General features: G+C 45.8%; 56 protein-coding genes and 2 pseudogenes (1 of these 58 only partly in view). 27 read left to right on the forward strand and 31 right to left on the reverse strand.

Annotation, left to right across the window (positions count from 1 at the left end; all coding sequences use genetic code 11):
* On the reverse strand, positions 1-727 hold a 727-nt coding region (locus BCT11_RS10985), incomplete at its 3' end, for a glutathione S-transferase C-terminal domain-containing protein (RefSeq protein WP_102388321.1).
* Positions 728-790: 63 nt separating this feature from the next.
* Positions 791-1,330 carry an NADPH-dependent FMN reductase gene (locus BCT11_RS10990; RefSeq protein ID WP_102388322.1) on the reverse strand — a complete coding sequence of 180 codons (540 nt, stop codon included), beginning with the start codon at positions 1,328-1,330 and terminating at the stop codon, positions 791-793.
* A gap of 148 nt (positions 1,331-1,478) precedes the next feature.
* Between BCT11_RS10990 and BCT11_RS10995 the strand changes: the two genes are divergently transcribed.
* Entirely contained in the window at positions 1,479-2,429 is a 951-nt protein-coding gene (locus BCT11_RS10995) for a LysR family transcriptional regulator (RefSeq protein WP_102388323.1), read from the forward strand.
* 117 nt (positions 2,430-2,546) lie between these two features.
* On the opposite strand, the gene BCT11_RS11000 is transcribed toward BCT11_RS10995, so the two are convergent.
* From BCT11_RS11000 to BCT11_RS11025, 6 genes are all read right to left on the reverse strand, one after another.
* Positions 2,547-2,978: a VF530 family DNA-binding protein gene (locus BCT11_RS11000; protein WP_005436283.1), complete on the reverse strand. Its 432-nt coding sequence runs from the start codon at positions 2,976-2,978 to the stop codon at positions 2,547-2,549.
* A 165-nt stretch (positions 2,979-3,143) separates the two neighbouring features.
* Entirely contained in the window at positions 3,144-4,748 is a 1,605-nt protein-coding gene (locus BCT11_RS11005) for an ABC-F family ATPase (RefSeq protein ID WP_080774342.1), read from the reverse strand.
* A gap of 206 nt (positions 4,749-4,954) precedes the next feature.
* Positions 4,955-5,413, reverse strand: a complete 459-nt coding sequence (locus BCT11_RS11010; RefSeq protein ID WP_039977527.1) for a hypothetical protein — start codon at positions 5,411-5,413, stop codon at positions 4,955-4,957.
* A 13-nt stretch (positions 5,414-5,426) separates the two neighbouring features.
* Positions 5,427-7,100: an LruC domain-containing protein gene (locus BCT11_RS11015; RefSeq protein WP_102388324.1), complete on the reverse strand. Its 1,674-nt coding sequence runs from the start codon at positions 7,098-7,100 to the stop codon at positions 5,427-5,429.
* A gap of 237 nt (positions 7,101-7,337) precedes the next feature.
* Positions 7,338-7,757 carry a VOC family protein gene (locus tag BCT11_RS11020; RefSeq protein WP_039977529.1) on the reverse strand — a complete coding sequence of 140 codons (420 nt, stop codon included), beginning with the start codon at positions 7,755-7,757 and terminating at the stop codon, positions 7,338-7,340.
* Positions 7,758-7,761: 4 nt separating this feature from the next.
* Positions 7,762-8,562, reverse strand: coding sequence for a PhzF family phenazine biosynthesis protein (locus tag BCT11_RS11025; RefSeq protein WP_102388325.1), 801 nt, complete (start codon positions 8,560-8,562; stop codon positions 7,762-7,764).
* A 346-nt stretch (positions 8,563-8,908) separates the two neighbouring features.
* On the opposite strand from BCT11_RS11025, the gene BCT11_RS11030 reads away from it, so the two are divergent.
* From BCT11_RS11030 to cydX, 8 genes are all read left to right on the forward strand, one after another.
* Positions 8,909-9,865, forward strand: a complete 957-nt coding sequence (locus BCT11_RS11030) for an MBL fold metallo-hydrolase (RefSeq protein ID WP_102388326.1) — start codon at positions 8,909-8,911, stop codon at positions 9,863-9,865.
* The gene (locus BCT11_RS11035; protein WP_005453102.1) at positions 9,855-10,169 is read left to right on the forward strand and encodes a hypothetical protein; all 315 of its coding nucleotides are present in this window, start codon (positions 9,855-9,857) and stop codon (positions 10,167-10,169) included. The genes BCT11_RS11030 and BCT11_RS11035 overlap by 11 nt, the downstream gene beginning before the upstream one ends.
* Positions 10,157-11,023: a DUF692 domain-containing protein gene (locus BCT11_RS11040; RefSeq protein ID WP_102388327.1), complete on the forward strand. Its 867-nt coding sequence runs from the start codon at positions 10,157-10,159 to the stop codon at positions 11,021-11,023. The genes BCT11_RS11035 and BCT11_RS11040 overlap by 13 nt, the downstream gene beginning before the upstream one ends.
* Positions 11,016-11,747: a putative DNA-binding domain-containing protein gene (locus tag BCT11_RS11045; RefSeq protein WP_054822298.1), complete on the forward strand. Its 732-nt coding sequence runs from the start codon at positions 11,016-11,018 to the stop codon at positions 11,745-11,747. The genes BCT11_RS11040 and BCT11_RS11045 overlap by 8 nt, the downstream gene beginning before the upstream one ends.
* Positions 11,744-12,343 (forward strand): DoxX family protein, encoded by a 600-nt coding sequence (locus BCT11_RS11050; RefSeq protein ID WP_045374304.1) that lies wholly within the window; start codon positions 11,744-11,746, stop codon positions 12,341-12,343. The genes BCT11_RS11045 and BCT11_RS11050 overlap by 4 nt, the downstream gene beginning before the upstream one ends.
* An 89-nt stretch (positions 12,344-12,432) precedes the next feature.
* Complete coding sequence (locus BCT11_RS11055) at positions 12,433-14,028, forward strand: cytochrome ubiquinol oxidase subunit I (protein ID WP_102388328.1); 1,596 nt, start codon at positions 12,433-12,435, stop codon at positions 14,026-14,028.
* Between the two features lie 9 nt (positions 14,029-14,037).
* Complete coding sequence (cydB, locus tag BCT11_RS11060; RefSeq protein WP_077262750.1) at positions 14,038-15,174, forward strand: cytochrome d ubiquinol oxidase subunit II; 1,137 nt, start codon at positions 14,038-14,040, stop codon at positions 15,172-15,174.
* A 10-nt stretch (positions 15,175-15,184) separates the two neighbouring features.
* Positions 15,185-15,292, forward strand: a complete 108-nt coding sequence (gene cydX, locus BCT11_RS11065; protein WP_010453186.1) for a cytochrome bd-I oxidase subunit CydX — start codon at positions 15,185-15,187, stop codon at positions 15,290-15,292.
* 75 nt (positions 15,293-15,367) lie between these two features.
* Here the strand turns inward: cydX and BCT11_RS11070 are convergent, their stop codons facing one another.
* From BCT11_RS11070 to BCT11_RS11085, 4 genes are all read right to left on the reverse strand, one after another.
* Positions 15,368-15,862: a GNAT family N-acetyltransferase gene (locus BCT11_RS11070; protein WP_102388329.1), complete on the reverse strand. Its 495-nt coding sequence runs from the start codon at positions 15,860-15,862 to the stop codon at positions 15,368-15,370.
* 128 nt (positions 15,863-15,990) lie between these two features.
* Positions 15,991-16,458: an Sbal_3080 family lipoprotein gene (locus BCT11_RS11075; RefSeq protein ID WP_039977538.1), complete on the reverse strand. Its 468-nt coding sequence runs from the start codon at positions 16,456-16,458 to the stop codon at positions 15,991-15,993.
* A gap of 168 nt (positions 16,459-16,626) precedes the next feature.
* Positions 16,627-16,956 carry a hypothetical protein gene (locus BCT11_RS11080; protein ID WP_039977539.1) on the reverse strand — a complete coding sequence of 110 codons (330 nt, stop codon included), beginning with the start codon at positions 16,954-16,956 and terminating at the stop codon, positions 16,627-16,629.
* A 112-nt stretch (positions 16,957-17,068) separates the two neighbouring features.
* On the reverse strand, positions 17,069-17,989 hold the full coding sequence (locus tag BCT11_RS11085) for an AraC family transcriptional regulator (RefSeq protein WP_241909013.1): 921 nt from the start codon (positions 17,987-17,989) through the stop codon (positions 17,069-17,071).
* A gap of 339 nt (positions 17,990-18,328) precedes the next feature.
* On the opposite strand from BCT11_RS11085, the gene BCT11_RS11090 reads away from it, so the two are divergent.
* A complete protein-coding gene (locus tag BCT11_RS11090) occupies positions 18,329-19,573 on the forward strand; it encodes a membrane dipeptidase (RefSeq protein ID WP_102388330.1) in 1,245 nt (414 codons plus the stop codon).
* A 47-nt stretch (positions 19,574-19,620) separates the two neighbouring features.
* Here the strand turns inward: BCT11_RS11090 and BCT11_RS11095 are convergent, their stop codons facing one another.
* From BCT11_RS11095 to BCT11_RS11115, 4 genes are all read right to left on the reverse strand, one after another.
* Positions 19,621-20,667, reverse strand: coding sequence for a hypothetical protein (locus BCT11_RS11095; RefSeq protein WP_102388331.1), 1,047 nt, complete (start codon positions 20,665-20,667; stop codon positions 19,621-19,623).
* Positions 20,668-20,922: 255 nt separating this feature from the next.
* Complete coding sequence (locus tag BCT11_RS28055; RefSeq protein ID WP_157939362.1) at positions 20,923-22,875, reverse strand: alpha/beta fold hydrolase; 1,953 nt, start codon at positions 22,873-22,875, stop codon at positions 20,923-20,925.
* A gap of 263 nt (positions 22,876-23,138) precedes the next feature.
* Positions 23,139-25,562 (reverse strand): formate C-acetyltransferase/glycerol dehydratase family glycyl radical enzyme, encoded by a 2,424-nt coding sequence (locus BCT11_RS11110; protein WP_102388333.1) that lies wholly within the window; start codon positions 25,560-25,562, stop codon positions 23,139-23,141.
* Positions 25,563-25,564: 2 nt separating this feature from the next.
* Positions 25,565-26,506 carry a glycyl-radical enzyme activating protein gene (locus tag BCT11_RS11115; protein WP_102388334.1) on the reverse strand — a complete coding sequence of 314 codons (942 nt, stop codon included), beginning with the start codon at positions 26,504-26,506 and terminating at the stop codon, positions 25,565-25,567.
* A 256-nt stretch (positions 26,507-26,762) separates the two neighbouring features.
* Here BCT11_RS11115 and BCT11_RS11120 point away from each other — a divergent pair, with 256 nt between their 5' ends.
* Entirely contained in the window at positions 26,763-27,437 is a 675-nt protein-coding gene (locus BCT11_RS11120; protein ID WP_027726626.1) for a fructose-6-phosphate aldolase, read from the forward strand.
* A gap of 237 nt (positions 27,438-27,674) precedes the next feature.
* Here the strand turns inward: BCT11_RS11120 and BCT11_RS11125 are convergent, their stop codons facing one another.
* The 4 genes from BCT11_RS11125 to BCT11_RS11140 all read right to left on the reverse strand — a co-directional run bounded on the left by BCT11_RS11125 (position 27,675) and on the right by BCT11_RS11140 (position 31,658).
* Positions 27,675-28,103: a DUF2809 domain-containing protein gene (locus BCT11_RS11125; protein WP_102388335.1), complete on the reverse strand. Its 429-nt coding sequence runs from the start codon at positions 28,101-28,103 to the stop codon at positions 27,675-27,677.
* The gene (gene creD / locus BCT11_RS11130; protein WP_102388336.1) at positions 28,090-29,430 is read right to left on the reverse strand and encodes a cell envelope integrity protein CreD; all 1,341 of its coding nucleotides are present in this window, start codon (positions 29,428-29,430) and stop codon (positions 28,090-28,092) included. The genes BCT11_RS11125 and creD overlap by 14 nt, the downstream gene beginning before the upstream one ends.
* A 75-nt stretch (positions 29,431-29,505) precedes the next feature.
* On the reverse strand, positions 29,506-30,948 hold the full coding sequence (gene creC / locus BCT11_RS11135; protein WP_102388337.1) for a two-component system sensor histidine kinase CreC: 1,443 nt from the start codon (positions 30,946-30,948) through the stop codon (positions 29,506-29,508).
* Positions 30,948-31,658, reverse strand: coding sequence for a response regulator (locus BCT11_RS11140; protein ID WP_102388338.1), 711 nt, complete (start codon positions 31,656-31,658; stop codon positions 30,948-30,950). The genes creC and BCT11_RS11140 overlap by 1 nt, the downstream gene beginning before the upstream one ends.
* Positions 31,659-31,919: 261 nt before the next feature.
* On the opposite strand from BCT11_RS11140, the gene BCT11_RS11145 reads away from it, so the two are divergent.
* Positions 31,920-32,432 (forward strand): DUF2799 domain-containing protein, encoded by a 513-nt coding sequence (locus BCT11_RS11145; protein WP_102388339.1) that lies wholly within the window; start codon positions 31,920-31,922, stop codon positions 32,430-32,432.
* A 26-nt stretch (positions 32,433-32,458) separates the two neighbouring features.
* On the opposite strand, the pseudogene BCT11_RS11150 reads toward BCT11_RS11145, so the two are convergent.
* Positions 32,459-32,917: pseudogene (locus BCT11_RS11150) on the reverse strand (GNAT family N-acetyltransferase).
* Positions 32,918-33,079: 162 nt separating this feature from the next.
* On the opposite strand from BCT11_RS11150, the gene eno reads away from it, so the two are divergent.
* A complete protein-coding gene (gene eno / locus BCT11_RS11155) occupies positions 33,080-34,363 on the forward strand; it encodes a phosphopyruvate hydratase (protein ID WP_038879500.1) in 1,284 nt (427 codons plus the stop codon).
* A 66-nt stretch (positions 34,364-34,429) separates the two neighbouring features.
* Here the strand turns inward: eno and BCT11_RS11160 are convergent, their stop codons facing one another.
* A complete protein-coding gene (locus BCT11_RS11160) occupies positions 34,430-34,900 on the reverse strand; it encodes a GNAT family N-acetyltransferase (protein WP_041056380.1) in 471 nt (156 codons plus the stop codon).
* A gap of 132 nt (positions 34,901-35,032) precedes the next feature.
* On the opposite strand from BCT11_RS11160, the gene BCT11_RS11165 reads away from it, so the two are divergent.
* Positions 35,033-36,223, forward strand: a complete 1,191-nt coding sequence (locus BCT11_RS11165; protein WP_102388340.1) for an MFS transporter — start codon at positions 35,033-35,035, stop codon at positions 36,221-36,223.
* Positions 36,198-37,166: an HTH-type transcriptional regulator YidZ gene (yidZ, locus tag BCT11_RS11170; RefSeq protein WP_038869058.1), complete on the forward strand. Its 969-nt coding sequence runs from the start codon at positions 36,198-36,200 to the stop codon at positions 37,164-37,166. The genes BCT11_RS11165 and yidZ overlap by 26 nt, the downstream gene beginning before the upstream one ends.
* Positions 37,167-37,213: 47 nt before the next feature.
* Here yidZ and BCT11_RS11175 read toward each other — a convergent pair whose 3' ends face one another.
* Entirely contained in the window at positions 37,214-38,104 is an 891-nt protein-coding gene (locus tag BCT11_RS11175; protein ID WP_042601956.1) for an alpha/beta hydrolase, read from the reverse strand.
* A 147-nt stretch (positions 38,105-38,251) separates the two neighbouring features.
* Here BCT11_RS11175 and BCT11_RS11180 point away from each other — a divergent pair, with 147 nt between their 5' ends.
* The gene (locus BCT11_RS11180) at positions 38,252-39,169 is read left to right on the forward strand and encodes a LysR family transcriptional regulator (RefSeq protein ID WP_102388341.1); all 918 of its coding nucleotides are present in this window, start codon (positions 38,252-38,254) and stop codon (positions 39,167-39,169) included.
* Between the two features lie 8 nt (positions 39,170-39,177).
* On the opposite strand, the pseudogene BCT11_RS11185 reads toward BCT11_RS11180, so the two are convergent.
* Together BCT11_RS11185 and BCT11_RS11190 are read right to left on the reverse strand one after the other, a co-directional pair.
* Positions 39,178-40,052 (reverse strand): annotated as a pseudogene (locus BCT11_RS11185) (aspartoacylase).
* A 61-nt stretch (positions 40,053-40,113) separates the two neighbouring features.
* Positions 40,114-40,992, reverse strand: coding sequence for a 6-carboxytetrahydropterin synthase (locus tag BCT11_RS11190; protein ID WP_102388343.1), 879 nt, complete (start codon positions 40,990-40,992; stop codon positions 40,114-40,116).
* 206 nt (positions 40,993-41,198) lie between these two features.
* Here BCT11_RS11190 and BCT11_RS11195 point away from each other — a divergent pair, with 206 nt between their 5' ends.
* From BCT11_RS11195 to BCT11_RS11230, 8 genes are all read left to right on the forward strand, one after another.
* Entirely contained in the window at positions 41,199-42,065 is an 867-nt protein-coding gene (locus BCT11_RS11195; protein ID WP_095760517.1) for a DMT family transporter, read from the forward strand.
* A gap of 414 nt (positions 42,066-42,479) precedes the next feature.
* Positions 42,480-44,654 (forward strand): FUSC family protein, encoded by a 2,175-nt coding sequence (locus BCT11_RS11200; protein WP_102388344.1) that lies wholly within the window; start codon positions 42,480-42,482, stop codon positions 44,652-44,654.
* A gap of 10 nt (positions 44,655-44,664) precedes the next feature.
* Complete coding sequence (locus BCT11_RS11205) at positions 44,665-46,332, forward strand: TolC family protein (RefSeq protein WP_045405919.1); 1,668 nt, start codon at positions 44,665-44,667, stop codon at positions 46,330-46,332.
* A complete protein-coding gene (locus tag BCT11_RS11210; RefSeq protein ID WP_019821560.1) occupies positions 46,332-46,535 on the forward strand; it encodes a DUF1656 domain-containing protein in 204 nt (67 codons plus the stop codon). Before BCT11_RS11205 ends, BCT11_RS11210 begins: the two co-directional genes overlap by 1 nt.
* Before the next feature lie 12 nt (positions 46,536-46,547).
* Positions 46,548-47,435 (forward strand): HlyD family secretion protein, encoded by an 888-nt coding sequence (locus BCT11_RS11215; RefSeq protein ID WP_038869042.1) that lies wholly within the window; start codon positions 46,548-46,550, stop codon positions 47,433-47,435.
* Between the two features lie 18 nt (positions 47,436-47,453).
* Positions 47,454-48,140, forward strand: a complete 687-nt coding sequence (locus BCT11_RS11220) for a potassium channel family protein (RefSeq protein WP_038869040.1) — start codon at positions 47,454-47,456, stop codon at positions 48,138-48,140.
* Positions 48,133-49,284: an AI-2E family transporter gene (locus BCT11_RS11225; RefSeq protein WP_038869038.1), complete on the forward strand. Its 1,152-nt coding sequence runs from the start codon at positions 48,133-48,135 to the stop codon at positions 49,282-49,284. The genes BCT11_RS11220 and BCT11_RS11225 overlap by 8 nt, the downstream gene beginning before the upstream one ends.
* Positions 49,285-49,475: 191 nt before the next feature.
* The gene (locus BCT11_RS11230; protein ID WP_038879472.1) at positions 49,476-50,147 is read left to right on the forward strand and encodes a DUF2057 domain-containing protein; all 672 of its coding nucleotides are present in this window, start codon (positions 49,476-49,478) and stop codon (positions 50,145-50,147) included.
* Positions 50,148-50,212: 65 nt separating this feature from the next.
* On the opposite strand, the gene BCT11_RS11235 is transcribed toward BCT11_RS11230, so the two are convergent.
* The 3 genes from BCT11_RS11235 to BCT11_RS11245 form a co-directional block, all read right to left on the reverse strand.
* Positions 50,213-51,049, reverse strand: a complete 837-nt coding sequence (locus BCT11_RS11235) for an outer membrane beta-barrel protein (RefSeq protein WP_045421687.1) — start codon at positions 51,047-51,049, stop codon at positions 50,213-50,215.
* 114 nt (positions 51,050-51,163) lie between these two features.
* Positions 51,164-51,607 (reverse strand): RDD family protein, encoded by a 444-nt coding sequence (locus BCT11_RS11240; protein ID WP_038869181.1) that lies wholly within the window; start codon positions 51,605-51,607, stop codon positions 51,164-51,166.
* A gap of 120 nt (positions 51,608-51,727) precedes the next feature.
* The gene (locus BCT11_RS11245) at positions 51,728-52,492 is read right to left on the reverse strand and encodes a ferredoxin--NADP reductase (RefSeq protein WP_102388345.1); all 765 of its coding nucleotides are present in this window, start codon (positions 52,490-52,492) and stop codon (positions 51,728-51,730) included.
* 209 nt (positions 52,493-52,701) lie between these two features.
* Between BCT11_RS11245 and BCT11_RS11250 the strand changes: the two genes are divergently transcribed.
* Positions 52,702-53,154: a thioesterase family protein gene (locus BCT11_RS11250; RefSeq protein WP_042604747.1), complete on the forward strand. Its 453-nt coding sequence runs from the start codon at positions 52,702-52,704 to the stop codon at positions 53,152-53,154.
* A gap of 164 nt (positions 53,155-53,318) precedes the next feature.
* Here BCT11_RS11250 and BCT11_RS11255 read toward each other — a convergent pair whose 3' ends face one another.
* Positions 53,319-53,537 (reverse strand): VF530 family protein, encoded by a 219-nt coding sequence (locus tag BCT11_RS11255; RefSeq protein WP_005429327.1) that lies wholly within the window; start codon positions 53,535-53,537, stop codon positions 53,319-53,321.
* A gap of 132 nt (positions 53,538-53,669) precedes the next feature.
* Here BCT11_RS11255 and BCT11_RS11260 point away from each other — a divergent pair, with 132 nt between their 5' ends.
* On the forward strand, positions 53,670-54,599 hold the full coding sequence (locus tag BCT11_RS11260; protein ID WP_102388346.1) for a LysR family transcriptional regulator: 930 nt from the start codon (positions 53,670-53,672) through the stop codon (positions 54,597-54,599).
* Here BCT11_RS11260 and BCT11_RS11265 read toward each other — a convergent pair.
* Both BCT11_RS11265 and BCT11_RS11270 read right to left on the reverse strand, forming a co-directional pair.
* On the reverse strand, positions 54,596-54,886 hold the full coding sequence (locus tag BCT11_RS11265) for a putative quinol monooxygenase (protein WP_005436210.1): 291 nt from the start codon (positions 54,884-54,886) through the stop codon (positions 54,596-54,598). The genes BCT11_RS11260 and BCT11_RS11265 overlap by 4 nt on opposite strands.
* A gap of 162 nt (positions 54,887-55,048) precedes the next feature.
* On the reverse strand, positions 55,049-55,702 hold the full coding sequence (locus tag BCT11_RS11270) for an oxygen-insensitive NAD(P)H-dependent nitroreductase NfsB (protein WP_039977563.1): 654 nt from the start codon (positions 55,700-55,702) through the stop codon (positions 55,049-55,051).
* A gap of 195 nt (positions 55,703-55,897) precedes the next feature.
* Here BCT11_RS11270 and BCT11_RS11275 point away from each other — a divergent pair, with 195 nt between their 5' ends.
* Positions 55,898-57,324, forward strand: the 5' portion of a protein-coding gene (locus BCT11_RS11275) for a helix-turn-helix domain-containing protein (RefSeq protein ID WP_102388396.1). It continues 10 nt past the right edge of the window; only the first 1,427 of its 1,437 coding nucleotides appear in the window; its start codon is at positions 55,898-55,900; its stop codon lies beyond the right edge, outside the window.

Here is a 57,324-nt window from a genome sequence, read left to right on the forward strand (position 1 = left end):
GGGCGGACCATACATTTTTGTTGGCTTTGAAGTGCACTTCATACACCGCCTCGAAACGCACTAATGTTGGCAGCAAGAACAAGTCAGACAGGGTAACGTCTTCGCCATGCAAGTAGCGCGACTGACCCAAACGCTGATCCAGTTGCGCTAGCGCATCAAACAAGGTTTTGCTCGCTTGGTCATATTGCGCTTGCGTGGTTGCAAAGCCGACTTGATACACCTTGCCATTCACATTGCTGTGAAGCCATCGATTTAGGCTTTCGATCTCTTCACGCAATGCGGCGGGTACCAACTCCACCGGATGTTTTGCTAAAGGTAGCCAACGCGTAGCGAGGTCCATTGCCATTGCGGCTGAATCATTGCCCACAATCGCATGGTTTTGCTTATCCCATAGCAAGGGAACTGTTACGCGTCCGGTGTAATCGCTTTTCGCTTTTACATACAACGCCGTTAGATTATTCGCGTTGTATAGAGGATCGGGATGTGCACCATCAAACTCCCAGCCATTGCTGTAACGCTTTGCAGCAACGGAAGAGACGGAAATAACTTCATCCAAACCAATATACTTGATCACTAAGTAAGGGCGATGGGCAAAAGGACAAGCCAACGACATGTACAAGTGATAGCGACCCGCTTCGATCTGACTTGGTAACGCGAATTGATCTTCTGCTGTCAGCTCACTTGCGTCTTTGTTTGGATACCAAACACCTTGTTCTAATACCGCCATACCTTACCTACCTTTATTGATTAGCTACTCTGATGAATCACTACTAATGCGAGTATAGATAACTTACAGAGACTTCTCGAAAGAGGTCATTAGCTCACTCAGTTCCGCTGAGGTCGCAGCATCAAATTTGCCATCTTGGAACTTGTCGTAGAAGCCGCCTAGGCTGTATGTGCCTTTTATATCGCCACCCCACCAAGGCATCAACTCAGCCATGGTTTTGATATTGGTCGCGCCGCCGTTTGCACCTGGAGATGTGCTCACTAGCAGAACTGGTTTCTTCGTGTCACCAAAGAAGGACGTACCTTGAGGCGCAACGCGTGATAGCCAATCAATCGCATTTTTCAGGAATGCTGGCATTGAGCCGTTGTGCTCTGGTGATGCAATGATGATCGCATCGTATTCGTTTAACGTTGCACGCAGTTTGTTTGCGTTTTCTGGGATGCCCTGACCTTCAACGTCCAAACCGTACATTGGCAATTCAAAGTCATTTAGGTCAATGGTGTTTACTTCTGTTTGTGTAGCTTGGTTTGCCAACGCTTGAACCAATAGGCTGTGGATTGATTGGCTGTTGTTGCTACCAGTAAATGCAACGATCTTTTTCATAGTGGAATCCTAATTACGTTTGCCCCTACTTATGTCGGGCACTCAGTGATTGAGGTGATATTAATTAACTCCCAACAGTGAATAAACACTATAATAGTGGCTATATAGTTCACCATCAGTGAACAATAAAGTATGAGGAAACTAATGCGTGGATAAGATCAGAGCATTAACCGTATTTCGTCGAGTGGTGGAGCTAGGTAGCTTCGTCGCGGCAGCAGAAGATTTAAATCTCTCAAAAGCCGCAATAAGTAAGAACATCAATGAATTAGAGAGCTATTTGAAAAGCCCTTTGATTAACCGCACTACCCGCAATTTACACATTACCGATAATGGTCAGCTCTATTATCAACAAGTGTGTCAGGTTCTCGATGCACTCAATAATGCAGACCGCTCAGTGATTGAGTCTTCCCACACATTAAAGGGCACGCTAAAAATCAGCATGCCGATGTCATTAGGGTTGATTGAGCTAAACCCCATCATCTGTGAATTTATGAAGCTACATCCAGAGCTATCCATCGAAGTGGTGATGAGTGATGAACATATTGATTTGATTGAGCAAGGGGTTGATATTGCCATTCGTGGCGGAGGCGAATTGGGTAACTCTAGCCTACGTTCGCGTAAACTATTGAATATTCGTCGTGTACTTTGCGCTTCCCCGCAATACCTTAAAGAATCGCAGCCGTTTCAATCACCAAGTGACGTTATATACCATCGTTTACTTAGCTATAGCCTCTCTTCAACTTCTCGCCGCTGGATATTTCAAAATGGCAGTGAGGTACTGGAAGTTGATTTGCCTGAGAGTGTTTACACCGTCAACAGCGGTTTGGCGCTCACCCAAGCCGCATGCGCAGGGCATGGGGTTGCGCTATTGCCAGACTTCTTTGTTGAGCCTCAGTTAGCATCCGGTGAATTGGTTGAGATTACCCCTGAATGGCAGATGGAAGAGCACGCGCTGTACATCGTTTACCCTTATCACAAAGAGCAGTCTCAAAAGCTGAGAGCCTTTATTGATTATGTGGTGGAGAGCTTCCAAACGCGATTCAAGCGTCAGTCAGATCCGCAGCAGATGTACTCTTCGATTATCAAGCTAGGGTCTTGATAACGAGGTTTAGCCAAAGAAAAGACAATAAAAAAGCCAAACTGGATAGTTTGGCTTTTCATCAAAATCATCCTTGCTCTTAGACATCAAGCCTACCAGAACAAGAGAATTGAAAGTTTATCGACGGCGGTTATTAAAGCGAGCACGATCTGAGCGTTGCTTTGCTGAACGCTCTTTGTGTGCAGACGCAGCCTTCGCTTGTGAAGCCAGAATCGATTCAACCGTCAGCTCCATTGGTTCACGCGGCTCCAATCCATGACGGAAAGTACGTGCGCGTGGTGGCAAGTTGTATTCGTATTCCGACGCCTTTGGCATGCGCTTGTAGCGGTATAGGTAGAAGTTCTCTACACGCTCGCGAGCCCATTCTGTTTTCTTCAGGTATTTAACACTGCTCGCAATGCTTGGCTTAGTGTTGAAACAGTTCATACGCATTGCTGTGTCGAGGATTTCCCAACCGTAATGGTCAACAAGCTGCTGCAACATGTCTTCTAATTTAAGACCGTGCAGAGGGTTGTTCTTCTGCAGTTCAATACGTTCTTCGTCGGTCATAAATTCATGGCTCATGAACGGCTCCTTAATTGTGGGTGGCGAGCGTTGTACTCACCACCTTACCTCTATTAGGTTTAGATTAAATCACTATTGCGAATAATCTGTTGTATTCTTCGTCTCAAAGACGATCTTTACGTCCAATTATTCACTCTGATCGGCGCTTGATTATGCAGCGCTAAGCACCTTTTGTTGGTGTGCCATGTACTCTTCAAATGTACCTTGGAAACTCACCAACTGTTTGTCTTTTACATCAATGATTGAAGTCGCCAATGACGATACGAACTCACGGTCATGACTAACAAAGATCAAAGTGCCCGTGTAGTCTTTTAATGCGCTGTTTAACGCTTCAATCGCTTCCATATCCATGTGGTTGGTTGGCTCATCCATCACCAAAACGTTGATGTCTTGCATCATTAGCTTACCAAACAGAAGGCGGTTCTTCTCACCACCTGAGCAGTTTTTCGCTTTTTTGTTGGCATCGTCAGCGGTAAACAACAAACGGCCTAGAATGCCACGCACCATTAAGTCATTGTGCTTCACGGTACGCCACTGAGAGATCCACTCAAAGATGGTCAGATCATTATCGAAGTCTGCACTGCTGTCCTGTGGACAGTAACCAATCGAAGCGTTTTCAGACCATTTTACTACGCCCTGAGTTTGCTCTAACTCGTTCACTAGGCAACGCAGCAAGGTCGTTTTACCCACACCGTTTTCACCGATGATCGCAAGGCGAGTGCCCGCTTCAAGTAACAAATTGCCTTTTTCAAACAACAACTCATCACCAAACGAGTGACCAAGGTCTTGCAGTTCCAAGGCTAAACGATGCAGTTTTTTACCCTCACCGAAATCAATCGATGGGCTAACACGGCTACTTGCTTTCACTTCGTCGAGTTGGATTTTATCCATCTTTTTAGCGCGCGAACTGGCTTGTTTCGCCTTCGATGCGTTCGCACCAAAACGGTTTACGAAATCTTGAAGTTCGTTGATTTCAGCGGTTTTCTTCGCGTTAGAAGCCAATAGCTGTTCACGACGAAGACCAGATGCCTCGAGGAAGTATTCATAGTTACCAGGGTAAATTCGCAATTCGCCGTAATCGATATCTGCCATGTGAGTACACACAGAGTTTAAGAAGTGACGGTCGTGCGAGATGATGATCATCGTACACTTACGCTGGTTCAACTCTTCTGCCAACCAGTTGATGGTATGAATGTCCAAGTTGTTGGTTGGTTCGTCGAGCAACAAAATATCCGGGTTAGCAAACAGAGCTTGTGCCAAAAGCACGCGCAGTTTCCAGCCCGGAGCAACTTGTTGCATCAAACCAAAATGCAGCTCTTCTTCAATACCTGCTTGCAGCAAAATATCGCCAGCACGACTTTCTGCTGTATAGCCGTCCATTTCTGCGAACTCGCTTTCAAGCTCAGCGACTTTCATGCCGTCTTCTTCACTCATTTCTGGTAATGAATAGATGCGGTCACGTTCTTGTTTCACTTCCCACAATTTGCGATCACCCATGATCACGGCGTCAATCACGCTGTATTGTTCAAACGCAAACTGATCTTGGCTCAATACGCCAAGTTTTAATCCTGGAGTAATAGAAACGTTGCCTGAACTTGGCATGAGCGCGCCACTCAGGATTTTCATGAACGTAGATTTGCCACAACCGTTCGCGCCAATCAGGCCATAACGGTTACCGTTGCCAAATTTAGCGGAAATGTTTTCGAACAATGGCTCGGCACCAAATTGCATGGTGATGTTGTTTGTACTAATGATAGCAGTGCCCTCGAAGTAAATTTCTTTTAATAACAAGCTCTTAATTTACTTTCGAGATACTGTTAAAAAAGGTCATATTGAATGTGGCCGCCATTCTATATGATTCATTCATAAGGTGATATAGGTCACATTCATATTGCGCCGAATTTTTCGAAAAACAAAAAGCGCGACATTTGCCGCACTTTCGTTTTTTCTACTCGTCACTATTAAAAGTCGAGGTGGTAGTTATTGTTGGACTGATTTAATGATACGACCCAATTCTTCTCTGATTCATTCGCACTCATGGGTACCCACTGAGCATACAACTGGCTCCAGTTACCATTTACCTCTAACTCCACTTCGCTGGTTCGTGTTGGATAAATGGTGGTAATGCGCGACATTGGATCGGCCACGACCACACCGTTTTCTGTGGTAAATGCCGCTTTGGTGTAAAGGTGTAAAGCGCCATCCGCAGAACCTTGATAGTTCATCGATATAGTAATGGTTTCTCCGATATCAAATGAAAAATCACGTTCCGCCACAATATCTTGGGTGTTATCGATGGTTTCAACAGTGGGCGTTGGTGCAGGCGTTGAAGAACCACCACCACCGCCGCCTCCACCACCACAAGCGACAATAAACACAGGAACGAACATGATGGTCAGCAGTTTTGTTGAAATTTTCATGTGAAGCTCCTTATTATTCCGCTACTGAAATGGTTTTTCCACTTACTGGCGTGCTATACCAACTGGTATCCGTTTCACCATTGCTCGATACCCACGCAGGAAAACCGGTATAAGCATGGCTGATGTCCATAAGTTCGATAGGATGTTCCCACTCATCACGAATGTTGATCGCCCAAGGCATGTTGTTATCGGTCAGGAAGTATTCCGAACCACCCGTATCGTCATCATGCATATTGAATATTGCATTGTTCATCTCAGCAGTACCGGAGAACGACTTAAAGTGCGTTTGCCATGTCATACCAGGGAATGTCGCCACAAAGTCGCCATGGTAGGTATTTTCAGCCGCAAAAATGAAAGAGTCATAAGGTGGATAGCCAACCAAATCTCTCTCCACAGGAGTGGTTAACTCAACAACAAGTTGGTATGCAAGGAGCTCAGCAGCTTGTTGGTTCAAACAACCACTTTGCGTTCGGTAATAAGTACAAGTCTCACTGAGCACGCCAAGCGATTCCAACTCTGCTCGTAGATCTTCTGAAACCACAAGAATCGTTTCACTACCAGATTGTAAGACCGTATGTTCAACCGCCTGCCCATTTTTCGTGAGCGTAACAGAAGCAACGTTTGTCGGGTCAACATTCGGCAGTTTTACAGCAAAGCCGTTTGAAAACCCTGCTCCCATTGCCTGTAAGGTGTAATCCACGGTGAAGGCTTTCAGTTCACGTTGACCATTCAACAGTTCAGTCACGCGGTAGCGCCACACCACATCGTTAAAATCGTAATCGCCCATTAATGGCCAGCGATCTTCAAAGGCCATGGTCGCATAAGAATTAGAACTTGGATAAACAGAAGTAACGGTAACATCTGGGTCGTTTTCTTGTACCAGCACTTCGTATTTAGAATCCGTCGTTCCATCCGGGTTTACACCGTCTACTGCGGAGAATGGTGAAACATCGACGGTAAACAGTAAGTCGTTAAAGTCATTGTCACCGTAGGGGCGAAGAAGATCCTCGAACCCCAACACAAGAAACTCGTTTTGCGTATCGATAAACGCAACATTATGTTTACGATAGAGCGCTGTTGATTCAGGGTTAAGGTTCGAATAACTATAGAAAGGCGTGTTCCAAGGACCTAAATTCAAAATATTGTTGTAAGTACTGGCTCCCCACCCATTTGGGATAACGAAAAATGCCAGCGTTTGACCTGCTGTCAACTGCACATTGAGGTCAATCGTATCACCTTCAGCCATCTCACCATCTGGTGCCTTGGAAGCATTAGGGAATACAATCACATGTGCGTTAACTTCGTCTTTGTTTGACGGTGGATTATCAGTGTCGTAAACGAAGTACCCCAATGCATTTCTATAACCAGCCCCTTCATTCAGAAACGTAATTGAGGCGGTCGCATAAGGGGCTCCATCGAGTTCATCGTCAATATCGATGTTCGAGTAACGCTCTGGTGCGATAAAGGCATTGTTGACGGCTGTACCCTCTGGCAGCATTGAATAAACATTACTGAGTGTGTCTTGTGGCAATGTCCCGGAAATAGAATACATATTATTCGGCTTGCCTTTTAGCGAGTAGTTTGAGCTATCGCTGCCAGATTCATATGCCAAATCACTGGTAGTAAGTGCGTATGCTGACGCAGATGCACAACAACACGTTAGCACGAACATTTTCCTTGTTTTCATATTATTCCCCTCGTCAACTGAATCGTTGGTTGTAAGGGGGATAACGCAAATATAGTGCCGAGTTTAAATCCTTAAAAAACAAAATCTTATTTAGATATTTTTATCATTATCATTTTGAGAATGAAGCTGATAGGCAAAGTGAAGCGAAATAGGAGAAGAAGAAAGAAATGCAAGAGGCGGATATCTGAAACAAAAAGAGCGCCCCGAAAGACGCTCTTAATATCGATGAATTCGAGTCTATGAACGCGCAGCCATTGGGTGGCTTGGACTCATCTCTAGCAAGTCCCACAGGTTGCCATAGAGATCTTCAAATACGGCGACTGTGCCGTAGTCTTGCTCCGCTGGCGGTCGAACAAACTTAATGCCCTGCTCTACCATTCGGTTGTAGTCACGCCAGAAGTCATCGGTGTTTAAAAATAGGAACACACGTCCACCAGTTTGATTGCCGATAAAATCATGCTGTTCTGGCTTAGACGCTTTGGCTAGCAATAATGTCACACCATTAGAACCCGGTGGAGAAACCACAACCCAGCGCTTATCTTGCTCTGGTTGGTAAGTATCTTCCACCAGCTCAAACTTCAGCTTATTCACATAGAAATCAATCGCTTCATCGTAATCTTTTACGACCAAAGCAATATGGATAATGGATTGTTTCATCGCGTTATACCTTTAGTTTTCCGCTGATTACCGTCTTTGCTGAGCCAATTAGTTTAATGCGCCCATTTTCAAGTAGTTCGGTTTGTAAGTGGCCGCCACGTGCTGAGGCTTGATAAGCTTTAAACTGATTTTGACCGAGCTTCTGCGCCCAGAACTGAGTCAGTGCGCAGTGGGCTGAGCCTGTTACAGGATCTTCGTTCACGCCCACCCAAGGGGCGAAGTAGCGCGAGATAAAGTCGAGAGCCGGGGAGTTCGATTGAGCAGTTACCACCACGCCACGCCCTTGAATGTTCTTTAATGCGTCAAAGTTAGGCTCGAGATCCAGCACGGTTTGTTCACTGTCGACTTCAATAAAGCCTTTGCTGTCAAACTGAGCGTAAGAAACCACCTGCTCTGCTTTCAATCCAAGCGCCGCTAGCAACGTAGCGTCTTGTTCAACATCCATTTCAAGCTGAGTCGAAGGAAAGTCGAGCTCAATTGTCGACTCGTTTACTTTTGCATGAAGCTCACCAGAGAGAGTTTGAAAGGCAATGGTATCGCCAACCTTCGCTAATCCTTGTTCTTTTAAGATTTGCGCTGTGGCTAATGTGCCATGACCACATAGCGCCACTTCTACCTTAGGTGTGAACCAACGCAGACGCATGTCTTTCAAACAGAGAAAAGCAGTTTCTGATACCGCCATTTCTTCAGCGATAGAGAACATCAATGCTTCTGGTAACGGTTCTTGTGAGAGACAGACTCCAGCAGGGTTTCCTTTGAAAGGTTCGGTGGTGAAAGAGTCCACTTGGTAGATATCGAGATCCATGATGCGCTTCCTAATACTGCTATTTTGGCAAGATGCCAAACAGCTTATCGGTTTCACCGCAAAGCGACAATGCATGCCCTGGTTGTTCTTGCAAAACACAAATAAAAGGCACCCTTTGCGGTGCCTTTTTACATTCTGATGCTTGTTCAGCTCAAACCAATAACGTTCAGTTTACCTGAACGAAACTTTAAAATTACTAGATATAATTAACCATTCATATTGGATATCTTATTCCCGTGCTTTGATGGACATCAAAAACAAATCGTTTTTCCTGCCTCTTCAACACTTCTTTGGATGCTCACCCAAAGAAAATAAATAAGAAAAATCAAACTCATAGGTATTCAATATGAAACAGCCTTTAAAAGCGTTAGTGCTGGCTCTGGGGTTATCTCTCGGAACCGCCAACAGTTACGCACTCTCTCTCGAACCGCTAGACAAAGATTTTACTTTGCAACTTCTTGGTTCTGGCGGACCAATCTCTGATGACCTTCGTGCCTCGTCTGGTGAACTGGTTTGGTGGAAAGGAAAATCACGCGTGATGATCGATGCCGGTGGTGGTGTCTATCTGCGTTTTGGGCAGGCGGGCGGCAAACTGGAAGACTTAGATTTCCTTGGTTTAAGTCACTTTCACACCGACCACGTTGCCGACGTTCCAGCCCTGCTAAAAGGGGGGTACTTCTTTGATCGTGAAGATCCTCTCGATATCGCGGGTCCAGAAGCGGGCTCTGCATTTCCTAGCTTGACTGGTTACATGAAAGCGCTTTTCGACGGTGATGAAGGCGCGTACGCATATCTGAACGGTTTGTTTGATGGCAGCGATGGCTTGTTCCCTGTCACAATTACCGATGTGCCATACAAAACTTCCCAAGGCACCAAGGTGTACGAGCAAGATGGGTTAACCATTTACGCACTGGGTATCCCACACGGCGACGTTCCTTGTCTCGCTTTTCGAATCGAAAGTGCCGAAGGCGTGATGGTGATTTCCGCTGACCAAAACGGCAGTAACCCTGACTTCATCGACTTCGCTAAAGGTGCGGACATCTTATTGATGCCATTAGCTATTCATGAAGAAGCCGACGAAGTCTCATCGTTTATGCACGCTAAGCCATCGGTTGTCGGCAAGATCGCCGCAGAAGTGAATCCAAAACTCTTGGTGCTTAACCACTGGATGGGCTTAGGTCTAAAACTCAAACCCGCTTCCATCAAGATCGTTAAAAAGTACTACCACGGTCAAGTTATTGCTGGTCACGATTTATCTAGCTACCCAATGAGCGCAGCGAAGGAGATGTCTCATGAACAATAAACTCGCTCTATCTATCGCGATGACGTCTGTCATTACTTTGAACTCAGGCATGGCGTTTGCCGATGCACCAACCGAAGCTCCCGTTGAAGCTCAATCCAGCTCTCAACATGGCGGTAAGTGTGCGGCTGGTAAATGTGGTACAGAGAAACGCTTCGAGAAACAAGAACTAAAGAACGATCCACAAGGTCGCTTGGTACGCGCTCGTGACGGCAAATGTGGCGTGACTGGCGAAGGTATTAACCCTTCAGAAGAAACCATCAAACTCACCAAAAGCAAAGTAACAGGTGGCGTATGCGGACAATAACCGATACATCAAAAGGGATTGGGCTGCGCAGCGAACACGTTGATTTGCTGTGTCAGTTGCCCGAGCACCCAGATATCGATTTCCTCGAATTAGCACCGGAAAACTGGATGAATATTGGCGGCTTAAAACGTGAACAGCTGCAAGACATTGCTCAATATTATCCGCTTGTCGCTCATGGCTTGAGCTTATCGATTGGTGATTGCCAACCGTTAAACGAGTCTTTTGTACGAGACGTCGCACGCTTTCTCGATGAATTTAATATCGACATCTATAGCGAACATCTGAGTTTCTCTAGAGACAATCAGGGCTATTTGTATGAACTGCTTCCGATCCCTCGACATAAAGAGAACATTCCGTATTTGGTCGAACGCATTCAACGCGTGCAAGACATTATTCAGCGTCCATTGGCGTTAGAGAATATCTCTTACTACCACGATTACGGACATGAAATACCAGAGGGCGAGTTTATCGCTGAAGTGAGTGACCGCAGTGGATGTGAGCTGCTTATCGACATCAACAATGTGTTCGTCAACAGCCGAAATCATCATTTCTGCCCTTACGACATGCTGAGTACTTTACCAAGCGACGCGATTCGTTATTACCACATTGCGGGTCACTTGAAAGAGCGTGATGACTTCTTGCTCGATACCCATGGAAAGCCAGTGCCTGATGAAGTGATTGATCTGGCTCGTTACACCTACTCGGTGCATGGCAGCAAACCTTTACTGCTTGAGCGCGACCACAATGTGCCGTCGTTGCTTGTTCTGGCTGAAGAGCTTCGCAGCATTCATGGCGAGATCTTGGATTTCAGTCAAACACTCGAAGTGTTGTGTAAGGAGGTGCTCAATGCTTAATCCTCCGAGCAAAATGCGCGCGCAAACCGAGTCCCTAACGGCTCTGATTCGCACGCCTATGAATCAGCATGCGCTGTGTCGATATAGCGAATTTATCCGCGACAACATCTTGGGTGTCGTTGCGAATACGTTCCCTCTATTTTCTTCGCAGTTCGCTGATGAACAACTAGAACGAATGGTGGATGACTTTGTGGTGATGCATGACGCATCTGAGCCTGAGTTTCACCATATTGCCACCGAGTTTGTTCAGTTTTTGCAGCAGAAAGTGCATCAAGACTCCAGCTCTATTTCTGCCGACCAGATGGCGTTGTTGGAATATGAATGGGTGGCGTTCAATGTAGAAATTGACACCTTAGTCGCGGCATTCACTTCTTCATCGAATCCGATACTAGAACAGAACCAAGTGCTGCAACTCAACCCAACATTAAGGCTGTTAGAAGTGCCTTTCTTGCTGCATCAAGACTCCGTGACTTTCCTAACTGACAGGCGTCACCCTGTATTTTATGGCGTGTTTCGGAACTCACAGCATCATGTGATATCGCAAAAGCTCAGAGAAGTGGATGTCGCATTGGTTCAGCTATTACAACAGCAACCAAACCTGACTCTGGCGCAACTACAACAAATGATTGCTCAGCAACTCGCCAGATTCAGTTTCATGGAGTGGGCTCAACACTTCAATGAACTAGGACTCGTCAGCGTCCGCCCTTCAGGAGAAAAATTATGATTAAGTCAGCCCTCAATTGGTTCGACGGTCTCGTCGAGAAATGCAAAAGATACGATTACTTAGCGTTGCTTGCGATTCGTCTCTACCTCATTCCGGTCATTTTCGTTGGCGCTCGCTCTAAGGTGCTGGGCTTCTCTGGCACCGTCGCGTGGTTTGGCGCGTCCACCGCAGATGGTGGTTTGAACTTACCATTTCCCGAGTTGTTAGCGTTTCTTGCCGCAGGTACGGAAGTGCTTGGCTGTATTTGTATCGCTTTGGGTTTGTTTACACGAGTGATGTCGATTCCGATGATTTTCTTGATGAGTGTTGCGAGCGCAATGGTGCACTGGAAACACGGTTGGGATGCCATCGCCACCAGCGGCATGGAAGCAACGGTACGTTTGAACGGCTTTATTGAATGGTTAGCGACCAACTTCCCAGGTCGATACAACTACATCACCGAATTGGGTGACCCGGTAATGCTCAACAACGGTATGGAGTTCGCAGCCACCTACTTTGTGATGTTGCTGGTGCTGTTCTTCTACGGCGGTGGTCGTTACGTAAGCTTGGATTACTGGTTGAGAAAACCTTTCTCTCGCACACCAGCAAAGGCGTAATTCAAGTGCACCCAAGCTTTAACGCTTAATTAAACAGACTAATAATAACCTTATCTAACCCGCTACTCTGGTAGCGGGAAGGAGTCCTTATGTTTGCAGATGTCGTTGATCTGTCGCGGTTTCAGTTCGCTAGTACCGCACTCTATCACTTTATATTCGTCCCACTGACCATAGGTTTGTCTTTCTTGCTGGCCGTTATGGAGTCTTTGTACGTCATGACGGGGAAAACCATCTACAAGGACATGACCAAGTTCTGGGGTAAGTTATTCGGGATTAACTTTGCCGTGGGCGTGGCGACCGGTCTTACCATGGAGTTTCAATTTGGTACCAACTGGGCGTATTACTCTCACTATGTGGGCGATATTTTCGGGGCACCGCTTGCCATCGAAGCCTTGATTGCCTTCTTCCTCGAATCCACCTTAGTCGGCATGTTCTTCTTCGGTTGGGATCGATTATCAAAACGCCAACACTTGTCGGTCACTTGGCTGACGGCTCTGGGTTCTAACTTCTCTGGCTTGTGGATTTTGATGGCAAACGGCTGGATGCAAAATCCAGTCGGCGCAGAGTTCAATTACCAGACCATGAGAATGGAAATGATCAACTTTGCTGATATGGTGTTTAACCCCGTCACGCAAGTCAAGTTCGTTCATACCGTGGCTGCCGGTTACACCACAGGTGCTTTGTTTGTGATGGGCATCAGTGCTTACTACTTACTCAAAGGCCGAGATATCTCTTTCGCTCGCCGTTCGTTTGCGGTGGCGTCCGCATTTGGCATGGCGGCGATTGTGTCGACATTGATGCTGGGTGATGAATCAGGTTACGAGCTTGGTGACGTGCAACAGGTAAAACTCGCGGCAATTGAGTCCGAATGGCACACCGAAGAAGCACCCGCCTCGTTCACGCTATTTGGCTTACCAAACCAAGAAACCATGGAAACCGACTACGCGATTAAGATTCCATATCTAATGGGGATCATCGCGACTCGCTCGCTGGATGAGCCAGTGATGGGCTTACGCGATCTGATGGCACAGAACGAAGATCGTATCCGCGATGGTATCCAAGCTTACGGCATGCTAGAGGAACTTCGCGCAGGTAACGACAGTCCTGAAAACATCGCTCAATTCGATGAGATGAAGAAAGATCTCGGCTACGGTCTACTCTTGAAGAAATACACCGAAAACGTCACCGACGCGACTGAAAGTCAAATCGAGCAAGCGGCGCAAGACACGATTCCTCAAGTAGCACCTCTGTTCTGGAGCTTCCGAATCATGGTGGCTTGTGGGGTATTGATGTTCGCCATTATCGGTTTGTCTTTCGTCCAAGTCTGCCGCAGAAAATTGGGTTCAAGCCCTTGGTTATTGGGAGCGGCACTATGGGCGATTCCATTGCCTTTCATAGCTTGTGAAGCAGGTTGGTTCGTTGCCGAATACGGACGTCAGCCATGGGCAATTGGTGAGGTGCTTCCGGTCAATATGGCAGTATCTAACCTCGCACCAAGTGACATTTGGATTTCGCTCGGCTTTGTTTATGTGCTCTACACTGCGTTCTTAATTGTAGAAATGTTCTTGATGGTGAAGTTTGCCAAACGTGGACCAAGCGTGCTCAAAACAGGTCGCTATCACCATGAAGAAAACAACGAAAAAGACAAACAACCCGACACATTCAAACTGATTGATCAGCACTAAGGAGGCACTATGTTTGATTACGAAAACCTACGCCTATTTACTTGGGCGATCGTTGGTGTGCTGTTGATTGGTTTCACCATCACTGACGGATTCGATATGGGGGTAGCCGCGCTGCTCCCTGTTATGGGGAAAAAGAACCTAGAACGCCGCGTAATGCTTAACGCTATCGCGCCGCACTGGGACGGCAACCAAGTTTGGCTGATCACCGCAGGCGGTGCCATCTTCGCGATATGGCCCTTGGTATACGCCGCAGCGTTCTCCGGATTCTATATTGCCATGCTGTTAGTGCTCGCATCCCTTTGGTTGCGTCCTATCGGTATGGATTACCGAGCTAAAATCGATAATCCGCAATGGCGCAACGCATGTGATATCGCCTTGTTCATCAGCGGTGTGATTCCACCGATTATCTTTGGGGTTGGTTTCGGTAACTTGTTGGTCGGCGTACCGTTCGAGTTAAACAACTTGCTGATGCTCGATTATCAAGGTGGGTTCTTTGACTTGCTCACTCCATTCCCAATTCTGTGTGGTTTGGTGAGTTTGACCATGGTGGTGACACAAGGTGCTGCTTTCCTTCAAATGAAAACCAAACATGAGCTACGCAGTCGAGCACAAAACATCACGCTGTGGGGCGCTGGGGCAACCATGTTGCTGTTTATGTTTGGCGGTTTGTTCGCGGCATCGCAATCGGGTTACATCATCATAGGCGCGATGCTTAAAGATGGCATTTCAAACCCACTCAACAAACAAGTGGTGAGCATCGCGGGTGATTTATTGCATAACTTCAGCGAAATGCCGCAACTTTGGCTGATTCCATTCACTGCGGTAACGAGCTTACTGGTGTGCTTTTGGGCAACGGTCTCTCGCCGTGCTGGGGTGGCGTTTACTATGTCGAGCATTGCGATTGCTTGCATTATCTTAACCGCGGGCGTCACCTTGTTCCCGATGATCATGCCATCAAGCATCAACCCATCGCACAGCTTAACGCTATGGGACGCGACATCGAGTGAGAAAACGCTCGGCATTATCTCTATCGTTGCCATCATCGTTGTACCTGTGATTCTGGGCTACACCGCATGGTGTTACTACAAAATGTTCGGACGTTTGGATAACAACTACATCCGCAGCAACAGCTCATCGCTCTATTAAGGAGGCAAGTATGTGGTACATGTGTTGGGTACTTGGTGTATTACTCGCCTGCGCCTTTGGTGTCATCAATGGTTTATGGCTAGAGAACACGGGGCGCTTTGAAGAGGAAGAGTTCTAGCTTCTCACTTCAGAATGGAACATTCTCAATAACAAACGCTCTCAGTCACGAGGGCGTTTGTTCATCTCAATGAGTTTACTCTGGCGACAATCGATAGCGGCGCACTTCGTATTGGTCTTGTTCTGAATAAAATGTATTGAGAAACTCGCCACCCGCCTTTTCGATCACGCGCCTTGATGCGGTATTGTTCACATCACAAGTAACGATAGCGCTGTCTTCTATAACCTCGGCTTTCACCCAATTCAACATGAATGTGGCGATGCCTTTGCCTTGAGCATCTGGCGCGGTTTCGTAACCAATATGCCCTATCACATTTTCAAGATAGTCGTTATTACCATCACGAACTCGAATCGAACCAAGTATCATCCCCTCCTTGATACAAAAGTAAGTCGAAGACGGCGTCCACCCCTCCGGCAAGCCTTCGCCTTTCGCGTATCCAATTCGTTTTTTCAGCAGCGCTTCGCTGTCGCTTTGGGCGGCGACGTACATTTCCATTCCCGCCTGAGCACACTTTTCAACATACTGTTCAAACGCTTCTAAATGGCTGAGATTGGCTTTAGCTATTTCCATATCATTTCACTTATTTAGGCTTATTTCATATGCGCTTTAAATGACATAAAAAAATAAAGCTCAAAAGAAAAACATTACTTTTGAGCTTTACTAGAGTATCGATGCTCTTACATTTTTAAACTGTGTGCTTAGATTTCGCCAGATTTAATTTTCTGCTGAGCGTCACTAATAGTTTGCTCACCAAATAGAATTTGAATCATCGATTCAATACGCTTTGTATCGTCACCAAATTTGTCTAAATTACCATTGTTGGACGCTTTAAATTCAACGTGGCCGACTTTCTGATCATTCTTGTAAGCGTTAATTTTTGCATCAGCGATAAACGTTCTCAAATCCCAACTCCAACGTGAAACATAAGTTAACGTCAGTTCGTCTGTCTTAGGCGCTGTACCGTCACTTACAACAGTACATTTACGTGCTGTGTCTAAGCACCATTCTTGCAACGAATCCATGAACACTTCCCTTGTCGCATCATCTTTTACGATAGTGATTTCTTTGCTTTGATTCGACTGTGCAATAGGCTCAGCAGTGAATTTAGGAGCAGAACAACCTGCTAATACAACCGGAAGAGCCAGAACGAGTGCTTTTTTAAACATATTTTTTCTCTGTTTTTAAATGACAACCAATGACGCCAAATGAATAATCAGCATCGAATATTGGATTCTGGCAGCTTTAATTCAACACCTCAATAATCCTTCTCACAAAATCAACAGGATAAATAATTCATAACTCATTTATCTTCCTTGCACTTAGTGTTTAGTTTCTCACCAGACATTCATTTTGAAATACAACAAGAAACAGCTGATAAAGATCAAGCCACACCATGAAAAAAAGGTTATCGCCTTCTGTTCAGTCGTTGCTTCCTCAGGATCTGGGTACAAAATGCCGTAAAGGCAGGCGATGGGGATCAGCTCGTAGGTTTTGCCAATGTATTGATGCCCCATTTCGAGAAATGGTGGAACGTACAAATACACCACAGCGTAAGTAATAAAATAAAGTATGCCGAGGATCCGGTTCAAGCCAATGACTTGCCCTTCTCGATAAAACCAAATTAACGCCGCTACCCCTGCAAGTATTGCGATGAGTAAAAACATCCGTTCTTCTACCCTTCTTTTTAATTTTCTTCCACACTATTGAAAGTGCTATATTTTTCAAATGGTTATATAGATAAACACGATAGAGATCAAACAGATTTATTTGGTCAACTTAGCTCGATAATTGATTAGCTTTCTTCCACTGCAAGGGGGTGATGCCATTCGCGCGTTTAAAGGCACGTACAAACTGAGTGGCATCGGCGTACCCCAAGTGCACGGCAATATCTCCTACGGCACTGTTTCTTTGAATCAAAACGCGTTTGGCAAAGGTAAAGTTGAGCGCCTCTTTTACCTCTCGAAAACTGGTGCCTTCTTGCTTCAAACTGCGCTGCACTGTGCGCTTTGAAATGCCAATTAACTCGCTAAACACTTCCAAAGACATATCAACTCGCCCTACGTACGCAGACAAAGCTTGCTCAACATAGTAAGCAAAAGGCTTGTCCTCAGCGCATATATTTATCCTTTCAATCCCTTCTAAAGTAGGATACTCCAACGCCAAACATTCTTGACCAAGAAACTGCGGAATATCGTTTCTGATTTGGAGCTCAGTTAAGGGCTGGCCTTGCAGGTGAAGCAGATAGTAAGCGCTCGGCTCTTGCAGATTTGGGTACCAAGCTTTCAAATACGCATGAAGATAAACCGTTAGAAACAACTCGGCTTCTATGTGCTCAAAGGCACTAGCATGAGCTTCTACTCGAGTGACATGAGCTGATGTTTCAACATTCAAGGCTCTTAGCCCTAAGCTCGTGATGACGTTTTCCGACGTGGCTTGATTGAACTTCAAATTAATACTCGCGTGCTTCGCGATACGTTGTAATGAAGAGACAAATACCGTTGCGCCTAAGTGCTGTCTCAACCCAGATAGCAACCGAGAAAAAGCATGGAAAGAAATGAACTCAGCCGTTGAAGTGTCTAGCGCAAATGGCATGTCTGCTTGCTCTTGCAGTTGCGCCAATGCTTTAGGCTCCAGAACTAACTGACCAAGAAAATCATACACGATTGTTTTTCTAATCAATGGGATGGAATGACTCACACCTTCTCCTAAGTTCAACACGTCTCTTTTCATTACATATTGCTGACGTTACTTGACTGGCTTTTCAAAAGATAGAACACGTGGCGCAAAATGCACATTTTTAGATTCCTAACTGGCTAAGATAACCACATCGCTTGAGTGAAGCTAAGGCAAAAAATTTGAGCCATAGATCGTATTTCACATCAAGTTTCCGTTATCGCTTAGAGATTGGCAGCAAGAACGTGAGTTTTGACTAATATTCAATTAGTTGAATTAAACCGTTCACGACAAAAGCCATCTCTAAACGCTAGATGCACCCATCAAAATAAACGGACTTACACTCACTATTGAGAGGTTACTATGATCAAGAAAATGTCATTGGCAGCAATCACTATCGCCGTATCAATGGGCTCCGCTTACGCCAGCGTAGAAAGCAAAACGTGGCCAGCTTCAGACAAAGCAAAAGCCTTTGTTCAAGACACCATTGTGATTGGCATGCTAGCAAGCCCTTATGGTGCTGGTTGGACAGACGATCAACAACTTCTCGATTACTTCCAGTTAGCACGCGACAACGGCATTACTGGTCATGAATATACGATTACTGCGGCTGACCATAACTTTGATGACTTCATTTTCCACCACCACAAACACCGTGCAGCCATGGCAAAAGAACCGGACAATTTTATTGTTGCCCACACCAACCAAGACATTGAGAAAGCGCACGTAGAAGGCAAAACCGCCGTTCTTTGGAATAGCCAAACTGCCACCATTTTAGAAGAAGATGTGACTCGTATGGCGCTGCTTAAAGACATGGGGTTGAAAAGCATGATCTTGGCGTACAACGATATTTTCCGTACCGGCTCAGGTCAGTTAGCAGCCTATAACGGTCGCGATATTGGCTTAACACCTTGGGGCCAATCAGTGATCGATGAGATGGTGAAATACCGCGTAATTCTCGACTTGAGCCATACCGGGTCAAAGACCGCCAATGATGCGATGGATTACATGGAAAAGAACCATGCCGGAACGCCATTTATCTACTCTCACTCAGTCCCTGCGGGTTTGTACAAGAGTGAACCCGATGCGACACCAAAGGGCTGTTACCGTGCAATCCCTGATGATGAAGCAATTCGTGCTGCGAAGTCAGGCGGTTATGTATCTCCAACCTTTACTGAGTGGATGATGGATGGTGTATGGCCTGAGGACATCTCGCCAAAACAAGCAGCAGATATGATCGATTACTATGTGAAATTAGTCGGCGTTGACCATGTTGGTATCGCAACCGATGACATGTTCTCAACAAAAGGCGTGGTCGATTTTGCGATGAAAAACGCCAAGATGTATGACGATGGCGGCTACATGATTGATGCCTTCAATAAGGGCGCAACAGGCAACGGCGAACTATCCAAGATCTTAGCTGCAATTACTGATGACTTATGGGCACGAGGCTACAGCAACGGAGACCTGGCGAAAATTTACGGCGGTAACAAGATGCGAGTATACGCTCAAGTTTCCGAAGGCGTTGACCCAAAAGCCTTTCAAGAACAGTATTCAAAACGCTTAGAAATGCTAACAAAAATGCGCCACGAGCATATGGTTAAATAAACTCATACCAAAACGCAAAAAGGCACCAATCGGTGCCTTTTTATTCCCTATTTGGAGTCGTTGTATATTAGCTCAATCACTTCCTTTACTTCTGGGCTAACAAACGCTTGTTTATGTAATGTCTTTTCGATCGCTCTAGACATTGAAGGACTTCTAGATTCTGCTTGGGAAATAAGTTGCCGAACGAACGCCAAATCTGAAGCATCCTGATTAGCGCTCCATTTAATCAACGCGACACCAGCTTCATATTGCCCCATGTTAGCAAGAGAGTTTAAAGATGCTGCCACTAATTGGCTCTCAGCTGCATTACTATCAATCACTTGCTGCAAGTTCGGAACCAAACGTTCATTATTCAAGTATTGCAAACTAGATAAAGCCACTTTGGATTTACTGCCATCAGTTTTGGCCATATCAATTAAGAACTCCAAATCACGCACCGAAGCATTCTTCGCAATCCCTTGAGCAACATCACCGATATAAAGATTATCTGCTTCTAACTCTACAAAGCTATCCTTCAATAAACTGGTGTGGTTGGCATCTTTCGATATCTTTTGTATGGACTTCTTCGCTACGTATACCGTATCTGAGCTCGGGTTAGAAAGCGTTTGCAACGCGTCTAGAAGTACCGCAACAGATTCTGGGGTGTTGATAGCCGCCAAAAGGCTCAATAGGTACTCCTGCGTCCGATCAGACGCATCATTAGGGCCTAGCTGCAATAGCTTTCTAATTTCATCATAAACATCAGGGGCTGCTTTCTCCTTCAACATGAGAATCAATTGTGTTTCTTTTGCTGTATCGACCCTTGCTATCTTTATGGAATCCACCAACTCTTGCCAAACACCAAAAGTCGAAATGCTAGTGCTTGTCTGTTGACTGTCCTGCACGATCATCCCTCCATCTTGGTTGGTATATGCATCTTCAATATTTGATGCTTTACCATCTTGTTTAGTCTGCTCATGAACAATAGCTTTACTACTCTCGTCCCCCACCAGTTCAGAACTAACAGACTCATGCAAGCCAAGTTTGATATACCCAAAGTAAGCGAGTAACGAAAAGCTGCTAACAAGAATGGCTAGTTTTTGTTTTCGCGTCACATTTTGTCTCCCCAACCTATGGATTCTGATACCTGTTGGAACATCTCAAATAAATCTGTAACTTGCTTAGTCTGATCGATATGGACAATATTGTGCCCATCATTCGTTAAAGAGAAATCAACATTTCTACCATATGGAGCAAGAACCTGACTTAACTTTTGGCTATTGACGGGTACGATACCATCGCCAACCAAACTTGCTCTCGTTGCGCCATTTTCTATATACCGAAGCGTGCTAGGGTGTGGGTGGTCGCCATTAAACCATGACCCATAGTCGTATGTCGTATAGGTCATAAATACCAACAACTTCGACATCTGTATCCAAAATGCCAAATTCAGTACCGCTGTAACTTAGTTGAGATAACACTGTGTTTTCTAACGCCAGTACATCTCTATTCAATGCGATTATTGATTCAGACTCTGGTGATAGAAAATCAACACTAGGAGCCATCAAGTCCATAACGTATTGACCAATTGGAAAAAACCAAAATTTTCTTTCGCCAGCCAATAATTCAATCACTTCCCAGCTGTCTTCACAAACGCTATTGTCCTGCCTAAAGCTACTCTTTGGCGTACAATTCTCATCCATATATTTATGGAAACGTCCAAGCGGTGAACCTTGATGAGGTGTACCTGTTGTCATCATTGCTTTTACATGCTCTCTATTGAGTGAAGCAGTATTTTGTAGGTAAGCCCTTGCAGCTAAGCCACCTCGGCTATGACCAATCAGTACAATCTCTGTATCGATTCCAAGTTCATCTACAATTTTACCAATGGTCGTTTCCACTTCTTTGCCTAGCAATTCAAAGCTAGAGTAGTCTCCATTGCATCCCAGAGCAGAGAGACAAGTTTTCCCATCGAGTCCTTTAGAGCTGAGTATTGTATCTCTGTCATATCCACCGAAATCCAAACTAAAACAGTACTCCCCTCGCTTATTAACATCTGGAAGCGAGACGAGTTCGCTATCCAAATCGAGTACCTGACAGGCTCCAGAATAAAAACTATCGTCATTGATCAACGGTTGCCATGTTTCTGAACTGGACGCTAGACCATGCAATAAAAGAGTGACTTTATTAACAATGATTTCATCTAGCTTTGCCAAAACTTGGTAACTCGTATCTTCTTCGGCAGACACGGCGATAAAATGAACCTGGCCTGTTTTAAGTCTTTGCAGACATTTTTCATCAAGCTTGTAACTGTTGTTTGACCGACAGTCATAATCAAACTTAGTTGGAAGAGAGCCTTGTTTCACGTAAAGGTCGGCGTCACCTGACAATCCTTTCAAACTAATATTGAGTAAAATGTCTTCCGGAGTTTCTACCTTAAAGTAATGCCACTGCCCTGAGCTAATATCTTCATTTAAAGGCGCAGATAGCAGCAATGTTGTAGGACGATTGGCTGTGTGATCATCGAATTCATACGGGTAGGAATCTTCATCGTTTGAGATACCATCGCCGTCGATATCAAGGTCATCGCTATCAGCGGTGCCATCTTGGTCGGTATCGACTTCCATCTCATTTTTTGAGTTTCTCACGACATGCAAGAAATCATTTGGATCGGATTGAATCTGAGCGTAATGACTTAAACTTTCATATGCCTCTGTTGGGTTATCGAGAACTTGTTCAAAACTCGCACCGGTATCTGGTAGTAGGTTTAATCGAACTAAATCTTCTGCGATAGAAGTCATTCGCTCATCATTGTTCTTCACGAAATCTGACAGCAAATGCTCAGGCTTAACTTGAAGCTCTGCCGCTAATTGCTTTATTGCCTGTTCCGTTGTCAAACCTGACTGAACTTTGAAATAAACAAAAGTAGAAAACGGTGTGACGACATTTGTTCCTGCTGGAGCTGCCATAAGAAAATCACTTGTCACATAGCGATTCAAACCTTCGTCGAAGGTTTTTCCTGAACTTGCATGGACAAAAACGGTGTAGTCCTCAGCATTAATATCATCTGGAACCTTAAACGTTGCGACTCCTTTTGATTTTGTTACGGCAGCAAGAGATGATCTTTGAGTCGGTCCTACTCCCTCCTTATCCAACCAAGCAGTCGCATCAACTAAATAACCATCAATTGCTGTAATGGAGTAGTCATTGTAGGTTGTTGACGTTGTTGAATTCGACGCACTGGATGAGGAGTCATCTCCACCTCCACCGCAGCCAGAAACAAATAACAATGAGCAAAGAGTCGCCCATTTATAAATAGCCATTGCAAATCTCCGTATCATACAAAATGCATAGGCGCCGAATACTAACAGGCTTAACTATCATTACAATTTGTTATTTAACAGTTACTTGAGCGATCGCAAATATAAATAGAAAGAATGCAAGTCAACAAATCATTATTCGACGAGTGTGGGGGGGATATGGATAGCGGCCTTAATCAAGCGCCATATGTCTCGATTCATTCACATTTACCGTACACATGAAAAAGGCACCAACCGGTGCCTTTTGTTTTACTTAGTGAGTGTACTTACAGCTCGTGCTCGGTACGTGCGATGATGTCGTCTTGCGCATCTGGTGATAGTGCAGTGAAGAAGGCCGAGTAGCCTGCAACTCGCACAACAAGGTCACGATATTGTTCAGGGTTCGTCTTCGCAGCTAACAAGGTCTCGCGAGAGACGATGTTGTACTGCACGTGCCAACCTTTGTGGTGGTTGAAGAAGGTACGAATCAACATAGAAAGCTTGAGCTTATCCCCTTCAGACTCAACCGCTGCCGGGCTTAACTTCTGGTTAAGCAGCACGCCACCAAGGATCTTATTCGCTTGGATCTTACCGACCGAGTTGTATACCGCTGTTGGACCTAAACGGTCTGAGCCAGATGACGGGCTTGCACCTTCTGCCAGTGGTGTTTTCGCTTTACGACCGTCCGGCGTTGCCATGGTTGAGGCGCCGAATGGGACGTTTGCCGAGATACTTGAAGTACCTGCGTAGTAACCGCCGCCAATTGGACCACGCCCATGACGCGTATTAACGAACTGCTCTAGCTCATCAATGTACACTTGGTACGCGTCTGCCAGTAGTTGGTCTACCGCGTCATCATCGTTACCGTATTTTGGTGCAAAGTTGATAAGACGTTGGCGAAGCTGCTCGTTCTCCATACCATCGAAATCTTCAGCCAATGCTTTTGCTAGCTCTGGTTGGGTGATTTGCGCGTCATCGAAAACAAGGTGCTTGATGGCTGCTAGGCTGTTACCCAAGTTCGCGATACCGACTTGCAAGCCAGATACCCAATCGTATTTCGCGCCGCCTTCTTTCACGGTTTTACCGCGAGCCAAACAGTCATCCACCAGCGTTGAACAGAAGATGTCTTGTGCTTGCTGTTCAAGCACGCTGTCGACGACTGTATCAATCTCAATCGACTTACGGGTGTAGTAGCGGATTTGCTCTGCCCAAGAAGCTGTCACTTGCTCAAAGCTCTCAAAGTTGCCTTTTGCTAATGACTTATCGTGCGGCAAGAAAGCTTTACCCGTTGTTGCATCCACACCTTCGTTCAATGAAGCGAGCAGGATACGAGCGAAGTTAATGAAGCTCATGCCCGTACAACGGTAACCCCATTTGCCGGGAACCGCCGTCTCGATACAGCCGATAGATGCGTAGTTGTAAGCGTCTTCTTTCTCTACACCAAGCTTGATGAATTCAGGAATAACAATCTCATCGTTGTTGAACGCTGGCATACCGAAGCCGCATTTAATCACTTCGATACAGCCCATTAAGAACTCTTGGTTCAAACCTTCGTGGTAACGCACACTCAAGTTAGGTTGCGTCGAACGTAGCTGACCACAAGACTCCAGAATCGCCCAAGAAAGGGGATTCACTGCGTCTTCAGGCTCACCCTTTTCATTCAACTTCTGACCGCCGATACACACGTTTTGATACAGCGGAGAACCTGCGGAGGCTTTTGAGTGCGCACCAGAGCGAATCTTGTTTACTTCAAGTAGCTTCAACCAGCAGCTTTGTAAAAGCTCTAGTGCGAAGTCTTTCTCAATCGTGCCGTTTTCGATATCGCGAACATAAAATTCGTTGAGGAATTGGTCCATACGACCAAAAGAAACCGAGTGACCGTTCGATTCGATTTGTAGCATCAACTGAACGAAGTAGCTTAATTGCAGTGCTTGCCAAAAGTTTTCTGGCGTGTGGCTCGCGACATGACGACAGTTTGCCGCAATGCTTTCTAACTCAGCTTTGCGCAGCGGGCGTGTCTCTTCTAACGCCATTTTTGCCGCCAATTCAGCGTAGCTCACCATGTGGTCTTGAATGGCAAGCAGTACAATTTCGACCGATTTGTAGAACAGCTCTTTCTTCAAGCCTTCAAAGGTCGAAACATCATTGTTAGCACGGTGCTGACGAACATCTTCTAACAAACCGTTCATGCCTAGCTTCAAGATTTTCTCGTTATCCACCGCAAGGTGCGCATCACCCGAAGTCATGTTGCCTTCGGCTTTAATGATGGTGCTGGCTAAGATCTCTTGCTGCTCATCAGTAAACAAACCATAACAACGGTCTTGAACGGTTTTACCGCGCCAGTACGGTGTGATGCTGTGGATGCTTTGCTTATCTTCTTCAGTGACAGCAAAGCCTGCACCAGGACGGTTGGCTAGCTCATCAATTTCCGCTTCAATCCAACGTACAGTGTATTCTGGGAAAATAGGCGCAGCGCGCACTTTGCTCGCTTGGTTACCGACGATCAACTCATCGTGTTTAATCCAAATCGTACGAGTGCGTAAATGCTCTTGCAGTGCTAGCGCACGTTGGACAATCACAGGTTTGTCTTCGTTTGCTTGATAAGCACGAGTGTATGCCTCTGCACGCTCGGTACAGACAGGTGGCGTTACGATATTTACCAGTGCCGATTTGTGCGCTTTGATACGCTCAGGAAGGTAATTCAGGTCCATAGTTAACCTCTTACAATCACGTTAAGTTGGGTGTTTTCGCTTGCGTATTGCATGGCGCTTTCTAGCAGTTCTGGTTTGTTTAATGGCTTGTCAGAACACTCGTAAGGCATATTGAGCAAACGGTATTTATTGATGCCGAGCGTGTGGTACGGCAGCAAGTGAAGTTCTTGGCAGCTTTCTAGTGAAGCCGCAAAATCGATGATGTCTTTCAACTCTTCGATGGTGTCATTGAACCCCGGCACAACGGGAACGCGAATCACAATGCGTTTCGCGATAGGTGCCAGTTTTCGGAAATTGTCTTTGATGCGTTTTAGTGAACCTTTCGCCCAGCTAAGAAACTTTTCTTCATCAGTGTGTTTTAAATCCGCCAACCAGCAATCAATATGCGGCGCGGCTTTTTCGACGTTCTTCCACGGCACATGCATGCACGATTCAATAGCGGTAGAGACTTGGTTGTCATGCAGACGCTGTGCGAGTTCTGCCACCAAATCCGCTTGCATGAGTGGCTCACCACCGGAGAAGGTTACGCCACCTTGGCTTTGGTCATAGAAAGGTTTGTCTTTCATTAAGGTGTCGAACAGCATGTCTGATTTTGCCTCTTCACCGCAGACGGTCAGTGCTTGCGTAGGACAGACGTTTCGCAGCGCGATCAGTTGGTCTTCTTTGATGGCTTTGCGATTGATGATGATTTGGTTGTCGATACGTTGAATACCATCACCCACCGTTTCGCTACCCGCTGTGGGTTGAGTTGTGGCTTGATAAGCAGAAACGCACTGCTGGCAACCTTCCATACAGCTTCGCTGATCAAATAAGAGTGAATGCTTTTCGCTGCGGCTTTCTGGGTTTTGACACCAAGGGCAAGACAAGCTGCATCCTTTAAGAAAAAGAATGGAACGAATGCCATCACCATCATGGGTAGAGAATCGTTGAATATTGAAATACATCTCTGCTTGCCTCTTGGTCTGTGCTACCGCTATTTACTTAATTCGTTTCTTTTGCTCGTTGAGTCTTATGAACAGCTTTTCTGTTTTCTAACTGAAAGCTTCATTTGAGCGTTTACAAGTTTCACTTAACTTTCACTTAATGAAATTATTATAGTTTCAAATGAAATTTCAATTGATCAAAATCAAGATCTCGTTCGATTGTCAGATCTATAGTGATCCCATCATCAAAACGAAGATTTTGTTTAAGGTAGAAACCATGATTGAACTTTATTTAGATACTGCTGATGTGGCAGAAGTAAAACGCTTTAACCAGTGCCTACCGCTAAAAGGCGTGACAACAAACCCAAGCATTTTGGCGAAGTCAAAACAGGGACTGAATGAAACCCTAGCAGGCATGCAAGAAGCACTTGGCGGTACACCTCGCTTTCACGCTCAAGTCGTGAGTTCAACCGTCGAAGGTATGGTGGCAGAAGCGCGCCAACTGAATGAATTGCCTTACGATATGGTGGTAAAAGTGCCAGCAACAGAAACCGGCTTAGCAGCAATTAAGCTAATGAAAAAAGAGGGAATTCAGGTTCTTGCTACTGCTATCTATTCAGCTCAACAAGGTTTCCTAGCGGCACTGTGCGGTGCAGACTACCTAGCACCTTACGTAAACCGCATTGATGCGATGAACGGCAACGGTGTTGAAGTGGTCGCGGATCTTCAATTGTTGCTCGATCAAAACCAACTACCAGCGAAGATTTTGGCAGCCAGCTTCAAGAACACTCAACAAGCGATGGAGGTGATGAAACTGGGCATCGAAGCCATTACATTGCCAACCGATGTGGCGGCACAAATGTTCGCACATCCAGCAGTAAAACCGGCGGTTGAGCAGTTCGATAAAGACTGGAAAGAGACGTTCGGCGAGAAACTTTCATTTGAAAGCTAATTAAAAGTAAGAACTATATATCTTAGTTAATAAAGGGAATCTTAACTCACCCTGTGCGTCGGTGAGTTTAAGATTCCCTTTTGTATTTAATATAAAGAGGTGAGGTTTACAGCAGTTCTCTATTGGTCAGTGACCAAAGGTACACGCGCTTGAGTAAACTGATTTTGAACCTCTTACGAATACCTCGTTTGGAATAGCGGAGTCGGTTTGGTAGCGCAATGACTTTCATCTCGGTTTTCATTTCTTTTCTATCCAACAACACAGTAGACCTCCGATGCTATAAGCCAGCAGATCTTTCCAATCAAATGTAGCGCCCAAAATCACTGCCAGAGGCGATGAAGATTCGATACCAAGCCAAGCAGCGACCTGTAACAATTGCCCTAACTCAACAGCAAACGCAATCAACACCACCAATGAAACCAGCCAGTTAACGGGCATAGAGAACATACTTGCAAGAAAGTAGTAGAGCCAAACCACAACGAGAACATCACCAAATGTCGGGCGAATAAAGCTGTCTCGAACATAGAGCGCAATAACGACCAATGCGATAAAACACACCAAGCTTTTCAGTCCATTTTCTGCAGAAAATCGCAGGTGGATAGCGGACGTCTCTTCCACCATATCGCTTGGCTGACCAGTGAGAGTTGCTCGTTTAACCATCTTCATGATTCGCCTTTGCACTTTCTTCTGCTTTCTTATTTCGTGCGTACCAGTCGATGTTGCGTGTAATGACCATAGTGAAGCTCAAAATCGCGAAACACAGTAATGTCCCCATAACCAATGCGTAGCTTTCTGCTTGTAGCAAGCCAAACAGTAATCCGTAGAGAGTGAGCAAACACGCTCCGAATATCGCGCCGTGTTTGGTGTTGCTCAACATACCGCTCACGTACACACTTAAAAGCCCCGTCGATGCGACTGCCGACACCACATATGCCCAGTTAAAGCCCAGATGTTCACTCATCGAAATCAGCAATAGATAGAAAAGCGCTAAAGCCAGACCAATAAAGCCATATTGCACTGGGTGAACCGGACGCGCTTGGAACAGCTCCAGTAAGAAGAAACTCGCAAATACTAATGTGATAACCAACAGTGAATAGTTCACAGCTCGGTGAGACTTCAAATAGTGATCAACGGGGTCAATCAAATCTACGCCCATTTGTCGCTGTTCAAGCTCGTGACAAGCGTGATTCGATGACAAACAGCTTTGGAACAACTGCGCGATATTGGTAGAGAAGTTGTTGCTCGCCCATTGTGCGTTAAATCCATCTTCAGAGACTTCTGATGACACCGGTAAGTAATCACCAATAAAGCTTGGATGTGCCCAAGTTGAAGAGAGTTCAACCGTTGTTTGACTGCCGATTGGTGTGACTTGAAGCTGACCCATCCCTTGCAGCAAGAAGTTAAGATCGAAAGCCAAAGGTTGTGCTGGGTTTAGGTCTGCAAGTGTCAGATCACTGTGGAAGCCTTGTGGTAACTGATTTAACCCCGTTCCAGGTGCGACTTCGATGTTAGCACTCGCCATGGTCATGTCATCCAAACGAATTAATCCGCGGCTGTCTTCAATGCCAACCACTAGGCTCATATTTTCAATATCAAGTCCCTGCAACGCCGCGAGATCGTCTGCATCAAAAGTGCCTTTCAGTGCCACTTGTGCTTTGTATAAACGTGCACGGTAAATGCCTCGGTACTTTTCAAAACTGTCCAGATTCGCGCTCATATCAAAAGTGCTGGGTAGGAGGAATTTACGACGCTCTTTAATCTGTACTTTGTCATCTCGGTAACTGGTTTCGGTGTAGTTAACCATGATGAATGGACCAATGATGCGCTGTTCGCCGCTACTGCTGCGTGCGATGTCGTTTCTGACTTCATCTTGGCGATATGAGCGTTCTGAGATCAGTCCTGTGACCATTGAAAGCGGGATTTGCAGTAAGACAAACAAAAACAACACGAAGGCGAACTTCGTGCCGAGTTGGTTATTGAGGATCTTTTTCATGTTTCATTCTCCATTTGCTGATGGGAGTAATCTAAATCAGCAATTTGGAGAACGAATGGAGCTAATGTGGAGTTTCTATGGAGTTGGTAAAATCAGGGTCACTTTCACGCCAGAATCGACGTTTTCGACTTGCAACTTACCTTTGTGCAGCTTGGTCACTTGCTCAACAAAATTCAGCCCAAGCCCAGTGCTCTTAACACCATTTTCCCGAGCGAGGGAGTAGAAGCGCTCGGTTAAACGAGGCATCGCGTAGTCGGGAATGTGAGGACCTAAATTGAAAATCGAAAGGTACAGCTTCTCTCTCGTGACCTCAGCTTTCCATTCAATGCATCCCTCTGAATCAACAAAATCCAGCGCATTGTCCATCAGGTTAAAAACGGCTTGTTTCAGTAAGAAGACATCACCAAGCACGGCGAGATGGTCATCAATTTGGATGCTGGCAGTGACCGACTTAGCACTCAAACGAGCATCCGCCGATTCAACCACTTCATTGACCATTTGTTTTAGCGAGATAGCTTCGACTTGTTCTAACTCGGGGCGCTTTTCAAGACGAGCCAGTTCGAGCAACTTATCAATCAATGACTGCATGCGGTCGCTTTCTCGCTCAATGTTGCCAGCAAAGCGTGTGACCTTTTCTTCAGGCAATGGCATTTGCAATATTTCACTCGCGCCTTTAATCGCTGATAACGGGCTTTTCAGCTCATGAGTCAGCGTCTGTACGTACTCTTCCACATACTGTTTACCATCGAGCTGATTGCGCATTTTCTCCAATGCGTCGCTTAGCGTGCCGTACTCATAAAAGATACGAAATGTCGGCTTAGAGACCTTTTCGCCCTCACCCATTTTGGTCGCATAGTCTTCTAGCTTGTTCAGTGCCGAGTGAATTCGCCAAGCAAACAATGCCCCTGCTAGCAGCACTAACCCACTCATCCATACCATCCAAAACAACACATTGCGTTTAGAAAGATCGATGAAGGGTTGTACTGAGCGATTAGATTTTGCCACCGTCACGCTGCCAATGATTTCGCCTTTGTGGTAAATGGGCGCAGCCACGTGCATAACGGTTGAGAGCGGATCTTTCGGGTCTTCGATGGTACTGCGCGCGCCGTATTGACCACGCAACGTGAGATAAACATCGTTCCATTGCGAGTAGTCTTTGCCAACGTCTTGCTGCCAAGAATCCGCAATCACAATGCCTTGTTTGTCGGTGATGTAAATTCGATGGTTAATCGCTTTTTTGCCAATTTCCCAAATGCGCGCTTGGGGCTCTCGCTGCCCATAAGCTGCTAGTAGTTTGGAGAAGCGACTCTCGGACAACTTACCGTTCGCAACGTCTTCTTCTGCCAATACCGCAAGCAAGTTCGCCATATCCACCAGCGTTTCTTCGGTAGTTTGGCGTACGGTTGGCTTAAGTTCTTGAACAACCGTTTTGCTCACCATGTAAGCCGTCATCCCGACTAAGATGAAGTAGAGAAAAAACAGTCTGAGTCCAAGTGGGATCTTCGGCCAGCGATTCATCATTCACCTTTAATGCAGTAGAAGTAACCAAAGCCACGCTTGGTACAGATGCGTTCAGACATCCCAAACGGCTTCAACTTATGGCGAATAGCTTTGATATGGGTATCGATATTGCGCTCGTATGCGGCCTCTGGAGCCATGTCTGCCGCGACCATGAGCTGCTCTCGGCTCAATACATTGGAAGAGACGGAAATCAGTTTATCGAGAATCTTAAATTCAACCGCAGTTAACCCTAGCATTTGTCCACCGACACCATAATCGAAGTTCTGCGCAACCAAATCATGGCTCAATTGAGGTTGTTCTGGAACAGCCACAGGCTCTGGTTTGTGCTCCTTCATTGGCGCTTTAGCTTTGATTCGAAGTTTAATGCGCGCCAACATTTCGCGCGGGCTAAAAGGCTTAGTCACGTAATCATCCGCACCAATCTCCAAACCCACTACACGGTCAATTTCATCGCTTCTTGCGGTGAGAAAGATAATTGGAATATCAGAAAACTCACGGATAGCTTTGCAAAGCTCAAATCCGTTGCCGTCTGGCAAGCCAACATCCAATACAAGCAAAGCCGCGGTATTGTGCTGCAAAAAAGCGAAACCTTCTCCTGCCGTTGCAAACCACTCTACGTGGTAGCCATCCATCTCCAATACATGAATCAAGTTGTCGGCAATAGCAGATTCATCCTCGATAATGACAACGGTTGATTGGTCACTCAATGTCTAAACCTCATTGGCTATATTTATCTTAATGTCGTTGTTGCGTGTCTACTTTGATGCAAAGGCTATCGAATTGATACAACAAAGGCAAAATCCGTGAACAATATTAATCAAACTCGAATTCATTCAGCGAATTGAACTTATCACTGATACTGATGACTCACTACAATTGCGAATACAATGATTTCAACTATTGATATGAACAGTGTTCATTTTACACTCAACCATATCAATTCGATTTTGTTTAAAGGACAGTAACTGATGAAAAGAGCGCTAATCCCCCTAGCAGTACTCACTTTGCTCTCTGGTTGCACCAGCATGTCTCCAGATGAGTGTAAGACAGCAGACTGGTACAGAGTAGGCTACAAAGATGGGCAGGAAGGTAACAATCCGAGCATCATTAACAGCTACGCTGAAGACTGTGGTGAAGCGGGTGTCACTCCAGATCGAGAACAGTGGAAAGAAGGCTTTGATACAGGCACGATTCTTTACTGCTCACCAGACAATGGCTATACCGTCGGTATTGAAGGGAAAGAATATTATGGTGTGTGTAGCAATAAACAGTTCATTGAAAACTATCAGTTAGGTCATCAAGAGTACCAACGCCAACAGCGCATCCAAGAGATCGATAATGAAATTTCTATCATCGATAATCAACTGGATAACAACCCAGATAAAGACAACGCTAAACGCTTAAAAGAGAAGAGAAAGCGATTGGCTGACGAACGTTCAAACCTCTTGTCGCCAACCATCAATTTCAATTTGAACTTCTAATTTCAACTCACTATCAATCAATGACCCTAGCTCAATTCTAGGGTCATAAACTGGCTATTTGGATCGAGTTCGTAGTCACCAAACGGCTCGCAGTACACAAAGCCATGCTTTTCATACAACAGGCGCGCAGGTTTAAAAAACTCCATCGAGCCCGTTTCTAAACTCAAGCGCTGCAAGCCTTTTTGCTTCGCTTGCTCAATCACATGAATCAATAGTTGAGACGCCACACCTTGGTTTCTTGCCGCTGGCGTGGTGCGCATGGATTTCAGCTCCGCGTGTTGGCCATCCAACTCTTTAATCGCTGCACACCCAAGCAGTTGTTCACCCTTCTATCCGGTCCAAAATGTCACTTCTGGCGCTTTGAGCTTATCTAAATCTAACGCATGCACACTCTCTGGTGGCGACGTGGCGTACATGTCTTGCAAATGTTCTTTTAGCAATGCAATGACTGCTGTTCTTTCTAAATTGTCGACTTCTATCTTCACGACTCTTCCTTGATAACCAATGGCCTTTCTGGAATTTATGTGAAAACAGCCACATAAACAACTGTCTTCAACATCAAAGATATCAAGAGTCATCGTAATCAAAAATCTGTGTCTACACTCTTAAAGTCATTTCCCCACCTAACTGATCATTGAGGACATACTATGGATTTCTTGATTGAGGATATTCTGGCGCGCGAAATTTTGGATTCACGCGGAAATCCGACTGTGGAAGTCGAAGTCACACTCGGCTGTGGCATTGCAGCAAGAGCATCGGTGCCCTCGGGTGCCAGTACTGGTTCACGAGAAGCGGTAGAACTGCGAGATGGTGACGACACCCGCTTTGGTGGCAAAGGTGTGCTCAATGCCGTTCAACTGATCAACACCGAAGTGCTTGAAGCCATTGTTGGTTTGGACTCGCGCGATCAAGCATTAATTGACCGCATTATGATCGAGTTAGATGGCACCGAAAACAAATCCCGTCTCGGCGCGAATGGCATTCTTGGTGTCTCCCTCGCCGTTGCCCGCGCAGCCGCACTAACCGCTGACGTACCTCTGTATCAGTATCTTGGCGGTGTGGGCGCTAACCTATTACCTGTGCCTTGTATGAACATCCTCAACGGCGGTGTGCATGCTCGCTGGCAAGGTCCGGATTTTCAGGAATATATGATTGCGCCATACGGTGCTGAGAACTTTAGACAAGCGGTGCAATGGGGTAGCGAGGTGTATCATGCATTGCGCCAAGTTCTGTTGGAGTCTAATCACTCGGTTGGCGTCGGTGATGAAGGTGGCTTTGCGCCAGCTGTGAAGTCCAACCGCGAACCATTAGAGTTGATTGTCAAAGGCATTGAGAGAGCTGGATTAAAACCTGGTGTCGATGTCGGTATCTGTATGGATCCAGCCTCTAGTGAGTTCTATGAGAATGGTAAATACAAGTTGCGCTCAGAGAACCGTGAACTGACCTCTGCAGAGATGATTGAATACTACGAGAAGTTGGTAGAAGACTTCCCTGTGGTTCTTCTCGAAGATGGACTTGCTGAAGACGACTGGGATAACTGGCCGCTATTGAATGAGAAGCTTGGCGGTAAGATCGAAATCGTCGGCGATGATCTTCTGGTTACCAACACCAAATACATCCAAAAAGCGATCGACATGAATGCTGCTAACTCAGCATTGATCAAACTGAATCAGATTGGCTCGCTAACCGAGACCATTGAAGCGATTCAAATGTGTCACCACGCTGCATGGGGCGCGTTTGTTTCTCACCGTTCGGGTGAAACCACAGACAGCTTTATTGCCGATATGACTGTTGCACTTCGCACAGGTCACCTTAAAACAGGTGCACCGTGTCGCGGTGAACGTGTCGAAAAATACAATCAGCTAATGCGCATTGAAGACGAGTTAGGCTCAATGGCGGTGTTCGCTGGTCGCAAAGCCTTCGTTCGCTAATCAATACATCTAAAAGAAAGCCGCCCAGTGCAGAATTGGGTGGCTTTTGGGTTTTTAGCACAATGATTACAAGGCTTGTCGCATGATGTGCTGAGGCCCAACAGGACCACCATGATACAGCTCATTGGTATCTTCAAAGCCTGCTTTCAAATAGCACTGATAAGCCGGTACATTGCGGCAATTAACCGTCAAATAGAGAAAATCAAAGCTCGGAAAATGCAATTTCGCATAATCAGCAAATTGGCTGATGGCTCGCTTGGCAATGCCTTTGCCTTGATGACGATGATCCAACAATAACCAACGCACGCCTAAGCTCTTTTCCGGACAGAAGTCGTAATTCTCACTGTATCCGGCATCGAAGACAAAAAAGCCAACCACTTGATCATCCAATAAGATCAAATGCGCTAGCTCTGTCGGTTTAAGACTTCCCAATAACTCTGGAATGTTCGCGACTGTGTATTGGACTTGATCCTCTAAGACTTGCAACTCAAGGGTTTGCTCATGACGGCATGGCGTGTACTTTTCAATGGTAATCATAATCATCCTTGCTGTTTTTATACCCATTTCATACAGGGTATGTCGTAAATGGAAAAACCTGCTGTCGTATTTCCCACTCGCAGGCAAACGTTTAGCACACTATTATCCTCATCAACTGTTAGTGAGGTTGTCATGTTTCGTTTTCTGCTTTGTAGTTTCTCTCTTGTTTTACTCTATCCTACCGCCATTGATCTTTATCTTGTAGGTTTGCCTCAAATTGCCGCGGATTTAAACGCCAGTGAATCACAATTACACATCGCGTTTTCTATTTACCTTGCAGGTATGGCAACCACCATGCTGTTTGCAGGAAAAATCGCCGACTCCGTTGGGCGTAAACCGGTGGCGATGGTAGGTGCAGCCATTTTTATTGCAGCATCATTACTTGGCGGAATGGCAGAACAATCCAATACATTTTTAATCGCACGTTTTGCCCAAGGTATTGGGGCTGGCTCTTGCTATGTGGTTGCTTTTGCTATTTTGCGCGACACATTGGATGACAAACGCCGCGCTAAGGTGCTGTCGATGCTAAACGGCATTACCTGCATCATTCCTGTCATCGCCCCCGTTGTCGGCCATCTCATTATGCTCAAATTCCCTTGGCCAAGCCTATTCACCACAATGGCAGGCATGGGTGTGGTGGTTTGTTTGCTTTCGACCTTGGTGCTGAAAGAATCAAAGCCTAGTGCATTGCCACAACAAAACACCACTTCAGCTTCTACCCAAGAAACGTTCGCGGAGCGCTTTTTCATCAGCCGACTCATCATTACGGCCATCGGCGTGACCACCATTCTTACCTACGTGAATGTCTCTCCAATGCTGGTGATGGGCGAACTTGGTTTTGATCGTGGTGGCTATTCTTCTGTCATGGCAGGCACTGCATTAGTCAGTATGATCACTTCTTTCTCTGCGCCATTGGCTTTGTCTTACTTTAAGCAACGTACTCTGATGCTGACTTCGCAAACCTTGCTTGTCAGTGCAGCGATGGTGATTGGTTTTGCTCATCTAAACCAATGGGGAATCCCATTTTACTTATTCGGATTTGGGCTGATTTGCGCTGGCTTCTCGATTGGCTTTGGCGTGGCCATGAGTCAAGCACTCAGCCCTTTCTCTCTGCGTGCTGGTGTAGCAAGCTCAATGTTGGGCATCGCTCAAGTGTGTTGCTCTGCCCTCTACATCTGGTTTATGGGGTTCATCGGCGTTAATGCGCTGAATATGCTGGTGTTTGTGTTAGCTATAGGTGGCGCAATCAGCTTGGCTCTAATACTATTTATTCCTAAACCTGCTCATGAAAGCCACTATGAAGAAATCGCTAGCCCGTCTTGATCTCAACTTGTTGTTCACTCTGCAATTGCTGCTGCAAGAGCAGAGTGTTTCCAAAGCATCGAAGAAATTGAACGTCACGCCGTCAACGGTAAGTAAATCGCTCAATAAGCTTCGTGACTGGTTTGATGATCCTCTGTTTGTGAAAACACCAAAAGGATTAGCACCGACTCCATTAGCGCAAAGCATGGAGCAAGATCTGGCGGAGTGGCTACAAATTGGTAGCCAAATTGCAGAGAAGCGCAGCGATATAGCCCCCAAAGGCGTGCGCTTTGATCTGACCATTGAGTCACCTTTAGTGCTGACGATTCTTGATGATCTTCTTGTTGCAATCCACCAGCGCTACCCAGATGCGAAAGTCAAAACCAGTAACTGGGATTACGATTCACTCGACGCAATTGTGCGTGGAGAGGCAGACATCGGCTTCACCGGCAGAGAGAGTCATCCCCGCTCAAAAGAGTCACTCGACCTGCTTCCTTACTTTCTTGATTTCGAAGTGCTGTTCTCAGATTTACCTATGGTGTACCTACACAAAGATCACCCCGCTTTGGAGCAGGAATGGAACCTTGAAACCTTTTTGAGTTACCAACACATCAATATTGTTTGGGAAAAGAGTGAGACGTGGGCACTGGATGAAGTATTGAGTGAACTTGGCTTACAGCGCTCCATTGGCTTAACCATGTCGAGCTTCGAACAGTCTCTATTTATGGCTGCGCAACCACACCACAATATGCTGACCACAGCACCGCAGTACTGTGAGAGTTACACCAAGAAGCTGCATCCAGATTTGGTGTGCTTACCCATTCCTTTAGAGCAACCACAACAAGAAAAATTGCTGATCCCGTTCACCATGATTTGGCACAAACGTAATGCGTACAATCCCAAACTGGTGTGGTTACGAAATACCATTAAGTCACTTTATGGTTGTTCCAGTGACATCGATTAATGGCAAAAGGGGCGATGTTCTCGCCCCTTTTTCTTCTAATGGTGTGATTAGCTAAAAAACTCGATGATCTGCTCGACTGCTTGATCAACATATTCGTCTTCATCATACAGCCCAATGTGATTTGCACCTTCAATTCGAATCAGCTGTTTAGGCTGCGAAGCCGCATCAAACATTTGCTCGCTTTCGTATGCGGAATCCGCTTCTGTACCGACAATCATCAGTAGTGGTGTCGGCGTCAAGTTTGCAGCAATATCCAAAGCTGAAAAGTTAGCCAACGTTTCATAAGACCAAGGCAAAAACTTGCTCTCGTATAAGCCTTTTGCTCCGCGCTCTGTCATGTAGTACTGGTAAAACTCTCGGAACAGACGTGGCATTTCCTCACTGTCTTCAGCTGGCGCGTGAGGCAGGAAATCAATCTGCCCAGTAGCAAGATATCGTTCTCTCGCTTCATTACCTTTATGTAGCAAGTCTAACAAACCTTCTCGGCCAATTACGTTGTGATAAAAGCCTCTGTGGTCAAAGTAAGCACTCACGGTCGCAAGTGATTTTACGCGTCTATCTGTCGCAACGGCATGAGCTAAATACCCACCGCCAGAACAAACACCTAACCCATGGATTTGCTCACTGTTCACGTATGCTAAGGAACGTAAATATGTCACCCCGTTGCGGCAATCTTCCGCTTTATTGTATGGGTTCTCATGAAATCTTGGCGCACCTTCACTCGCGCCAAAACTGGCATGGTCAAACGTTAATACCACAAATCCCTTGGCAGCAATTTTCTCGGCGTAGATTCTTACCGTCTGCTCTTTCACACCCGCCTGTGGCGCAGCAATCAAAACCGCTGGTAAAGGGTTTTCCACTACGGATGGACGATGAATTTCCGCTGCAAGTCGGTTGCCATTGCTGAAAAATGAAGCCTCATATCTTGTTACTGTCACTCGATTCACTCTCTATGTTTAACGGTTTTTAGATGATAAAGACGAGCATTCACAAACATTTGCACTCTGCTCCTCTCTTTTAAACAAGTATAAGGAGCGCTATTATTCGGATATATATAGCCATTATGAAAACACTGTTAGGTTTATATGAACAATCTATCTTGGCGCGGTATTCGAGCGTTTATTTATGTAGCGGAATGTGGAAGCTTCACCTCCGCAGCCGAAACGATGGGCGCATCAAAGGCAAACGTAAGTCAGCTCGTGAGTGAATTAGAGTCCTCGCTAGGTGTTCAGTTACTCTATAGAACCACACGTCAGCTCCGTCTTACTGAGATTGGCGATGGTTACTTTCGTAAATGCAAAGAAGCGATGCTACAACTGGATGCCGCCGCAGAATGGGCACAGCAAGCCACCAGCGAAATTAAGGGGCGGATTCACATGAATTCTGTTGGAGGTCCGATTGGTGAAGAGCTTATTGCACCATTGGTGATGAGTTTTCAAGCCGCCTACCCGAACGTTGAAGTAGAGCTCGACTTCTCAAAACATCGCGTCGATCTGATTGAAGATAGCTACGACTTGGTGCTACGTGTCGGCGAGATGCCAGACTCCACTCTCATCGCGCGCCGACTCACCGCACTCCGCACACACTATGTCGCAAGCCCAGATTTTCTTGAACGGCACCCGAAGATCCTCGCCCCAGAAGATCTTAAAGCCTTGCCTTTGATTCATGGCAGTGTTGAGCATTGGATCATGAAGAATCATAAAGAACAGCGCATTATCAACGTAGTGCAAGGTATTAAAGCGGCTACTGGCAGAACCATGCGCCACGCGGCGATTTCTGGGCTAGGGGTAACGCGACTAACCGATGTGTACTGCCATGCTGATTTAACATCAGGGAGACTTATCGAAGTGCTCCCTGAATGGTCAGAAAAAACCTTACTTTCGCTCGTCTGCCCGCCAGTCAAATATCAACTGCCAAGAGTCAAAATGCTTATGGATTGGATCGCAAGCCGATTCGAAGAGCACTATAAGCAGTTCAAACGCGAAGGCGGCGATTCAAACTAAGCTCGGTTTCAATTACTCGCGCTCACAACCTTTTTCTCAGCAAGTGCCAAGCGATATTGGCTTTGCTGTATGCACTTTCATTGATGAAGTGCGGATAGATATCCTGTTTACCTTCCCAGAAAATGTCGTAACCAAAGAAAGTCGCGAGTAGTGGTTCGCCCGATTTAACTACCTCGAAGTCTCGTCCACAGATCATAGGGTGAACTGTCGCGACACGCATACCATCTTGGCCGAGAGGAATCATGACCTCTTCGGTGTAAAAATAAGCGTCATAGTCACTCAGTTCGCCAACTTCTCCAAGGTTATGCACTTCAACGTAGTCCAGAACCATGGTCAACATTTTCTTCATCAGCTCCAAGGTTTCATATTTCAACGAACCATGGGCTTGAGCACCAACTTCAATCATCACACCATACTTCCCTGTGGTGCATAAATAAGGTTGGTCGTCCCACTCTTTTCTGTCTTCAAACAAGATGTTGGCTTCTGGCATACGTTGCTTCACATACGCCCCCATCTTTCGATAAAACGCGTTGTTCGACACCAAGATCAGGGTTGCGCCCATATTACTAGTAGTGTTGTGCAGATCGACGATCAATTGATTCTCTTGGCGAGCATGTACTTGCGTGAATTGCTGCGCGACTTCGGTTTCTTGCTGAGTCGCAGGCGATGATTGATTCGCCAAGGCAAATTCACGGTTGAGATCCGTCTCAACATAACGAACGTTTTGCTTAACCGCTTCAGGGTTGCCAAGTACACACTGAGTATTGAACGTCGAACGGTCGGCAACATAAAGACGGTCTTTGATGAGCTTTTGAAGGTAAATACCAGAAAGCTCATTGCCATGCGTACCTGCCACGAGCAGAACACTATTGAGTTTGTCCATAAAAGTGATATTCCAAAAATTAAGTAAAAGTTAGCTTTGATTGACAGTGGGCGACGCTATTTTAACGAAACGCCATCGCTCCTTTCCCTACGCCTTCATGAGCGATGACTTGTAACGACTGCCCTTTAGCCAATGAAGGGGCAATGTCATTGGCAATAAATACAGCCAGTAGCTCTACCGTCGTATCCGTATCTAATACTTCAGTTTCGCTATGTGCGATAGCAAGTTGGAAGTCACCTTGTGAAGTGGTATACCGGAACCCAAAATGCGTGTCGCAGTTGATAAGGCTTGCATGTTCACTCAGCTCCAGATGACCAATCTCGACTAGGTCTTCGATGGACGCGAGGTAGATGTCTTGCCAACGCTGTGCAAAAGCGTGTTCACGAGCGGTATCACGTTCACCATCAGTCAAGATTTCAATCGGTGAACGATGCCCGTGTGCAATGCGTTGACAGTTGCCGTCGTGTTTTTTTAAACCATGGGTATAGTGGTAATACGCACCATTAATCTGTTCATGGCGTAAGGTAACGTCGATTGAAGCCACGTTGCTTGGCAAATGACCGATCAACACCTTGTGAATATGCTCAGTCACACTTTCAATCGAGATAGCTTCGGTTTCAATAAAGCAGAATGCTTCGTCGGGGCAGTTCAAATGAATACTTTTTTCACCGCGAATGAGATCAACTTGGGAATAACCCGCTTTCACATGCGCAGAATGCACTGCTGAGTTCTTTGACGGTACAAGCAGTCGATGGTCGACGTGTTCATCAACCAATTGTTTAATTTGCTTTTTCACTTTAGAGAAATCCAGCACCATGCTCATCTCGTTGAGATCACCATGCATTACGACATCAAGAATCCAACTCTCTCCGACCATTCCTCGTGTTGCGCACAAGTAAGAAGCATCAATAACAGTGAGGTCCTTAACAAATAAATTCAAACTGAATTCCTCATTCATCTAGTTTAGGGATTTAAAATTATTGTTATATTATAACAATTGCAATTTCTACTCGATTTAACCTAACGTTGTCTGTTCTCATTCCAGCTTGAGCGATGTTTTCCGCTATAACTAATCACTTTATCAACTAGTCCGTACTTGATATTTGGCGCTACACTGCCAGCTCTTACGATAAATAAGGATAAGGAATGTCGACATTTTTACTGACTGCGATTGCCATGATGGCATTTGCTGCCAATTCACTGCTCTGTCGTTTGGCATTGGCAGAAGGATTGATTGATGCTGGCAATTTTACCCTTATCCGCTTGCTCTCAGGCACAGTCATATTAGTTTTCATTCTTCTCATTCGTGGAAACTGGCATAGCCAACGACCGACAACCAAGTTCAGCGTACTCGCAGGGTTAGCACTCTTTGGTTACGCCACACTCTTCTCTTTTGCCTATATAAAACTAGCAGCAGGCACGGGGGCTTTGTTACTTTTTGGTGCCGTCCAGCTCACATTGCTCGCGCTGTATTGGTGGCAAGGACAACAATTTAGAACGCTCGAGTTGATCGGTATTGCGGTATCTTTGATTGGCTTTACATGGTTGATGCTGCCATCTGCGACTCGTCCTGATATTTGGTCAGCAATATTAATGGTCGCTTCTGGTATTTGTTGGGCAGGTTTTACCGCACTTGGTAAACAAGCACCGACACCAAGTAGTGGCATTACGTGGGGGTTTATCACCGCTTCTTTATTCGGTCTTATGCTCTCTCCTCTCTTATCAGCTCCCGCTCACTTTACAATACAAGGTATATTGTTGGCTGTTGCATCGGGTGCCATTGCTTCCGGTTTCGGCTACGTGCTCTGGTATCAAGTAATGCAAAAGCTGTCATTGTTACAAGCTGCAGTCAGCCAGCTCTCGGTTCCTGCTATCGCCTTGCTGCTTGGCTCGCTGTTACTCGGTGAAACATTGACATTCCACTCAGTCATGACCAGCCTAATCATCCTCAGCGGTATTGCGTTAGTATTTTTATCTCGCGCTCAAAAACCTAATATCGATCTCAAAAAGTAGCACTGCTCTCGGCAAGCCAATAAAAAATAAAAACTTTCCTATCTACTTAGCTATCATCATCTATGCTTTTCTATAGGCAGTCAGTCTCACAAATTTGGACGTGAACGCTGCCGATAACGCACCGGCTCTATGTATTGATTGAAAACTTGGCTTGGTAATTCCTGCAAATCTGTATCACTAATGAGATTTTCTAGTTAAACGTTTTCTTTCTCATTTGCCTCTCGCGCCAGCAGCAGTAAGGCGTAAGGAACGATTGTGGCGTCTAACCCTAATTTGGTTTTGACAAAGGATTTACAAACCGCCTCTTTTCACTCGCTATATTCCGCCTCCGCATTTTATTCAGAACGAAATTCTGATTATTGACCGAGTAAATTCATTTACTTACAACTATAAGCCTGAGCAAACTTTGACACTATGAACGATAAAATCAAATTCGCCACAAAAGTCGCGCTTAGCCTAACTCTGGCTTATCTGATCCCATTTGCGATGGGTTGGCCGCAAGCTTCAACCGCAGCAACGACTGTCATGCTGATTGCTTCTACAGGCAGCCGTCGCGAATCATTAGCAAAAGGGACACTACGTGTACTTGGTACACTAGTCGGTGCCGTCATTGGCTTATTGTTGGTAGGCATGTTCGCGCAAGATCGCTTAATGTACATGTTTAGTGTTTCAGTGGTTGTGTCTTTTATCTTCTACTTCCGCAATGCCTACCAAAAAGACCCGACGTTATTAGCTCTAACCGGCGTAATGGTTTTGATGATGTCTAATGGCGGAGATGCCGAGGGCGCATTCATGTACGGTGTTGATCGTGCCCACATGACTATTTTTGGTGTCGTCATTTATACCTTGGTTGGTACTTTCTTGTGGCCGACCAAAACAGAACAGAATTTGCGCCAGATGATCGAGCAGCTTAACCAAGCTCAGCAAACTTTGTTCGCAGCGATCTTGCAAAATTTCGAAGAAAAGACAACGCCACACCAAGTTGACGCCTCTTCCTCTGAACAAAAAGAAGGGGATGAAGAACCGACCCCCACGATTGATGAGTTATTAGATAAGGTTTTCACTGCTCAGAATGCGCTAGAACAGCGCTTCGCCATGGTCAGTGTTGAATGCAGTGATGTCTCGGCTTACATGAAAGAATGGCAACTCGCTGTTCACTTCAATAAACAAATCACTCAAGAACTCAGTGTCGCGGCACACAGCCACTTTAGCCATCAGCAAGACCGTGATTGCATCAACAACTTTGATCAAGTGGTTAAAGAGATCCAGACCCTATTTCAAACCTGCCAAGAAATGTGGGAGCACGAAGGTCCAGCTTATCGTGCGCAAGAACTCAGCATTGATTATAACCAAGAAGCACTATCGAATGCCTCCCACCTTACCAAAGGCTCCGCTCTTACTCTTGGTCACTTGCTAAAGTTAATGCATCAAAGCTTATCTCGCCTATCAGAAAGCATTAGCTGTATTGATTCTGTGACTAACAATGTTTCGTTCAAACAAGAATTGCCGAAGCAGAAGAGCAAGTTCCTTTGGTGGGATGCCGAAAACTTCAAAACCGCAGTGAAAACCTTCACCACTTACTGGGTGGCAGGGTTGATTTGGATTTATTTCAATCCACCGGGTGGCTACTCGTTTGTCACCTTCTCGACCATCTTTATGTCACTACTGTCGTTCGTACCTGTTCACCCATTCATGTTGCTGATTTTGTTTACGTTTGGCTTCCTATTTGCGGTGCCTTCGTATGTCTTCATCTTGCCGGGATTAGAACTCGGCGGTGAACTCGGCTTGTTCATCTTCATCTACACCTTTATCGGCTTCTATCTGTTTAAAGGACCGGTAACGATCTTCTACATGATTGGCCTGTTTGTGCTCGGACTCGACAACAACATGACCTATCACTTCGGGATTCTAATGACAATCATGACCCTGTTCTACATGGTGGTGTTTATGATCATTTTTGCTCATTACTTTCCATTCAGCTCTCGCCCTGAGCATTTGTTCCTGACTTTGAAAGAGCGGTATTTCCGACACGTTGGCGACCTGTTTAGCAGTTATCATCAGCCATCAAACTCCAGCTTCAAATCCGTCAAGCGCTCACTGCACTTGGTCACTCTGAATGTGTCTTCGAAAAAACTCAAAGTGTGGGGCTCAAAGGTCAACCACAAACTGTTTGAAAAAACGACACCAGAGGCGATCGGCGCATTCAGTAAATCCTGCGATGCGTTGAGTAACCACGTCAACATCCTGATTGCAGCGGAACAAAAGTTATTAAGTAACCCACTTATCAAACAGTTACGCAGCAAGCATACCGATTCCATATTACCCCTGATGGCAGGCGCATTAGCAAGCCATCAGCCAACAACTGAACTCGATACTGTCTTCGAACAATACAGCCAAGATTACCAATCCTTTGAAAATAAACTGGAAGATTTCTTTAGTGAGTTGGATTTATCTGACTACGCTTATTCAGAGATTGCCGGTTTTTATATCTTGCTGAATTTAAAACGGAACGTGTTCGAAGCGATCAACCAATGCAAGCAAACCTATGAGGATATCGATTGGGTGAACTTACGTCAGAAGCGGTTTTAAAGGTGAGGATATGATGCTTCTAAAACTAACTAAACCAAGCCTCGCCATACTCTCTGTACTCGGATTAAGTGCGTGTACGACTTTGGGTCCGGATTATGTCCACCCAGAGCAAACCGCCTTGCCAAGTGACTGGTCGGTAGAAAAAGCCGCCGCCACGCAAGACGCAGAGCAGTCAGAGCAAAAATTGCAGCAGTGGTGGCAGCAATTTAACGACCCGACCCTTAACCTGTTGGTTGAGATGGCCAGCCAACAAAACCTTGACCTTGAGGCAGCTGGCCTGCGCATCGTTCAAGCACGTTCACTACTGGGCATCTCGACTGGGTTGCAGTACCCACAAGTACAAACCGTCTCCGGTAACTTAGCGCGAGCTTATGTGAACGACCAAGGTGTCAATAACGCCGCGTTGTCATTTGATGCGGGGTGGGAGATGGACATTTGGGGCAAATACGCACGTGGAATTGAGTCTGCCGAAGCAGGCTATTACGCGTCGATTGCGTCTTATCACGACATTATGGTCACCATCACTGCGGAAGTCGCTCGCAACTACATTAACTACCGTACTTTCCAAGAACGTATTCTGCTTTCTCGCCGAAATATCGAGATCCAAGAACGTGTGGTGAACATCACTCAAGTCCAGTTTGATTCTGGCAACGTTACGGAACTCGACGTTCAACAAGCAAAAAACCAGCTCTTCAACACCAAAGCAGCGCAACCTTCGTTAGAAATCGCGATGAAGCAATCCCGAACCGCGTTAGCGTTGTTGCTTGGTGTCTTGCCAGAAGAGGTTGAAGGATTGTTGAAATCCGCGGGCTTTGCACAGCGAATGGCGGATTACGAGGCCCAATTTAAATCCTCAGGAAGAAAGCCAGCGCTCTCCGGTAATGATGAACGTTCAATCGTGCCTCGCCCTCCTCTGCTTGATAACCAAGTGGATGCGAACTTAGTGATGCGTCGTCCTGACTTGCAAGTATCTGAAATGCAAGCACGTGCGCAAAGTGCGCAAATCGGTGTTGCTGAAACGGCTCTCTATCCTAGCTTCTCCCTTTTTGGTTCTATCGGCATAGACAGCACCGTGCCAGATGGCAGCAGCTTTAGCTTCAGTGACTCGCTCACCATGGTGATAGGTCCGACATTCAGTTGGAACATATTCCAGTACGGCCGTGTGAAAAATAACATTCGATTTGAAGATGCGAAGTTCCAAGAAACGCTCACTAACTACAACAAGAAAGTTCTGCAAGCAGTCAATGAAGTGACCAATGCGCTGGAGGCTTATGATCTTTACTTGGAGCAAAAGTCATTGCGTCTGCAATCGGTGAACTCCTCTATTCGTGCATTCAATATCTCGATGACTCAATATGAGAATGGCCAAATTTCGTTTGAACGTCTACTCAACTCAGTAGAGAAAATGACGCGTGCGGAAGACAGCTACGCCACCATCAAAGGCAATGTTGCTAACCAAGTTGTCGCCTTATACAAAGCGCTCGGTGGTGGCTGGGAGGCCCAGACGGGCAAACCTTTCTTGTCCGAAGGTGTAGCAAAGCAAATGCAAGAACGCAGCGATTGGGACGGCTACTTGGATGAAGAAGCACGTGTGCTGCCGCCTTATCGTATCGAGGACTCAGCCTCGAAAGATAAAGTAGAAAGCAATAACGCACCACAAGAAGGGGAGGCTCAATAATGCCACATGAACTCTCTTGGGGTGACGTGTACTTCTCACCATTGTTGCTAGTGCTGTTTTTATCGGTTACTGCCACTTGGATTACCGTGATCATTTTAAACAAAACACGTCTGTCTCGTTTTATTGCGTTTCCGTCCCTGACATTCCTTGCCATCATGGTGTTTTACGTGGTGGCCATCGACAGTTTTTATATACAGTTTTAGGTGCCCAACAAGATGAAAAAACTACTCGTTATTGCACTCAATCTTGTCATTCTTGGTGGCGCGGCTTGGTTCGGCTATCAGAAGTTCGAAGAGTATTTTAATAACCCTTGGACTCGAGATGGCCAAGTTCGTGCCAATGTCATTAAGGTGGCGCCAAGAGTCTCTGGCCCTATCGTCAATGTCACCGTGCAAGATAACCAAGAAGTAAAGAAAGGCGATCTGCTATTTGAGATCGACCCTACTACTTACGAAGTTGCCCTCTCACAAGCAGAAGTGGCATTGCAAAAGTCTATCGTCAGTTCACGCGGCAAGAAGATAGAGTACGATCGTTTGAAAGACATTCGTGCTAAAGACCGCGGCGCAGTTTCTCACAAAGACTTAATCCGCCGTGAGATCACCTACGAAGAGTCACTGCTGCAAATCAAATCCGCTGAAGAGCAATTGAAATCAGCTCGTTTGAACCTTAGCTACACCAAGATTTATGCCTCGGTTGACGGTTTTGTCTCTAACCTTGATATCCGCGACGGTACACAAGCCGTTGCGAACCAACCTTTGGTTGCCCTTATCGATAAAGACAGTTTCTGGGTATTTGGTTTCTTCCGTGAAAACCAATTAGCGCAAATTGCTCCGGGCAGTGATGCGCGCGTTACTCTGATGTCACACCCAGACACACCAATCGATGCCACCGTCGATTCTATCGGTTGGGGTATCGCCCCAAAAGACGGCACCGTGGGCTATAACCTTCTGCCTAACGTGAACCCGGTATTCCAATGGATTCGCCTAGCACAACGTATTCCTGTTCGAGTGTCATTGCATGAATTGCCGGAAGGCGTTGATCTGAGATTCGGGCTTTCCGCTTCCATCATGGTGATGAAGGACTCATCACAAGAACAAGAATAGGAGTTAAACAGGCAAACCATGGCTATTGGAAAAAAACTCAAAAACATCAATGAAGAAAACAACTTCTTCTACCTGACGTTAGCGCTTATCGGTCTGTTGATCGGTGGTGCGTTTGTACAAGTCGTAGGGGAAGGTGCAATGGAGCATCTTCTGCAAGGCTTCACCATTCTGACTTTCATCGTTTGTATGGCGAGTCTGCGTTTTGATAAGAACTGGTCACGCTTCCTTTATACCTTGTTAGGTACGTGGATCGTGGTCATCGCCATCAAAGCAGTATTAGGCATCAAAGAGATGGACGTAGTGATGCTCGCCCTAACCTTCGCCTTCTTCTTTGGTACGTTTAAATCGATTGCAAGACAGATTCTTTTCACTGGACATGTGAACACCAACAAGGTGATTGGATCTGTTGCACTCTTCTTGCTGCTCGGTCTGATGTGGGCAATTGCTTACCTCATTCTGCTGGAGTTTTCCCCAAACTCATTCACTGGGATGGAAGCCATCTCATGGGGCCAAAACTTCTCTAACGCAGCGTATTTCAGTTTCGTCACTCTAACCACTCTCGGTTATGGCGACATCAGCCCTCTAACACCTTTGGCGCAAGTCGTCGTGTATCTAGAGGCCATCGTAGGCGTGTTTTATATGGCGATTGTTGTTTCAAGTCTCGTCAGTTCCAACATTGAACATCAGGTAAACAAAAATGGATAAACAATCGGTAAAAATCGAAAGTAAGGTTTTCATCAGTAACATGGTGGAATCTGCAATACGAATCGGCTTGATCTTGATCTTGCTGATGTTTACATACGACATCATCAAACCTTTCATCCTTCCGGTGATTTGGGGTGCCATCATTGCCGTCGCTCTGATGCCAATCTGTAAAAAGCTGGCAAAAGTGTATGGTGGTAAACGTGGCCTCGCTGCAACGACCATCGCCTTGCTGGGTATCGCGCTATTGGTTACACCTTTAGTCATGGTATCGGGTTCTATTGTCGATGGCGCAACGCATGCGCTGGACGTACTGCAAAGTGGTGACATTAAGATCCCAGGTCCAAAAGCATCGGTAGCAGATTGGCCTTTGGTCGGTGACAAGCTTTACGAAGTATGGACACTGTTTGCAACCAACCTAGAAAAAGCAATCCAAACCTTTATGCCTCAAATTAAGGCAGGTCTGACCTCTCTGCTTGGTATGGTCGGTGGTGCACTGGGTAGCTTACTACTATCAATCATCTCTCTAGCGATTGCTGCTGGCTTTATGACTTACTCTGAGTCTCTAGCATCTGGCTTGAAAACCATCGCGGTTCGTACTGCGGGTGATAATGCGAAGAGCTGGACAACGCTTATTGCAGCGACCATCAAGAGTGTGTTACTTGGCGTTGTTGGTGTAGCAGCCATTCAGGCTCTATTAATTGGTGCGGGGTTCTTCATCTTTGGCGTTCCGGCTGCGGGCTTACTAACACTAGTACTGATGATTCTTTGTATCGCACAGCTACCTGCTCTATTGGCAGTACTGCCAGTCGTTGGTTACATGTACATGACGCAAGACACCAGCACAGCAACCATGTTTACGGTTTGGGTTGTGGTTGCAGCACTATCTGAAAACCTATTCAAACCAATGTTGATGGGTCGTGGTGTGGATGTACCAATGCCCGTCATTCTGCTAGGTGCCATCGGCGGTATGTTGTTCTACGGCATTGTCGGCCTATTCTTAGGTGCGGTTATTCTAGCGATTTGGTACGAGCTGTTCGTGTGGTGGTTGAACATTGAAAAAGCGCAACAGCAGCAAGAAGCGTTAGAGGAAAATGCCGAGCGAGATTCCAGACAAAACGAAGCCGGACACGGCGCTGGTATCTAATCGTTCTATCAATTGAAACAAACCGCTGCTTGCAGCGGTTTGAGCTATTTGGCTCACAGTTTCATCGACGCGAATAAGATTAAAATGACGTTCTTGTTAAATTTTCATACTTCTTACATTCGAGAGTTGCAATAAAGCACTTTACGATGCACTCTCGGTGACCACAAATGACAGTGCTTAGGATAAAAACAATGAAATTGATCAAGCCTTTAACTTGCGCGCTTGCTCTTGCTATGAGCGGAATGGCATTCGCGGATGTAACCGTAAATGTTCCTGACGACGTTTCAGTTTTGGCCGCAAACGGCGAAAAAGTAAAACTATCTGGTGGCTTCTTTGCTTCGGAAAAGAGCTTCACTCTACCTGACGGCGTAAACCAAGTTGTGTTCCGTTACGCACCATATTTCAGCCAAGGTAATGACCGCCTAAGCGTTGAGAGTGACGTGATCGTAACGCGTTTCGACGCGACAGATGCAGAGCTGACTCTACAACTGCCGGAATACCGCGACCTTCGTGAAGCCGAAAATAAAATCAAAGATCTAGATTGGAAACTGGTTGACGCTTCTGGCAACGCTATCGCAGTTGAGCAAGACAAGCTTATGAAGCCTGGCATGCAAATCGGTCGTGACTACGTTCGTGAAGTGGAAGATTACAACAAAGCTGGCGGTGTTGCGGCAGTTGGCGTTGTAAGTGCTGCAGTAATTCAACCAGCAACACTTCCTGCAAAGATCCCAGCGGACATGAAGCAAACTAAACCTGCGACCATGAAAGCCGATTCAACAGCTGAAGAGATGCTGCACTTCTGGTACCAAAAAGCAGACGCAGAAACACAAGCGCGCTTTAAAGCGTACATCAACCAGCAATAAGCACGTTGATTTAGTCACGTATAGCTAAATGCAAAAAGCCACACTCGAATGTGGCTTTTTTAATATCAGAATGTATACGCCATGGTCAGCATCGGCCCGTAAAACCGATAAGTCACATCCAATGCTGATTTGTCACTTTCATAATCAACGCCCACCTCATAATAGTTGAATGACCCCGTCATGCTGAACTGATTGGTAAAGAAGTATTTAGCGCCCAAATCGAATTCCAACAAGTAACCCTCAATATCATCGACGGCTAGGTAGAAGACTTGGGCGTGACTTTTCAAAATCCAATCAGGACTCAGCGAATACTCAGCTCGAATACCTAAGTCTGGTAATGGCGCTGTGACATCATTTAAAACCGCATCATCAACAAACATCACTGGGATTTCATCCACTCCACTCACTTTCGCACCGAGCTTGCCATCTAAACCCAATGACAGCCACATCACGTGCAACCCAGCCAATACATCCACCGCCCATTTATCGCTGGTATAAAATTGGTAACCGTAACCTAGGCGTGCAATATCAATATTCAGCTCTGTTGTAAGCTTTGAACCAGCCTGAACAGCATACGTTGTTCCATCTATCGTCACTTCGAATGGCTTGGTCACCGCCGTTCGGGTGGCTTCTCGATGCAAACTTCGCCAGTCTGCGTACACGCTGTGTTTGGGGTTAAAGTAATACTCCAACTCCACATAAGGCAGCACAGTAAACTCTTTCAAATCGAGATCCGATTCAAAATCGATAGTGCGTATTTGATCGAGATAAGGGTCGTAAGCGTTGAGTTTCGTATCGGTGCGAGAGAAAAATCCACCGGCTTCAATCTCCCATTCACCCGCAGAAGCAGCCGAAGAGAATAGTGCAGCGAAACAAACCGCCCAACCAGCTTTGTTCATCATCCTTGATCCTAAGCGATTGAATTTATGTCTGAAGAAAGTGTAGACGCTAGAGAAGGGTTGTGGAAAGGTGAGTCGCTCGCAACTCTGTATGAAACAGGCGAAATCTGAAATGTTTTAACAGTTCACAACTTTAGTTCCGGAAATTAAATCGTGCAGTAGTCGCCTTTGCGGGTGAAGAATCAGCAACAACAAATTCACTAACGGCGTATATGGAATAAGCATTTCTATCAAGTAGCCCATGCATAATCGCAATGAAGCAGTGACTTTCGTCGTATCATGGCCATTACTCATCACCACTTTAATCCCAACTAAACGCATGCCAATTGTCTGGCCGTCACGCAATAAATTCCAATTCATCATCATTAACATCGGAATTGTTAGGACGTAGTTTGCTTTGGTCTCATTAACGAGTTGAAGATTTTCACGAAAAGAAAGTTCGAAGCCATTAATGAGGGAATTGATCGTGAGAGCAATAAGTAGCACTATCCCTGTCACAAGCATTAAATCAATCAGCCCACCAATAAATCTGCGCCGTTTACTGGCAATTGAACACCACATACTTCCCCCCTGAAATGCAAGCTGATGCATTCTAGGGATGGACCACAAAGTGCTCAATTGTGAGATGTGATATTTGTGAACCTCTCTCAGAAGTGAGATGGATTAAAAATCAGTCAAAGCTTACCAATACCTTTCGTAAATGATATTGCCACCCGTTCTCGCTCGGTATTTATCAAGCCCTAATTCTTGCAGTACTGGAGAGGTGTCTTTGATCATCTCCGGATTACCACACATCATCACAAAGCTGCTTTCTTTAGAAAACGGTAAGTCAGCACGATTAACGAGCTCTCCCGACGCAATCAGATCTGGAATACGGCCTTGAAGCTTACCCGGAATACTCTCACGGCTGACAATCGGCACATAACGAAGACGACCTTCATATCGCTGTTGGAGCTGCTCTATCAGGTATTTGTAAACTAAATCTCTTTCGTAACGCACACCATGCACCAGCACAATATGATCGCTGTGTGGCAGTAGATTGATGTCGTCTAACAGGGAGAGGAATGGACCAATGCCTGTGCCCGTGGAAAGCAGCCATAGATCGTTTGCGTGTTTGGGAATGGTATCGTGGGTCAGATCGCCATGGGCCGTTTCACCAACATAAATGCTATCGCCGGTTTGAAGCTGCTGTAGCCTTGGCGTCAATTGCCCTTCTGGGTTCGCGACGACTAAGAATTCAAGCCATTCAAACTGCTCACTGGGCGCATTTACTACCGAGTATGCACGGCTAATGGGATTACCCTGTTCGTCGAGTAGTGCAAGTTTGGTAAATTGTCCGGCTTTGAAGGAGAGAGGCGCTCCGGAAACTCGTAAACTGAACAGCTCACCTGTCCAGTCGATTCGTTTTTCTACTTTGGCAAGATTGAAACCTTTCAGTTCTGTCATTGGACATCTCCTTTTGGTTACGCTTACTTAAACCTACGCCTCACAACTGACTATGTAAAGTTTTTAGTTTACAAAAATAAGCATCTAATTCATTTCACATTTTACATACAATTTTATTACATTTTAATCAGTTCCATCTAGAATAAATACTCAAAGTGATAAGTCTCTTGGCAAATTGCGGCAACGTCGATGAAAAAGGAACATGAGTAATGGATACGTTATTAAAAGAATTCCCAGTGATTACGGAAATCAAAGTCGCTTGGGGAGAGATGGATGCCCTGCAACACGTCAATAATGCGGTGTATTTTCGTTACTTCGAAACTGCGCGTTTGGACTACTTCAACAAGATTAATCTGTTGGTAGATTTGCAGACGTCTCACACCGGTCCGGTTTTAAGTGAAACCCAGTGCCGCTACAAACTACCCGTTACGTTTCCAGATACGCTTTTGATTGGCTCACGCGTAATCGACATGCAAGAAGATCGCATCACGATGGAATACCAAGTGCTGAGTAAGAAGTGGGGCAAGATTGCGACCATCGCAACCGCTACTGGTGTGATGTTTGATTTTAAGAACAATGTGAAAGCCGCGATTCCAGACCACGTTCGCCAGTCGATTTTAGACTTGGAAGGCACCGTGGGCAGTACGCATCATTTGGAGTGATAAAAAGGCGAGAAGCGAGAGATTAGAACCGAGATTCCCGACTGCGCTCCTTCGTCGCTATCGGGAATAACGCGGAGGAACTCTTCCAGCCTATGCGATAAGAAAAGCTGTGTCATTCTAGCGAGCCATCCGGAATCTCTCTTTTAAACGTGCACCAAATCCAATTAGCAGAACGTCTCGATGTACAGCGCTTCCACTTTATCTCTTGCCCACTGCGTTTTGCGCAGGAACTTCAACGACGATTTGATTGAAGGATCTTTCTGAAAACAATTAACACGAACGCGCTCATGCATTCCTTTCCACCCGAAGTGCTCAACTAAACGGGTAAGGATTTTTTCTAAACTCAACCCGTGAAGTGGGTTATTCGGCTGCTGTTGGCTCATGCTATTGATCCAGTAAAGTGAAGTTGCGCGCTAATCTAACTCAAACTCGCCGCGCAACCTAGTGTTTTAACCTTGAATTGCCCTGCGACTCTCCCCTATAGTAGCCCAAACTTCTTAAAAGCCCTTTTCATTATGAAAGCCCTCAACGATCTGAATATCTTTGTCGAAACCGCACGCCAAGGCAGTTTTTCGAAAGCTGCCAACAGCATGGACATGACACCAGCAGCCATCAGTGCATCGATCAAACGTCTTGAGGGACAAATAGGCTTTCCGCTGTTTGTGCGCTCCACTCGCAGCCTTCGCCTCACCTCAGAGGGTGAGCTGTTCTTAGACAAAACCACTCAAGCGCTCGCAACACTGCAAGAGGGGTTAGATCAGATATCAAGCGCGCGTGGCGAGTTATCTGGTCAGCTGCATATCACTGCGCCATCTGATTTTGGTCGCAACATGCTGCTTGATTGGGTTGATGAATTTATTGATGTTTACCCAAACGTCTCTATCAAGTTAGAGCTGTCTGATAGCTTAACCGATATGTACACCAAGCCCGTCGATATCGCGATTCGCTACGGTGAACCTGCTGACTCTAACCTCGTCGTATTGGCATTGTGTGGCGCAAATGAGCGAATCCTGTGTGCCTCTCCAGAATACGTCGCAAATAATCCTGTGCTGACCAAACCGGAAGATCTAAACCAACACAACTGTTTGTGTTACATGGTGGCGGATTCGGTTTACAACAAATGGACGCTGACTCGCGGAGACCAAACAGAACAGGTTGTCGTGAGTGGTAAGCTGCTTAGCAATGACAGTGACTTATCCCATCGCTTAGCAATCAAAGGCAAAGGCATCGCCAACAAATCACTGATGGACATCAGCCAAGATTTGATTGAAGGAAGATTAGTAAGAGTATTACCTGAATGGGATTGTGGTCCGGTACCGTTATACATGGTGTGCGCCGATCGTCGTTTGCTGACGCCAACCATTCGTACTTTCCGTGAATTCATTCATGAAAAATGCTGCCAGCAACGTAAGAAAGTGCTGGCAACATTCTGCTCAGAAGCTTAACCGACGAACGTCATTGGGCGAATCTGAGAATATTCAACCCAATCGTTATCTTCTAACGTGGAGATAAACTGCGCGATATGTGGACTTTGTAAGTGCTTATCCAACGCTTCTTGCGATGCCCAAATTTCTTGGAACATAAACAAGCCTTCGATCTTTTGATCCAAATACAATTCGTATTGGCAACACCCCTCTTCTTCACGCGAAGGTTCTAGTAGACCAGAAAGTAAGTTGGTTACGTTGTCGATACTGTCTGGGTAGGCTTTAATTTCTGCAACTAAATGAATCATCTATATCAACTCTATTGATTATGAGGTTATAAATTGCGCAGGAAAAATCGTTTAGAACAAGGCGTGAACTGCGGTAACTAGTGGGTCTAATTACAAAGTTCAAAACGAAGTTATCAACGATTTTAACCAGCAAGGAGGATTAAATAATTGATAGAGTTGATATCAAATCTCAGTAAACACAGAGCTTTCTTCCCAGCGTGACTTAGGCGTCTTAGCATTGAAATCATCTTCTGCGTGGTAGCCAAGCGGCACAATCACAACGCCAGTGTAGCCTTTTTCGCGAAGACCAAATTCTTCATCCAGCACTTTCGGGTCAAAACCTTCGATTGGCACTGCATCAATTTCTAGCGTTGAAGCCCCCAGTAATAACGTACCGACGTTGAGGTAAACCTGTTTCTCCATCCAATGATTGGCGTCTTTCAGGTCAAAACGGTGCATGTTCACAAAGTAACTACGACCACCACGTACCGCTGCTTTTGCCTCTTCCGTTGGGAATCGACCGTCTTTTTCTTCCTGCGCCAATAGCGCTTCGATGTAGTCGTTATCGATGTCCGTTTTAGCACAGAACACCAACACGTGTGATGCGTTTAGGATCTTCGCAGCATTGAACGCGTAGTTCTCTTGTGCTGCTTTTGCGATACGTTGCTTGCCCTCTTCTGTGCTTGCCAGAATGAAGTGCCACGGCTGAGAGTTCACGCTCGATGGACTAAAACGAATCAGCTCTTTGACTGCGTCGATCTTTTCTTGAGGCAGCTTACGAGTTGGGTCAAAGACTTTGGTTGAGTAGCGAGATTTAGCAGCTTGAACGATGTCCATCGGGGTCTCCAGTCGAGTAGTTTATGCTGGTTATCACTTTAACCTTATGAGTTACAGGGAAAAACCGATTTCAGTTAAAAACATCTTCAAAATAAATTTGAAAATCGCCGATGTAACAAGCTTTGAGCACTCTCACTGAAGCAACACTTGGTTTAAGCAATAATGTCGCCTTTGCTTTATTACCGAACCACTTTCATGCTGCGTCAAGACAACATCATCACGCCCTTTCTCTGCAAAAAACTTGGGCATAATCACCTAAGAATTGCTGGCGAATATTGGCATATTGAAAAGCTGGTTGCCTTGCAATGTATGATGTTGCAAGAGGCACCGACGCTGCGTGAAGGTCTGTTGTGGTGGAGCAAAAGTGTTTCGCTGTTCGACCGTCGCTTGTACATTGTTTTCGAACACAGTGATAACCAGATTCAGATGCGGCTAGAGTGCCGAGCTACCGAGATGCCAAGCTGGGCAGAATCGGTTTATGACTTGCTGCTGATGCAATTGGAACAACTAGGTTTGAGTGAATCTGTGCGCATTCAGCTTCACAACCATGACCTTTACTCTGCTCATTTCGAACTAGAAGAAGACACTAACCCGAAGCAGAACTCGGTCATGTTCGACTTGGTAAAACATGTTTATTTGCTGCTGTCTCACCAACCAATTGAACAGCCAGAATTGTTGAGCGTGCTTAATGCTCTGTTCGTCAAAAACAGCAATTACGCACTGAAATTAGACCAAGCCGCACTGCAACTGGGCGTATCCAAGCGCACCTTGCAACGTCGACTGCAAGAAAAACAAATGAGCTATTCGCAATGCGTCGACTTCGCCAAGAAAAAGCACGCACTTGCCCTACTTGCAGACACTCAACTCACAACGCAGCAAATCGCTTATCAGTTGGGTTATGAAGAGCCTTCCAACTTCCACCGAACCTTTCGCCGTTGGTATCCGTTTTCGCCAATGCAATATCGCCAGCAGTGCTTGGATAACCGCACTCATCTCAATAACCAACCCATCCGCTTGTACTATGCCAAAGCCAATACTTTAGCCGATAACGATATTGACCAACCCGTCGGTAAAATCTGGATGGAAGTGGATAATATTGCGTTTGAAAAAGTGGTCTCAGTTGAGTGTCGAGACCGTGATGGCACGTGGCGTCGCTACCCCGCCTTCTTCGAGCGTTTCTTGAATAATGGCACCGAACTATGGGCGACAACAGAGCTTCCTGTCGCTCATCCACTAACCTTTAGACTGTGTTATGAAGTCGATGGTGAACGCTACATTGATAACAACCACCAGCGTGATTACGTGGTTTCTAAAGGGCTTTTAATTGGTGCAACGGAATACATAGTCCCGACAAGGCAACTTATCCAACTCGACACTCAGTACACCTTGTTTGTGGAACTCGCGTGTCGATTAAAAGACGTGGCGAAGATCGATTGCTACTTGGGTGACGCGCCAGCTCCGCACGAAATGAGCCAAACTCAGAATGCAGAAGATTACACATGCTGGGCGCTGCAACTTTCCCTAACCCAAACGGTTAAACAGTGCCGATTCCGACTCTATGATCATTCTGGTAATGAGTTAGCCAAAGACCATTACCCGATTCAATACCCAATTGTGCAACC

This window comes from Vibrio sp. 10N.222.52.B12 (assembly GCF_002875385.1).
Taxonomy (GTDB): Bacteria; Pseudomonadota; Gammaproteobacteria; order Enterobacterales; family Vibrionaceae; genus Vibrio; species Vibrio jasicida.

Excerpts from the sequence above, each read along its gene's own strand:
- BCT11_RS11230 (WP_038879472.1), top strand. The coding sequence starts at position 49,476 with ATGAAATTGATCAAGCCTTTAACTTGCGCGCTTGCTCTTGCTATGAGC.
- BCT11_RS11200 (WP_102388344.1), top strand. The coding sequence starts at position 42,480 with ATGAACGATAAAATCAAATTCGCCACAAAAGTCGCGCTTAGCCTAACT.
- BCT11_RS11215 (WP_038869042.1), top strand. The coding sequence starts at position 46,548 with ATGAAAAAACTACTCGTTATTGCACTCAATCTTGTCATTCTTGGTGGC.
- BCT11_RS11260 (WP_102388346.1), top strand. The coding sequence starts at position 53,670 with ATGAAAGCCCTCAACGATCTGAATATCTTTGTCGAAACCGCACGCCAA.
- BCT11_RS11075 (WP_039977538.1), bottom strand. The coding sequence starts at position 16,458 with ATGTTTAAAAAAGCACTCGTTCTGGCTCTTCCGGTTGTATTAGCAGGT.
- yidZ (WP_038869058.1), top strand. The coding sequence starts at position 36,198 with ATGAAGAAATCGCTAGCCCGTCTTGATCTCAACTTGTTGTTCACTCTG.
- BCT11_RS11250 (WP_042604747.1), top strand. The coding sequence starts at position 52,702 with ATGGATACGTTATTAAAAGAATTCCCAGTGATTACGGAAATCAAAGTC.
- BCT11_RS11070 (WP_102388329.1), bottom strand. The coding sequence starts at position 15,862 with ATGGAAATAGCTAAAGCCAATCTCAGCCATTTAGAAGCGTTTGAACAG.
- BCT11_RS11120 (WP_027726626.1), top strand. The coding sequence starts at position 26,763 with ATGATTGAACTTTATTTAGATACTGCTGATGTGGCAGAAGTAAAACGC.
- BCT11_RS11145 (WP_102388339.1), top strand. The coding sequence starts at position 31,920 with ATGAAAAGAGCGCTAATCCCCCTAGCAGTACTCACTTTGCTCTCTGGT.
- BCT11_RS11205 (WP_045405919.1), top strand. The coding sequence starts at position 44,665 with ATGATGCTTCTAAAACTAACTAAACCAAGCCTCGCCATACTCTCTGTA.
- BCT11_RS11055 (WP_102388328.1), top strand. The coding sequence starts at position 12,433 with ATGTTTGCAGATGTCGTTGATCTGTCGCGGTTTCAGTTCGCTAGTACC.
- BCT11_RS11045 (WP_054822298.1), top strand. The coding sequence starts at position 11,016 with ATGCTTAATCCTCCGAGCAAAATGCGCGCGCAAACCGAGTCCCTAACG.
- BCT11_RS11035 (WP_005453102.1), top strand. The coding sequence starts at position 9,855 with ATGAACAATAAACTCGCTCTATCTATCGCGATGACGTCTGTCATTACT.
- BCT11_RS11040 (WP_102388327.1), top strand. The coding sequence starts at position 10,157 with ATGCGGACAATAACCGATACATCAAAAGGGATTGGGCTGCGCAGCGAA.
- BCT11_RS11265 (WP_005436210.1), bottom strand. The coding sequence starts at position 54,886 with ATGATTCATTTAGTTGCAGAAATTAAAGCCTACCCAGACAGTATCGAC.
- BCT11_RS11020 (WP_039977529.1), bottom strand. The coding sequence starts at position 7,757 with ATGAAACAATCCATTATCCATATTGCTTTGGTCGTAAAAGATTACGAT.
- BCT11_RS11090 (WP_102388330.1), top strand. The coding sequence starts at position 18,329 with ATGATCAAGAAAATGTCATTGGCAGCAATCACTATCGCCGTATCAATG.
- BCT11_RS11210 (WP_019821560.1), top strand. The coding sequence starts at position 46,332 with ATGCCACATGAACTCTCTTGGGGTGACGTGTACTTCTCACCATTGTTG.
- eno (WP_038879500.1), top strand. The coding sequence starts at position 33,080 with ATGGATTTCTTGATTGAGGATATTCTGGCGCGCGAAATTTTGGATTCA.
- BCT11_RS11010 (WP_039977527.1), bottom strand. The coding sequence starts at position 5,413 with ATGAAAATTTCAACAAAACTGCTGACCATCATGTTCGTTCCTGTGTTT.
- BCT11_RS11245 (WP_102388345.1), bottom strand. The coding sequence starts at position 52,492 with ATGACAGAACTGAAAGGTTTCAATCTTGCCAAAGTAGAAAAACGAATC.
- BCT11_RS11015 (WP_102388324.1), bottom strand. The coding sequence starts at position 7,100 with ATGAAAACAAGGAAAATGTTCGTGCTAACGTGTTGTTGTGCATCTGCG.
- BCT11_RS11050 (WP_045374304.1), top strand. The coding sequence starts at position 11,744 with ATGATTAAGTCAGCCCTCAATTGGTTCGACGGTCTCGTCGAGAAATGC.
- creD (WP_102388336.1), bottom strand. The coding sequence starts at position 29,430 with ATGAAAAAGATCCTCAATAACCAACTCGGCACGAAGTTCGCCTTCGTG.
- cydB (WP_077262750.1), top strand. The coding sequence starts at position 14,038 with ATGTTTGATTACGAAAACCTACGCCTATTTACTTGGGCGATCGTTGGT.
- BCT11_RS11030 (WP_102388326.1), top strand. The coding sequence starts at position 8,909 with ATGAAACAGCCTTTAAAAGCGTTAGTGCTGGCTCTGGGGTTATCTCTC.
- cydX (WP_010453186.1), top strand. The coding sequence starts at position 15,185 with ATGTGGTACATGTGTTGGGTACTTGGTGTATTACTCGCCTGCGCCTTT.
- BCT11_RS11220 (WP_038869040.1), top strand. The coding sequence starts at position 47,454 with ATGGCTATTGGAAAAAAACTCAAAAACATCAATGAAGAAAACAACTTC.
- BCT11_RS11000 (WP_005436283.1), bottom strand. The coding sequence starts at position 2,978 with ATGACCGACGAAGAACGTATTGAACTGCAGAAGAACAACCCTCTGCAC.
- BCT11_RS11195 (WP_095760517.1), top strand. The coding sequence starts at position 41,199 with ATGTCGACATTTTTACTGACTGCGATTGCCATGATGGCATTTGCTGCC.
- BCT11_RS10990 (WP_102388322.1), bottom strand. The coding sequence starts at position 1,330 with ATGAAAAAGATCGTTGCATTTACTGGTAGCAACAACAGCCAATCAATC.
- BCT11_RS11180 (WP_102388341.1), top strand. The coding sequence starts at position 38,252 with ATGAACAATCTATCTTGGCGCGGTATTCGAGCGTTTATTTATGTAGCG.
- BCT11_RS11235 (WP_045421687.1), bottom strand. The coding sequence starts at position 51,049 with ATGATGAACAAAGCTGGTTGGGCGGTTTGTTTCGCTGCACTATTCTCT.
- BCT11_RS11125 (WP_102388335.1), bottom strand. The coding sequence starts at position 28,103 with ATGAAGATGGTTAAACGAGCAACTCTCACTGGTCAGCCAAGCGATATG.
- BCT11_RS11025 (WP_102388325.1), bottom strand. The coding sequence starts at position 8,562 with ATGGATCTCGATATCTACCAAGTGGACTCTTTCACCACCGAACCTTTC.
- BCT11_RS11165 (WP_102388340.1), top strand. The coding sequence starts at position 35,033 with ATGTTTCGTTTTCTGCTTTGTAGTTTCTCTCTTGTTTTACTCTATCCT.
- BCT11_RS11270 (WP_039977563.1), bottom strand. The coding sequence starts at position 55,702 with ATGGACATCGTTCAAGCTGCTAAATCTCGCTACTCAACCAAAGTCTTT.
- creC (WP_102388337.1), bottom strand. The coding sequence starts at position 30,948 with ATGAATCGCTGGCCGAAGATCCCACTTGGACTCAGACTGTTTTTTCTC.
- BCT11_RS11240 (WP_038869181.1), bottom strand. The coding sequence starts at position 51,607 with ATGTGGTGTTCAATTGCCAGTAAACGGCGCAGATTTATTGGTGGGCTG.
- BCT11_RS11225 (WP_038869038.1), top strand. The coding sequence starts at position 48,133 with ATGGATAAACAATCGGTAAAAATCGAAAGTAAGGTTTTCATCAGTAAC.
- BCT11_RS11115 (WP_102388334.1), bottom strand. The coding sequence starts at position 26,506 with ATGTATTTCAATATTCAACGATTCTCTACCCATGATGGTGATGGCATT.
- BCT11_RS11110 (WP_102388333.1), bottom strand. The coding sequence starts at position 25,562 with ATGGACCTGAATTACCTTCCTGAGCGTATCAAAGCGCACAAATCGGCA.
- BCT11_RS11255 (WP_005429327.1), bottom strand. The coding sequence starts at position 53,537 with ATGAGCCAACAGCAGCCGAATAACCCACTTCACGGGTTGAGTTTAGAA.
- BCT11_RS28055 (WP_157939362.1), bottom strand. The coding sequence starts at position 22,875 with ATGGCTATTTATAAATGGGCGACTCTTTGCTCATTGTTATTTGTTTCT.
- BCT11_RS11080 (WP_039977539.1), bottom strand. The coding sequence starts at position 16,956 with ATGTTTTTACTCATCGCAATACTTGCAGGGGTAGCGGCGTTAATTTGG.
- BCT11_RS11160 (WP_041056380.1), bottom strand. The coding sequence starts at position 34,900 with ATGATTACCATTGAAAAGTACACGCCATGCCGTCATGAGCAAACCCTT.